Origin of the sequence: Bradyrhizobium sp. F1.4.3 (assembly GCF_040548375.1) — a bacterium.
Taxonomy (GTDB): domain Bacteria; phylum Pseudomonadota; class Alphaproteobacteria; order Rhizobiales; family Xanthobacteraceae; genus Bradyrhizobium.
Window position 1 is genome coordinate 1 of the sequence record NZ_JBEPRN010000028.1, and the last position, 40,495, is coordinate 40,495.

The 40,495-nt window shown below is 57.6% G+C and carries 28 protein-coding genes, 6 pseudogenes and 1 other annotated feature; of the genes and pseudogenes, 11 read left to right on the forward strand and 23 right to left on the reverse strand.

Features of this window, described 5'->3' with window-relative positions; genetic code table 11:
• Positions 1–318: 318 nt before the first annotated feature.
• The 6 genes from ABIB73_RS36035 to ABIB73_RS36060 form a co-directional block, all read right to left on the reverse strand.
• Positions 319–1,158, reverse strand: a complete 840-nt coding sequence (locus ABIB73_RS36035; RefSeq protein WP_354232051.1) for a gamma-glutamyl-gamma-aminobutyrate hydrolase family protein — start codon at positions 1,156–1,158, stop codon at positions 319–321.
• A gap of 220 nt (positions 1,159–1,378) precedes the next feature.
• Positions 1,379–2,416, reverse strand: coding sequence for an ABC transporter ATP-binding protein (locus ABIB73_RS36040; protein WP_354232053.1), 1,038 nt, complete (start codon positions 2,414–2,416; stop codon positions 1,379–1,381).
• Positions 2,413–3,420, reverse strand: a complete 1,008-nt coding sequence (locus ABIB73_RS36045) for an ABC transporter ATP-binding protein (protein WP_354232055.1) — start codon at positions 3,418–3,420, stop codon at positions 2,413–2,415. The genes ABIB73_RS36040 and ABIB73_RS36045 overlap by 4 nt, the downstream gene beginning before the upstream one ends.
• Before the next feature lies 1 nt (position 3,421).
• Positions 3,422–4,303 carry an ABC transporter permease gene (locus tag ABIB73_RS36050; RefSeq protein ID WP_354232057.1) on the reverse strand — a complete coding sequence of 294 codons (882 nt, stop codon included), beginning with the start codon at positions 4,301–4,303 and terminating at the stop codon, positions 3,422–3,424.
• Between the two features lie 2 nt (positions 4,304–4,305).
• Entirely contained in the window at positions 4,306–5,247 is a 942-nt protein-coding gene (locus ABIB73_RS36055) for an ABC transporter permease (RefSeq protein ID WP_354232059.1), read from the reverse strand.
• Between the two features lie 7 nt (positions 5,248–5,254).
• Positions 5,255–6,856, reverse strand: coding sequence for an ABC transporter substrate-binding protein (locus ABIB73_RS36060; RefSeq protein WP_354232061.1), 1,602 nt, complete (start codon positions 6,854–6,856; stop codon positions 5,255–5,257).
• Between the two features lie 866 nt (positions 6,857–7,722).
• Between ABIB73_RS36060 and ABIB73_RS36065 the strand changes: the two are divergent.
• Positions 7,723–8,194, forward strand: a pseudogene (locus ABIB73_RS36065) (IS701 family transposase); the annotation flags it as partial.
• 477 nt (positions 8,195–8,671) lie between these two features.
• On the opposite strand, the gene ABIB73_RS36070 reads toward ABIB73_RS36065, so the two are convergent.
• The 4 genes and pseudogenes from ABIB73_RS36070 to ABIB73_RS36085 all read right to left on the reverse strand — a co-directional run bounded on the left by ABIB73_RS36070 (position 8,672) and on the right by ABIB73_RS36085 (position 11,209).
• Positions 8,672–10,042, reverse strand: coding sequence for a CapA family protein (locus ABIB73_RS36070; protein WP_354232089.1), 1,371 nt, complete (start codon positions 10,040–10,042; stop codon positions 8,672–8,674).
• A 197-nt stretch (positions 10,043–10,239) separates the two neighbouring features.
• Positions 10,240–10,550, reverse strand: a pseudogene (locus ABIB73_RS36075) (aspartate aminotransferase family protein); the annotation flags it as partial.
• A complete protein-coding gene (locus ABIB73_RS36080; RefSeq protein ID WP_354232091.1) occupies positions 10,543–10,740 on the reverse strand; it encodes an aldehyde dehydrogenase family protein in 198 nt (65 codons plus the stop codon). The gene ABIB73_RS36080 and the pseudogene ABIB73_RS36075, both read right to left, overlap by 8 nt.
• Positions 10,741–10,846: 106 nt before the next feature.
• Positions 10,847–11,209, reverse strand: a complete 363-nt coding sequence (locus tag ABIB73_RS36085) for an aldehyde dehydrogenase family protein (RefSeq protein ID WP_354232093.1) — start codon at positions 11,207–11,209, stop codon at positions 10,847–10,849.
• A 196-nt stretch (positions 11,210–11,405) separates the two neighbouring features.
• On the opposite strand from ABIB73_RS36085, the pseudogene ABIB73_RS36090 reads away from it, so the two are divergent.
• Positions 11,406–12,453, forward strand: a pseudogene (locus ABIB73_RS36090) (transposase); the annotation flags it as partial.
• Positions 11,689–11,805: a sequence feature (AL1L pseudoknot), on the forward strand. (Overlaps the previous pseudogene by 117 nt.)
• A 568-nt stretch (positions 12,454–13,021) precedes the next feature.
• On the opposite strand, the gene dctA reads toward ABIB73_RS36090, so the two are convergent.
• From dctA to ABIB73_RS36120, 6 genes are all read right to left on the reverse strand, one after another.
• Positions 13,022–14,317, reverse strand: a complete 1,296-nt coding sequence (gene dctA, locus ABIB73_RS36095; RefSeq protein WP_354232095.1) for a C4-dicarboxylate transporter DctA — start codon at positions 14,315–14,317, stop codon at positions 13,022–13,024.
• Positions 14,318–14,602: 285 nt separating this feature from the next.
• Positions 14,603–14,929: a TlpA disulfide reductase family protein gene (locus ABIB73_RS36100; RefSeq protein ID WP_354232062.1), complete on the reverse strand. Its 327-nt coding sequence runs from the start codon at positions 14,927–14,929 to the stop codon at positions 14,603–14,605.
• 225 nt (positions 14,930–15,154) lie between these two features.
• A complete protein-coding gene (locus ABIB73_RS36105; protein ID WP_354232064.1) occupies positions 15,155–15,643 on the reverse strand; it encodes a hypothetical protein in 489 nt (162 codons plus the stop codon).
• A gap of 469 nt (positions 15,644–16,112) precedes the next feature.
• Complete coding sequence (locus ABIB73_RS36110) at positions 16,113–17,540, reverse strand: MATE family efflux transporter (protein WP_354232066.1); 1,428 nt, start codon at positions 17,538–17,540, stop codon at positions 16,113–16,115.
• Positions 17,533–18,045 (reverse strand): hypothetical protein, encoded by a 513-nt coding sequence (locus ABIB73_RS36115; protein ID WP_354232068.1) that lies wholly within the window; start codon positions 18,043–18,045, stop codon positions 17,533–17,535. The genes ABIB73_RS36110 and ABIB73_RS36115 overlap by 8 nt, the downstream gene beginning before the upstream one ends.
• A gap of 35 nt (positions 18,046–18,080) precedes the next feature.
• A complete protein-coding gene (locus tag ABIB73_RS36120) occupies positions 18,081–18,305 on the reverse strand; it encodes a redoxin domain-containing protein (RefSeq protein WP_354232097.1) in 225 nt (74 codons plus the stop codon).
• A gap of 600 nt (positions 18,306–18,905) precedes the next feature.
• Between ABIB73_RS36120 and ABIB73_RS36125 the strand changes: the two genes are divergently transcribed.
• The 3 genes from ABIB73_RS36125 (at position 18,906) to ccrA (ending at position 24,954) form a co-directional block, all read left to right on the forward strand.
• Complete coding sequence (locus ABIB73_RS36125) at positions 18,906–19,118, forward strand: hypothetical protein (protein WP_354232070.1); 213 nt, start codon at positions 18,906–18,908, stop codon at positions 19,116–19,118.
• 169 nt (positions 19,119–19,287) lie between these two features.
• Positions 19,288–20,829, forward strand: a complete 1,542-nt coding sequence (locus tag ABIB73_RS36130; RefSeq protein WP_354232071.1) for an acyl-CoA synthetase — start codon at positions 19,288–19,290, stop codon at positions 20,827–20,829.
• A 2,850-nt stretch (positions 20,830–23,679) separates the two neighbouring features.
• Positions 23,680–24,954, forward strand: a complete 1,275-nt coding sequence (ccrA, locus tag ABIB73_RS36135) for a crotonyl-CoA carboxylase/reductase (RefSeq protein ID WP_354232099.1) — start codon at positions 23,680–23,682, stop codon at positions 24,952–24,954.
• A gap of 386 nt (positions 24,955–25,340) precedes the next feature.
• Here the strand turns inward: ccrA and ABIB73_RS36140 are convergent.
• From ABIB73_RS36140 to ABIB73_RS36160, 5 genes and pseudogenes are all read right to left on the reverse strand, one after another.
• A pseudogene (locus ABIB73_RS36140) lies at positions 25,341–26,543 on the reverse strand (amidase); the annotation flags it as partial.
• A 979-nt stretch (positions 26,544–27,522) separates the two neighbouring features.
• Positions 27,523–28,614: a C45 family autoproteolytic acyltransferase/hydrolase gene (locus ABIB73_RS36145; RefSeq protein ID WP_354232073.1), complete on the reverse strand. Its 1,092-nt coding sequence runs from the start codon at positions 28,612–28,614 to the stop codon at positions 27,523–27,525.
• A gap of 440 nt (positions 28,615–29,054) precedes the next feature.
• Entirely contained in the window at positions 29,055–29,741 is a 687-nt protein-coding gene (locus tag ABIB73_RS36150) for a hypothetical protein (protein WP_354232075.1), read from the reverse strand.
• Between the two features lie 1,005 nt (positions 29,742–30,746).
• Positions 30,747–31,856 (reverse strand): annotated as a pseudogene (locus ABIB73_RS36155) (IS110 family RNA-guided transposase).
• Between the two features lie 626 nt (positions 31,857–32,482).
• Complete coding sequence (locus tag ABIB73_RS36160; protein WP_354232077.1) at positions 32,483–34,138, reverse strand: class I adenylate-forming enzyme family protein; 1,656 nt, start codon at positions 34,136–34,138, stop codon at positions 32,483–32,485.
• Between the two features lie 961 nt (positions 34,139–35,099).
• Here ABIB73_RS36160 and ABIB73_RS36165 point away from each other — a divergent pair.
• Both ABIB73_RS36165 and ABIB73_RS36170 read left to right on the forward strand, forming a co-directional pair.
• The gene (locus ABIB73_RS36165; protein ID WP_354232079.1) at positions 35,100–35,468 is read left to right on the forward strand and encodes an Ldh family oxidoreductase; all 369 of its coding nucleotides are present in this window, start codon (positions 35,100–35,102) and stop codon (positions 35,466–35,468) included.
• Positions 35,461–35,829: an Ldh family oxidoreductase gene (locus ABIB73_RS36170; RefSeq protein WP_354232081.1), complete on the forward strand. Its 369-nt coding sequence runs from the start codon at positions 35,461–35,463 to the stop codon at positions 35,827–35,829. Before ABIB73_RS36165 ends, ABIB73_RS36170 begins: the two co-directional genes overlap by 8 nt.
• Here the strand turns inward: ABIB73_RS36170 and ABIB73_RS36175 are convergent.
• Positions 35,763–36,155: a hypothetical protein gene (locus tag ABIB73_RS36175; protein WP_354232102.1), complete on the reverse strand. Its 393-nt coding sequence runs from the start codon at positions 36,153–36,155 to the stop codon at positions 35,763–35,765. The two genes, ABIB73_RS36170 and ABIB73_RS36175, sit on opposite strands and share 67 nt — an antisense overlap.
• Here ABIB73_RS36175 and ABIB73_RS36180 point away from each other — a divergent pair.
• Positions 36,154–37,350, forward strand: a complete 1,197-nt coding sequence (locus tag ABIB73_RS36180) for a pyridoxal phosphate-dependent aminotransferase (protein WP_354232083.1) — start codon at positions 36,154–36,156, stop codon at positions 37,348–37,350. The genes ABIB73_RS36175 and ABIB73_RS36180 overlap by 2 nt on opposite strands.
• 450 nt (positions 37,351–37,800) lie before the next feature.
• On the opposite strand, the pseudogene ABIB73_RS36185 reads toward ABIB73_RS36180, so the two are convergent.
• A pseudogene (locus tag ABIB73_RS36185) lies at positions 37,801–38,039 on the reverse strand (IS110 family RNA-guided transposase); the annotation flags it as partial.
• A 365-nt stretch (positions 38,040–38,404) separates the two neighbouring features.
• On the opposite strand from ABIB73_RS36185, the gene tnpA reads away from it, so the two are divergent.
• From tnpA to tnpC, 3 genes are all read left to right on the forward strand, one after another.
• Positions 38,405–38,827: an IS66-like element accessory protein TnpA gene (gene tnpA, locus ABIB73_RS36190; protein WP_354232085.1), complete on the forward strand. Its 423-nt coding sequence runs from the start codon at positions 38,405–38,407 to the stop codon at positions 38,825–38,827.
• Positions 38,821–39,174: an IS66 family insertion sequence element accessory protein TnpB gene (gene tnpB / locus ABIB73_RS36195; RefSeq protein ID WP_354232087.1), complete on the forward strand. Its 354-nt coding sequence runs from the start codon at positions 38,821–38,823 to the stop codon at positions 39,172–39,174. Before tnpA ends, tnpB begins: the two co-directional genes overlap by 7 nt.
• A 52-nt stretch (positions 39,175–39,226) precedes the next feature.
• On the forward strand, positions 39,227–40,495 hold a 1,269-nt coding region (gene tnpC, locus ABIB73_RS36200), incomplete at its 3' end, for an IS66 family transposase (RefSeq protein WP_354232100.1).

Below are 40,495 nucleotides of genomic sequence, written 5' to 3' on the forward strand. Positions count from 1 at the left end.
AGATCGACATTCCGCCGGGCCATGATCGTGCGCAACGCTGCGAGCCGCGAGCGGTATTCTTCGATGGGAAAGCGCGGCGGGAAGATTAGAGGCTCCGTCATGCGTTCATTCCTGTGTGATCATAGTAAGCGGCACCTCATGGAGCCGAATGGAGATTATTGCTCACCATCTATCATCGATTACGCGCGAGGCTGCATGACCGGACGGAAACGCTCATCAAGCGCGAGGCGCTCAAATCGACAGGCTGCCGAAGCGTTCGTCATTTGCTGCGCTGCGACACCGGTCTAATTGCCTCAACCACGTATCAGCATTGGGAAATCATTCTGCAGCTCGCACGAGCCGGACTCTCCTCGCCGCCCGGGCCCGGACTGCATCTCCGAACGCACGGAAAATGCGCGCAGATGGCTCGTCGGATCCTACCCAATATTCGGGATGCCACTGGACACCAATGGCGAAACAGCGTGAATTCCGCACGGACACCGCTTCGACAGTTCCATCCTCAGCCACCGCCTCGACTTGGAGCTGCGGCGCCAGCCGACCAACCGCCTGGCGGTGCACGGAATTTACGTTTACTTTGTCCGCGCCAAGTACAGTGGAAAGGTAGCTGCCGGACTTTACGGTCAAAGTCTGACGGATGGCAAACCGCTCATCGCGACGATCGCTAGAGGGCGCACGATGGTCGAGCATGCCTGGCAGCTCCTGAATTTCAGTTACCAGCGTGCCGCCAAGGGCCACATTCATTTCCTGAAGACCACGGCAGATAGCAAGTAGCGGAACCTGTTGCTCGATCGCCTTGCGAATCAAAGGTAGCGCGGTTGAATCTCGCGACGAATCAAACGGTCCATTTGCTTCGCACTCATCACCTCCATAAAGCGAGGGATGAACGTTAGAACCCGAACCCGTGATCAACACTCCATCGACGGCCGAGAGCAGTTGGTCAAGGTCGAGCCGGTCACCAAAGGAAGGGACTACCAACGGAAATACGCCGGCGCCCGAGATTGCCGCCTCAAGGTATTGTTCGGGCGCGGCATGCCAAGAATAGTTATACAGCTCGCGCACATCTGCCGAGACCGCGACGAAGGGTTGGCCTGGTTGCGGATTGCTCGTCCCTTGCGCAATTGCAGGTGTATCGCTCCCTGCTTCATCGCCCTGCATCATTTTCCTGCACTTCGATCAATCTGCGGTCGTCAACGGAATATGGCGACTTTGACACTTTCCCGGAGCGGAATTTCGCCCATTTTCCACCGCTAGAGCCGAAATTCTGCGTCACTCCCGTCTACGTCGGCCCACGCGAAGTACCCCTCGTGAGCTAAAGCTTCGAGATCATCAGCGACGAGCGGGACTCGTTTCGGGTGACAACAACTGCAAGATTCGCAGTCTATGGTTGCGAAATATGTGTGAACGGAGCGGCTGCTGCTGCAATTGGGTCGGCCGGGACGTCCATTGACGGTGCGCGAACGTGGCATGCTACTACGCGCCCGTCCGCCATAGGCACCAAAGGCGGGACGACGGTACGGCAACGCTCGACTGCGAGAGGGCAACGCGGGTGAAATGCGCATCCGCGCGGGGGATTAATGGGGCTTGGCACCTCGCCCTCAATTGGCACCTCCAGCCGAACGCGTGCCGGATCTGGCACAGGGGCTGCCGCGATCAGTGCCTCGGTATAGGGGTGTGTAGGCCTCGCAAATAGTACCTCGCATGGGGCGAGTTCCACAATCCGCCCCAAATACATCACGGCGACACGATGAGCGATATGCTGCACGACACTAAGGTCATGCGAGATGAAGACGTAGGCGATGCCCATCTGCTGCTGGAGGTCCACAAGCAAATTCAATATCTGAGCCTGTACCGACACATCCAGCGCAGAGACCGCTTCGTCGGCGACGATGAGCGAAGGTTTGAGAGCTAGCGCCCTCGCGATGCCAAGCCGCTGCCGCTGGCCGCCTGATAACTCGGACGGTAACCTGTGCATCATCTCGGGCGACATCCCGACCTTTCTGAGAAGGTCGGCGGCAAGAGCTTCACGATCCTGTCGGTTGAGGCGCTCGAAATTGTCGACCGGTTCGGTGATAATCTGTCCCGCAGTTAGACGTGGATTCAGCGACGAGTAAGGATCTTGAAAGACCATCTGCATCCGACGGCGCCATTCCCGAAGCGGTTGCTTCTTGAGACCCGCAATGTCGGTACCATCGATCATCACGCGGCCACAGGTCGGCTCCACAATGCGCATGAGAAGCCGCGCGATCGTGGACTTGCCGCAGCCAGATTCGCCAACGATACAGAGTGTCTCGCCTGGTTCGACGGAAAAGGATACATCCTCCACCGCCCGCACAATTGGGACGGCCTTCTTCAGGAAGTCCGTGCCGAGCCGAAAGTGTTTGGTAAGATTCTCGACCTTCAGCAGAGGAGTGTTCATGTACCCAGCACCTCATCTGATCGCCAGCAAGCTGCCGTGTGGTCTAGCCCGATCGTACGCATGCTGGGCGTCTTCTCACGGCAAATATCTATCGCGAATGGGCAACGAGGCGCGAAACTGCACCCAACAATTGGTTCGCGAAGCGATGGCACAATACCGGGAATTTCGTGAAGACGAGGCCGCCGGCCGCGCCGAAAGTCAGGTACCGACTGCATGAGGCCTCGCGTATAGGGATGTGTGGGGCGCGAGAATAGATCAATTACATTGGCTTGCTCTACGATGCGGCCGGCATACATCACGATTACGCGTTGGCACGTCTCGGCTACAACGCCCAGATCGTGCGTAATGAAAATTACGGCTGTTTTCATTCGCTCTTTCAGATCGATGATCAACCGCAGGATTTGTGCCTGAATGGTGACGTCAAGTGCAGTTGTTGGCTCGTCGGCGATCAACAGCTCTGGCGAGCAGGCGAGAGCCATGGCGATCATCGCCCGTTGCCGCATTCCTCCTGACATTTCGTGGGGATAGTTGTTAATGCGACGCTCAGGATCCCCAATGCGGACAAGGCGAAGCATCTCTTCCGACGTTTCTAACGCACTGGCCCGGCTGACGCGCCTGTGTATTTGCACGGCTTCAGCGATTTGGCGACCTACAGTTTGAACCGGGTTTAGGCTCGTCATCGGCTCTTGGAAGATCATAGCGATCCGGTCGCCGCGAATCTTTCGCATCTCCCGTTCTGATACGTTGAGGAGATCACGCCCATGAAACCAGATCTCGCCCCCCACGTTCTTGCAAGTTAGCCTTGGAAGTAGGCGAAGAATGGAGAGTGCAGTGACACTTTTTCCGCATCCAGATTCGCCAACAACGCCGAGCGTTTCGCCCTTTTTAACGTGGAACGTGACACCACCTAGCGCGCGCGTGACAGTTTCTTCGCCATAGAAGTGTGTCTCAAGGTTCCGAACATCAAGAAGGACCTCCGCATCCGCGCTTTTTTGCAGCTGCATGCTAGCGCCTCCGCTTGGCACGGGGATCGAATAGATCTCGCAAACCATCCCCGAGTAGGTTGACGGCAAGGACAGTAGCGGCAAGACAGACGCCGGGGGCAAAGACCGACCACGGTGCGATTGCAATGTACAAACGACCACTTGAGATCATATTGCCCCAGCTAGGAATGTCCGGTGGCACGCCTACGCCCAGGAAACTGAGCCCGGCTTCCGTTAGAATCGCGCTGGCGCAGAGATTAGCAATTTGAACCATGAGGGGCGGAATGGTGCTCGGAAGGATATGCCGCCAGAGCACCTTCGGCAGGCGGGCACCACCACAGATCGCCGCCTCCACGTAAGGGCGGTCCCGAACACCGAGAACCACCGAACGAACCAGCCGGGCGGTCCCTGGAGTATGCGTGATCGTGATGGCGACGATAAGGATGCCGATGCCCGGGCGCGTCAGGGAGATTAAGGCCATTGCCAAAAGGATTGTCGGGATCGACATAAGTCCATCCATTATCCGCATGATGATACTATCGAGGTGGCGGACGTAGCCGGCGACAAGACCAACCAGAAGGCCCAGCCCGGCCGCGCACGTAGCGGATACCAATCCAACAATAAGCGAGATCCGGGCACCGAACACTGTCCGCGAAAGCACGTCACGGCCCAGATTGTCGGCGCCGAGCCACATGGCAGCGGAAGGCGGCTGAAGGCGGCTGAACGGATCCATGTTCAGTGGATCGCCAGCGTAAAATGGAGCTGTAAGTGCCAACATGGCCAACAAAGCTAAAAGTCCGCCACCTATAAAGATCATAGGGTGCCGCTTTGCGGCGCGAGGAAGACCGGACAACTTTGGCCGACCCACAGGCACAACTGCAATGGGAGCAGAGAGAAGGCTCATGATCAGTACCGGATGCGGGGATCGATGAGAGTGTAGGCAAGATCGGCCGCGAGATTGACTAGCACGTACATGCCCGAAGCGAGGATCAGCACGCCTTGAATTATGGGATAATCGCGGTTGTTGATCGCATCGACGACAAGCCGTCCGACCCCGGGAATATTGAACACGGTCTCCGTGATGACCACGCCCGAGATCAAGTACGCGAAACATATGGCGATCACAGTCAGAATCGGGACCCCGGCATTCTTCAGTGCGTGGTGAAAAAGGAGGGCGTATGGCGACGCCCCTTTGGCAGCGGCAGTTCGCATATAATCTTCCGAGAGGACTTCCAGTACGCTCGTCCGCGTTATACGCGCGATGAAGGCGATATAGAATAGACCCAACGACAAGGTAGGTAGGATAAGATGTACCAACCAAGAGCTGACGCTCTCTTCAACAGACACGTATCCTTGGACCGGTAGCCAGGATTGTTTTATTGCCATCCAATACACGAGAAAATAGCCGACGACGAACACCGGCACGGAAAATGCGAGAGCGGAGAACGACGTGAGAAGACGGTCGACGAGGCCGCCCGCTCGCCATGCAGCGAGAATCCCGAATGCGACGCCGAACGCAACCGAAAAGAATAACGTCGACACAGCCAACGAAGCGGTTGGCTCAAGCCTCTGCGAGATAAGTTGGAGAACGGGACGTCCGGTGAAAATTGAGGTACCAAAGTTTCCACCGAGGATTCCAAGCGCCCAATGCGCAAATTGAACTGGCAACGGGTCGTTAAGTCCGAGCTGTTGGCGGATGCCAGCGACGCTCTCTGACGACGCGGTGTCGCCAGCGATAATGGCCGCGGGATCACCAGGCGCTAGCCTGAGAAGTAGGAAGATAAAAATCCCGACCATCGCCATAACCGCGATGGTCGAGATGAGCCTGCGAAGGATGTAGACGGCCATGGCGCGATCACGCTTTCTGCATGTTCCACATCGGTTTTAGGCCCGGTGCGGCGACCAGGCCCGTGAGTGTCTTGCGGCGCGCGATGGGCGAGATAACCCCACCCAAAAAAACGGCGCCAACGAAGTCCCACCATAACCCTTGCATCTTACGCGCCAATGCCTGTCGCTCGTCGAACGTTTCGACATTTGACCACTTACTCCGGAGAGCCTCATATTCGTCGTTCTTCGGCCAACCAGACCAGGCATCTTCACCATTGGCTTGGAGAAAAGAAGTAGTGACCGGATTGCCCAAGCCTAGGTCGGACCACGCTGACACGAAAATGCTCCAACCGCCCTTGTCAATCGGTCCTTTGTACGGCTGGAGCGTCAGCAGCTGTCCCCAGTCCATCCCAGCAAGCTCGACGTTTACTCCGATCTTGCGCAACGAAGCCGCCACCAGCTGCGTGGGATTATGGGACCAAGCAGCGTTGGTCGGATCGAGGATAACGACCTTTTCTCCTGCGTATCCAGCCTCCTTGAACAGTTGTTTAGCTCGATCTGGATCTCCGCCTTTTTTATACCATCCAGTATTTTCGTCGTTCGCATAAGGCGAATTGTGCCCAAATGGCGATGTGATCGGAAAAGCATACTGGGGATCGGGGCGCAGGATGCGTAAGAACGCCTCCTGGTCGATCAAGTGAAGCATCGCTTGCCGCGCCTTCACGCTATCAAACGGCTTCTGTAAACAGTTCATGCGGACGAACAAATCGCTGCCCGTCTTGTCCACAACCTCGACTACAAGATCGAGGTTGCTCTTGATCATTGGAAGCAGATCGAAGGGAATCGAAGCAACGTAATCAACCTGACCGGTTTGCAGGGCGCCGAGAGCAGTCTGTTGATCGCCAATATTGTCCCAGATGACACGGTCAACTTTGACAACCTTCCCACCTGCAAGAGCATCCGGAGGCTCTTGGCGTGGGACATACCTTTCGTTGCGGTCGTAGGTGAAGCTTGCCCCGGGATTGGCAAGGGCCTGATTGAACTTGAACGGTCCCGACCCGATGTTCGCGGTCACTTGTTCAGTTGCGGAGCGGTCAGCATCCTTTTCTCGCATGACGAAACAGATCCCTCCCGAATCCGCAAGGGTATCGATTAGAATCCCGAGCGGCTCCTTTAGAACGATCGTAAACGTCTTATCATCCTTCTTCGAAATATCCTTGCTTCGCTCCATGATCAACCGGCCGCCAGGCCTTCCCTGGCCCCAGCGACGAATCGAGGCTACGCAGTCCCCCGCAGTGACGGGGGTGCCGTCGTGCCAGCTCAGACCATCCCGCAGCTCGAACGTATAGGTCTTCTTGTCGTCCGAAACGCCCCATTTTCCCACCATTTGTGGGTGAGGCATGCCCTTGGAATCCTGCGAGAACAAAGTATCATAAATTGCCAGCGCATGATCGGCAGTGATGGTGCCCGTCGAAGAAACCGGATCGAAGTTTCGGAGGTCACCGTTCATCACCATGCGGACCGACCGCGAGGCCGTTGGCGCGGTCTGTGCCCGCACGACTGATGGGACCGACACAGCCATCCCCCCGGCCAGCGTCGATTTAATAAGATCGCGTCGAGAGATTGTCATGTTCTAATCCTCCGCTTTCAGCATGGTATCGAGCAGTTCTGCGGCGAGCTCCGCCACTTCGATGTAATGGGTGTAAAGCACGACCAGATGGGCGAACTTCCCGCGGTTTAGCTAAATGGCAATTCGGACCACGACCAACGTCGATCATGCATTTCCAGCCGACGAAGGCGCACGCACGCCAGCATGACTCTTTCAACTCATCAGATCTTTCAACTCATCAGAGCCACGCGCCCACCAGGGTCATCGAAGGCCGAGCTGCACGCGATAAAAAAGCGGTGCAACATCGAGGCGACCCTGCGTCGAGCATAGCCCGGCTCTCGTACCGGCGGGCGCAGGCCCGCCCGCTCTCAGCTTTCCCGCTGGGCGACCACCCGCAGGCGCGCCACTGAACCAGGTCCGCACAAAGTAGGGAGCGCTCCTGATGAGCGCACCAGCCATCGGCACAGGCGCACGGGTTGAGGATGTGGCGAGGCGCCTCCACGCAAAGTGCGGCGGCGAACAGAAGCACTGACAAAGTCCTCCCGTTGCAGGGCGCGCAAGTGCGTTGCCGCTCGGCTTACCTCCGTTTTGCGCTTTTGATTCCGTCGACGACTGGGCAACCGGATTGCTGCCTGCGTTCCGATTATTGCCGCGTCCTGGCGCGGATTTGCTGTGATTCAGCGCGCTTCATTGACGAAATTATGCATCACTCCTAGGAAACGTGAAGCTTTTTGTCGCCCTCGCCGACTCTGTAATGTAATCGGGCCGACCGTCAACTGTGCCGGGGGCACCATCTGAAAGGCAATCGATGTGTCACTCCCATGTTCGCGCAGATGAAGGCGAAGTTCCGTTGGCCGCTGATCGAGCTTCAGCGAATGCGGACCTGCGCAGCTGCTCTCCGTGTCTGCACCGCCGACGGCCCTCCTCAGCGGATTTGGGATAAGCGTCAGCAGCATCTCCCGGGCGACGAGGCTTGGCTCATTAGCGAGCAACGCGCCTCGGGGGAGAAGAAATACTATCTTGCCCAATCTCCCTGCGGCGACAGATCTGCGCACACTAACCGCCAACATCAAGGCAAGATGGATTGTGAGCAGGCGCATCAGCAGTTGAAGGAGGAGCCTGGACTTGATCACTTTGAGGGGCGATCATGGCGGGGTCTTCATCGCCACGCCCTGATGACAATGATCGCCTACGCTTGCCTGCAACATCGTCGCCTCGCACACGCGAGCGGAAAAAGAAGCAACGGACCTCCGCCTCATCAGCCAACCATGCCCGCGCACGTCACGCCATCGTCGATCTCATCCTGCGGCCGCCGCCTCAACGGTGTCGAAAATCCTTGGAAAATACTGGCGAAAATAAATTCTGCCAAAGTAGTGCTAGCGCAGATCGAGCCGGCTCAGGATCTCAGCGTGTATGAACTGATAGTCGCGCCGATGATAATGCTAGAGGGGACGGCGCCGAAGCAGCTGCCCTCAATGAGATGAAGCCCTGGCTGCACCCTGCGACGCGCCACCGAGAATGCCTCCGACGCGAAGATTGCTCTGCCGTTGGGAGCTCGCCGGGCCGCAGGAAGAGGGAAGAGGCACTCCTTGGAAGACTCAATGGCCGGGTCAACTTAGCATGCATGTATCTTAGATTTGGGCGACAATTTGGTCTGATGTAAGACAAGCGCTACCGGCCCGCCGAAACCGACGCCGGCGGGCTCACGATTCTCAAGCAGGCTTACGATCTGCGACCTATGACCGGAGCTCAGCCTTAATCTGCAGATACTTCAGTCTTGCTCTCATTGTTTTCGGATTCATCCAGCGACGAGCAGAGTCCAGGGTTGATCTGAGTCTAGTGCCGTAGATTGATGACTCCAGTGTCATTCTCGATCGCAACATGAGTCCCAAATGGTTTCGAGAGCTGCTGTAGACGCTCCAGTATGCCTTGGGCCTGCGGCCCAGACGCGAGCCGCGGGACGCCTCGGTTCGCTAACCTCTTGGAATGACCGAGTTCAATCGGATAAAGGCGCACCTCAGCAAGTTGGTTGTGCTCGAACTGGCAAGCGGCAACAACACTCTCATAGAAGACAGGATCCGAAAACCCTGCGTCGGTTTCATATCCGCCCGCCATCTCCGCAGCCGTCAGCTCAGCATCGGTATCCTTCATCGGATCCTTTTGATAGCCGGCGAACATGTCTGCCCCCACAGGGGTGCGGAGGTCGTCCATAATGAAGTTTCCTAAACTATAGAAGATAGGTCGGCTCTTGTAGACCTCGATCCCCCGCAATTGGTGGGGTCCGTGCCCGATATATGCGTCGGCACCGGCGTCGATTAGCTCACGCGCAAACGATTGCTCATGATTGGCCGGCTCTTGGCTCCAATTTCCAGGCTCATGACCGTGGTTCGTGACTAGGCAAAAGTCCGCGAACTGCTTGCCCTGGCGAACATTTCGGCAAATGCCGGCAACATCTTTGGAGTTCGCTTCATACTTGTAGCTAGCCTTGTCGGCCGTTTCGTATGTCATCCCAGCAAGCACAATCCGCTTTGCCTCCTCGTGTCGCCCCCTGTAGCCTGGCAACGAATTACGTACTTTTCTCAAATTCTCGAGCACTTCTGGCGGGACCAGGATTGTTCGCGCTAAACGAAGCGAGTTGAGTCCCGGTCTGCCAGGCGCCTCGCCGGCAGGATCGCACGCCCGGGACATCGGCGTGAACGTTGACGCACACGACAGTAATGCCACGCGCCCCCGTGCGGTCTCCAGAAAGCGAGCGGCGCCGGCTTGTGCAAGATTCTCGCCCACACCCGCATGGACTATGCCGCTCTGGTCGAGCGCTCGGCTTGTTTCACGCATGCCTTCAACGCCCCAGTCAAACGAATGATTGTTGGCGCGGCTTAGGGCATTAAATCCCATTTTCTTCAAGTCTGGTCCGAGCTCTGGTAAACTGACGTGATACGCGCCGCCGTATTCAGCCTGAGGACTTCCCTTGAACGATCGGATATCGAATATATTGGTTTCCATATTGCCGAACGTAACGTCAGCCTCACGAAGAATCTTGACGATGGCGCCGAATCCGGGCCCTTGAGCTTTGGTCAGAGGCCTCGTCACGATGAGGTCTCCGACTGCTACGATGGTGAAGCCGTCCGCTACGTTGGTTGCAAGCGAACCGACCGTATCGTAGTGACCAGCTTTCTCCCCCGGCTCCTCGTCCGAGTGTCTTTCCATGGAATCCTCAACAGGTTGATCGTCTGCACCTAAATTCAACGTTGGCACGAGATGGATTTTTATGTCCGTGTCAATAATCGTGCTCAACTGTTGTGTTACAACAGATTGTCAGGTTCATGAATGCGCGAACTGTCCACCCTCCTCACTCATGTCGAAGACCATATGCTTGCTTGCGCCCCCGCCCAAGTGAGCGAGCAAGGCGCCATGAGCACGAGGCGATCGTAAAGCGTGGCCAGCTCTTCGATCGTGTGCGCCGGATATGTATGCTACCAAGCTGTAAGCCTGCCGCGTAATGGCTTCGGCCACCTGAGTCCGGCCGTAGCCGATACCACGAGATCCGCAAAGCCGTCGACATAACTGCGACCCTCTGCCTATTGATATACATTCCCTCGCCACCAATCACGATCGTCGGATCACCAATCTTAGCAGTGGCGAACTCCTTGAGCTGGATGAAAGAATGCAAAACACTCGAGCGATCCCGTTTAGCAATGGTCTTGATGTCAATCATGTCGCTCTCCTAAGCCGCCAGGTTTCCGAGCGAGACGTATTTTAGTTCCAGGTATTTCGTTAATCCGTGCCGCTCCCCCTTCGTGAGCGAGCCCAGATTGGTTCCACCCTCGGAACGGAATGAGCGGCCCCGTGAATGAAGCTGTGTTGATGCTAAGCTTGCCGGATTCGATCCGCTTAGAAGCTCGCATCGTCCGACGTAGGTTGTTCGTGTAGACGTATGATGGCACGTCTCGGCCAACGGCTTGCCCTGCTCGCTCGTCACCGAGCTCGCAAACTCCTCCCCGTCATCCATCATCAATGAGGCCTAGCCCAAAGAATCGCACCTCTCCTTACGGGCAACAATTCTCGCCATGCGAGAAACGACCGCTTAGCCGCGGCTATCGCGACCTCCATCTCTGCTGCGCCGCAACGAGCAGCATCCGCGATCTCCTCTCCGGTCGCAGGATCGACCACACGGTCTCGTTCGCCGCCGGTCACCCACTGAGCCTCGACAAGCGCTCCTCCCGCCAAAAAATCGCGACGGCGAAGATTTTGCAGATGCGTGGTAAGTAGACCGACCGAGTACGGACGATTGTGCCTCGTACTTTGAAACGCAATTTGCGGGTCGACGCGGTCATTTGTCGAAATTGTCATGCAATCAGGATACTGATAATGCATTGAGATTTGCGTCACATTTTTCGTCGCTCTGACGATTTCCTGCAACGCACATGCGGCGCGCGATGGAATGCACCTTAAGGCTGGAGCTCAACCATGCAATAGGACGGATAGGCGCCCGCACCCTAGAGATCGTCCAGAAGAACAACTGAACCGCCCCGGGTTTGCCGGAGGCTCCAACTCCTGAGAGGATGGAGCCATGACATGCAAGACGACGAACAGGTTTTCACCTGAGGTCCGGTCTCGTGCGGTTCGGATGGTTCTGGATCACGCAAGTGAGCACCCTCGCGCTGGGCGGCGGTGCCGTCAATTGCAGCCAAGATCGGCTGCACGCCGCAGACGCTGCATGACCGGGTCAAGAGGGCCGAGGTCGATAGCGGGCAGCGGGTCCGCGTTCCGACCGACACGGCCGAGAAGCTGAAGGCGCTCGAATGGGAGAACCGCGAGCTTCGGCAGGCCAACGAGATCCTGCGCAAGGCTAGCGCCTATTTTGCGATGGCGGAGCTCGACCGCCGGTCCAAGCCATGATCGCCTTCATCGACGATCATCGTGGGGCGCATGGGGTCGAGCCGATCTGCAAGATCTTGCCGATCGCCCCCTCGACCTACCACGCCCATATGGCCAAGCGGAGCGATCCGGCCAGGCTGTCGGCGCGCGCCAGGCAGGATGTCAGGCTGAAGATCGAGGTTCGGCGCGTGTTCGATGAGAACTTCTCGGTCTACGGCGTGCGCAAGGTCTGGCGGCAGCTCAAGCGCGAAGGCTTCGATGTTGCCCGTTGCACGGTGTCGCGACTGATGCGGGACATGGGTTTGCAAGGGGTTATCCGCGGCAAGCCGGTCAAGACCACGATCAGCAACAAGGCCGCGCCATGCCCGCTGGATCACGTCAATCGCCAGTTCAAGGCACCAAGACCGAACGTCCTCTGGCTCTCCGACTTCACCTATGTCGCGACCTGGACCGGCTTCGTCTACGTCGCCTTTGTGATCGACGCCTATGCCCGCAGGATCGTAAGCTGGCGGGCCTCCCGCACGGCGCACGCCAGCTTCGTGCTCGATGCGCTGGAGCAGGCCCTGCATGATCGACGGCCGGTCCATCGCGGCGGGCTCGTGCATCATAGCGACAGGGGCAGCAAAGGCGTCTCTATCAAATACACCGAGCGCCTGGCTGAAGCAGGCGTGGAGCCTTCTGTCGGCAGCGTCGGAGATTCCTATGACAATGCTCTCGCCGAAACCATCAACGGCCTCTTCAATTGGGTCATCGAAGACCTGAGCGAACGCAGAGCGAGGTCGTCATCTCGCAACACCGAAGGCGCGCACAGCCTCTCGATATCGGAGAAGGACCTTTACAAATGGCGTCACCTGATGGGAGAACTTCTTGGGCAAGCTGAAGGAATTCAAACGCATTGTAATGGATGCGACAAGAGAGACGGCAGTTTCGGGGCGATGATTTACCTCGCCACCGCCGCCGCCATTCAGATGAATCTCCACAGACCCTGGTCTAGTGGCTGGAACACTCTCTCGATGCCGGCGGGTGCGACTGCGGACATGCACGACCGGCTGTGCGGAATCCAGGCAAAGCGGACAGCGATTCCGAAGGAAGGCGGCCACCCTGTTGATAGCGTGAGACGGGGGCGTTGTCGGGACTCTGAACGGGGCAAGGTCCATGCTTTTGCGATTCACGCTATGGGAGGTCCGAAACCCGCCGCGAGATTGCCGGTTTGGAAGAGTGAAAAGCTCTACGCCAGAAGGGTCTTGGCCCGCGGCATTCTATTCGCGACGGTATTGGCCGTCGCCGGGCCGAGCTGAGCTCGCACGTCTACTTGAGGTGGGCGTGTAGTGAGTCATGGTCGAGTTCACCTTCCCACCAGGATACAAACACCGCGGCAATACCGTTCCCGATAATGTTCGTAAGCGCGCGCACCTCGCTCATGAACTTGTCGATTGAGAATACGATCGCAATGCCCGGGACAAGCTCAGGACTGACCACCGTCAACGTTGCGGCCAGGGTAACGAAGCCTGCACCGGTAACACCGCTTGCGCCCTTCGAGGTGAGCATTGCCACAACCAGTATCGTGAGCTGCTGGCCAAAGCTGAGATCGACCCCGAGCGCCTGCGCGATGAACAACGTCGCCAACGTCATGTAAATGTTAGTCCCATCCAAATTGAAAGAGTATCCCGTCGGCACCACTAGGCCCACGACCGGCTTGGAACAGCCCAGCCGTTCGAGCTTTTCCATCAACTGCGGCAGCGCGCTTTCGGACGACGACGTTCCGAGCACGATCAGCAGCTCATCTTTGATGTAGACGATGAACTTTAGGATGGAAAAGCCGACCAAGCGCGCGATCAGGCCAAGCACAATGATCACGAAGAGCCCGGCTGTCACATAGAACAGGGCAACTAATCCAATGAGTTTACCGAGCGCGGAGGGTCCGAATTCACCGATGGTGTAGGCCATGGCGCCGAACGCCCCGATCGGCGCGGCCTTCATCACGATTCTAATGACACCAAACACCGCGTGCGCAGCATCGTCAACCAGACCGCGCATCCGCTCACCACGCTCGCCAAGCGCCATCAGCGAGAACCCGAATAGGATGGCAAACAGCAGCACCTGTAGCACGTCGCCTCGCGCCAGGGCGCCAACCACGCTATCAGGAATGATATTGAGGAGAAAATCGACCGCCTTCTGCCCTTCCGCCGTCTTGACATAGTTAGCTACCGCCGCGGCATCAGCCCTGGGAGCGAGTCCATGACCGGCCTGAACGAGATTGCCCATCACGAGACCCAGGACGAGCGCGAAGGTTGATACGATCTCGAAGTAAAGCAGTGCCTTGACGCCGACTCGGCCGACCTTTCGTGCATCCTGAACATGCGCAATTCCGGACACAACAGTGCAGAAGATGATCGGTGCGATCACCATCTTGATCAGCTTGATGAAACCGTCGCCAAGCGCTTTGACCCAGCTGCTCGTCCCCACAGCAGGCCACAACCAGCCAACGAGAATCCCAATCAGGATCGCGATGAGTACCTGGATGTAAAGAACTTTGTACCAGGGGCCAGATGGCCGGAACAGGGCGGCGGCTTTGACAGAGCGGCGCTGGCGGTGAGTGTACATCATGCTCGACCCGGCACCGTGGTACCAAAGAGGGGTGACAATGAAGGTACCGCTTCGCTCAGTGTTCCTTCGGTGCGGGGCGCAGGGGACTCTGACCGCTCCAGATGGCCCCGTCCATTGCCGCGGATTCCCGAATCGGCATGCCATCTAAGCGAAACGAGGTTCTGAATCGCTTCTGAGAGCAGCGATAGAATTTTGAGAAAGCGTCCTTGAGAGCTGGAGAGCATCAGCGTCACCACCCATTTCTATCTTTTTTGGTTGTTCGAAGATGCCATCCGGCAGCTTCTATGACGCCAACCTTAGCAGCCGGCGACCATTCTTCACTTCGGCAGGCACTCTCGCAGCTATCGCGCCGGAGCGCGACACGATGCCCACCACCTCAACTCCATTGTTCCTGTATTTGTCTTGCAGGATCACAAAATGCGCCATCGAGGCGACACATGGTCCGGACCACGTCGCCCAAAAGTCGACGATGTATACTTTCCCAGGCTCGAACTTTGTAACCGGCTGGCCACGTAGCCAGTCCTCAACCTTGATCAAGGGGGCCCGCGAACCGACGCTCAGCACATCTGCCGCACCGACTTGACTTGCGCTCTCAGTCAGACTGGTCATTGCTCAAACTCATTTCACCTGGCTGTTCCGAGAACAATAGCAAGTCGCATGCCAGCCCGCGCTCATTGATATTACGCATTTTTCGTATTATTCTTGTCGACCTCGCGACGCATGTCGCATATCCGACCAGTTATTTGGAGCTCTTCTCAGGCGATCAGCCGGCCGGACGTTCTTGACGCACCTGTAGACCGACGAGGCCGAAAGCCAGGCAGCGCAAGGCCGAGCTCACCACTCCACATCCCGATCGGTTTCCAGGATGACCAATCCGGCGCTCGGGATCACGACGTGAACTGACCTGCTTTTGTCCGTCGACTTGCGCTTGAGGGCGATCTGAGATTTCCAGTTCAACTCTTTGATCCAAGGGGCGATGAACCAGACCAGGGCGGCCAGCTGCAGCAGCACATTGATACTGAACGCCGTCTGATACGCGATTGAGGGGCAGTGTCCGTCCTTTGCCGGCCATTGCTCGAGAATTAACCCCGTCCCGTACTGGACCAGGAAAGCCCACCCGAAATGCAGAACGTTGAGCACGGCGTTTGCGCGGGCGTCAATTCGGCCGGAAAGAAATCTCCGATGATCGCGTAGCTGAGGGAATTGCTGATCCCACCGCCACCACAATGATCCATGAGGTAGCGACAGGAAAGGTGGATGCAAGATCAGCGCGAGTTCGGCTGCAATGAACACAGCAGCTATGATCGCGCGCAACGTTTTCAATGTTCTTGCCAGGCGGGCGCAGCGAATCGGCGACCGCACCGAGCAGCAATGCGCCAATGCTTAGGGCTGTCGCCATGATGAGCAATTGTGTGGTAAGGCTTGTTCGATCCAACCCTTCCACATCGCTGAGACAAGACGCTACCGACAAGGACTGCAGGACCCTTGCGGATCCGATACCTTGAAGAATTCGGCGCAATTCTCCAGAGCCGCCCATCCGTATCGACGGTCTTCTGACCGACTGTCCGTAGAGCGGATCTTTGTACTTACCTTCTGCTCTAGAACCAAAAAATAGATTACAGCGGCCGCGGTGGCGCTGGATGCGGCAAGCAACTCGAATGGACCGCGCCAGCCTATCCAGTTAAGCAATGCCTCGGCTGGTGCGGTTGCCGTCACTGCGCCCAGTGCACCCAGAATGATCCATCTTCTTGTAGGCCTAATGGCCTCGGCTCCGATGATATCACTAGTCAGGTCAACCCGCGACCTCGATCGTTCTTGACGGAAGGTGCCGGAGCGCTCGTCTGAGCTCAGCGAACTGGTGGACCAAGACAAACAGTGCAATCATTCCGGCGCCCAACTCAGCGATTGCCTGACTGGCCAGCAGTCCGTTGAAACCCGATACGACGGGAAATAGCAGTACGGCAGGTATGAAGAGATAGCCTTGCCTCGCCAAGGAGACAACCGCACTGAGGCGTGCTCTCCCGAACGACTGAAGCATCGTCGTCACGAAACTCTGAACACCAAAAAGTCCAAAAAACAGATGAAAGACGATGCAGGTCGATACGGCGAGTTCTGTGACCTTATCGCTATCGCTGAACAGCCTGACCAAAGGCCGGGCAAAAACCACAACGGCTGCAGAATACGTAACGGAAAGAGCGACAGTCATCAAGAGCATGAACTTCGCAGTCTTCAGTATACGAGCAAAGTCACGTGCGCCCCAACCGAAACCCAGGACAGCTTGAGCGCCTATACAGAAGCCGGTGATAGGCAGTGCGCCGATCGTCAAGATGCGCGCAGCTATTCCCACGGCCGCGATGGACTCGTCTCCGAACGGCGCGGCAGCTCCGTACAAGAGCATAACGGCAATCGCAGATAAAACACTGGTCATGGTCGCCGGTGCCCCTACCAACGCGAGCTGTCTGATGCGACCTGCTCCCAACGAGATGTGAGATATCCTGACGAGGACTATCCCGCCAGGCTTCGTAAAATAAGCGATATAGAGGCAAATAGCAGCGATCTGAGATACCAGTGTCGCCAGGGCTGCGCCTCGCACACCGAAGTCCATCGAAAATATGAAGATCGGATCGAGTACGGCATTTAGGACGAATGCGGCAATCATCGTCCACATGCTGAATCGAGTGTTGCCTTCAGCTCTGACGATGAAGCCGCTGACGATGTTTAGAAGCATCACAGTGTACCCGAACAAAAGTATCACCGCGTAGTCGAGCGCCACGGGCATGATGGTTGGAGTTGCCCCGAGCGTTGCGAAGATCACTCGTAGGCTTGGAAGCAGAGCGGCCGTAACGACGAGACCGATCGGAGCGGCGAGCGCGAGTGCAGTACTTGCGCCTCGACTCGCCTCCAGGTACTCACTAGCGCCCAGATGACGAGATATGAACGACGCCGTCCCAACGCCGATCCCCTCTCCGACCGCCGCTAGCAGGAGCACGATCGGCAAGGTCATACTGACAGCTGCGATCGCCTGCACGCCAAGCGCGCCAACAAAGATCGCGTTAACGGCCTGATGTAACGCGACGATCGACAGGCCAACAACAGCCGGAATGGCGAGCCGGAGGATAAGGCTCGAGAGATTGGGGTCCGATAAATCGATCTTCTGCTTCTTCTTGGGCTTCATATTGCAATCGCTCTCGACAACGAATTCCGTATCCGTGTCATTCATGGATCGAAGTGTCGCACAACTCGGATTCGTTTTCGATCGCGTCGCGAACGAATCGACGCATAACGCGTAACTCCGTCTGCATGTCATAGATTGTGTGCAGGGCCGGATCCTCATGATCTAGGTGAACGTTGATATCGTCCGGCATCACTGCGACGCCCTCTTTAGCGGCCGAAAACGCCGTCGACGAATCCTGCGCCTTCAGCGCCGGTCCAAGTGTGCCCCAGAATGCTTGCATCGGGGCTTTCTCGCGGAGTTCAGAGTCTGCTTCAGCGATTCGCTCAGCATCCGCTGCTTTGGCTTCATCGCTCGTGCGCCAGGTGCCATTTACGAGTTGTGGAAACACGTCATGCAGTTGCATCGTGCGAAAGGTGACGTGACCGTCACGGTCGATGACGAGTGAGGTGGTGATAGTGCTAGAAAAACTGGGCGCCATCCAACACGTCTTCATTGTTCCCGCGAAATCGAACGCGATCCAGAAGTTCAGCTTGGAGCCTTTCTTGGTCAACCACGCGTCCAATTTTGTTCGCGCCTCCTCGGCCGTTAGCCTCGCTCGGAAGCTGCAACTACAATGACCTGAACTGCGTTATCGTCGTATTTCTCTCGCAGCTGCGCGAGATGGGAAATCTCCGCCCCACATCCGCCGCACCAAGTCGGCCAAAACGCGACGCTATACAGCGTACCCAGCTTAAAGTTGGTGTGGGGCTCGCCACGCACCCAGCTTTCCACCCTGATCGGAGGAGCTGGCGAATCCATACGAACAATCATGTTGTTCTCCAAAGCTATTCCCACACCTTCGCGCGATTGTTTGCGCAAGCGCGAGTGTCCCTAAGAAACGCGGCACGAGTTCAATGAACGAGAGAGCGTGTCTGCATGCACTCCGCCTGAGACTGCGTTGCTGTGTGACTAGCAACGACCGTGCCAGCAGTACCAACGCACATTCACACCCGATTCGACCTAAGATAGCCTCGTCGGTTCAACATGGCGGGCTCTTTGGAGCTAACCGTCTCGTTCGATGTCAGACATCGGACGCGGGTCGTGCGCTTCGGGCCGGGGGCGTTGTGCCCCGCCCATCATGACGATGGTCGCTACCGCAACCGCCGGCGTGCGGAACCGGCTAATAGCTACTGGTATGAGCCTCGCTCGTTCCGCCGTCTGAATGCGCCTCCTACTCGGTGTCCCTGCTTCCTAAACAAAGCGCGGCGATCCGACGGTTGCGGTTTTGTTGAGCGTTAGGTTGCAAATCGCGACAACGTCGTTGCATCGGAGTCGCCCGATAGGCCCCTTTTATTTCACGACCGGCCTTCCATCGCGTAATGCGCCGCTCCAGCGCCTCGAGTTGAACGGAAGACCGCTCACAGATACCCAATGGTTCCGAAATACGTTCGGGGGGTCAGGAAGCGCGACTGGCTGTTGATGGTGGCGCTGCATATTGCACCGACCGTGCAGCCCTATCTGCGCAAGATGCATGAGCACGGCGATACTGTTACAGCGAGCATGCAACGCCTTCAACTACCAAGCCGGCTGAGCTGCAGCAAGCTGCAAGCCATTCCGCGACGCGTCAAGCGCCAAGGTTGGTAGTTTGTCTGGGTGACACATCGTGGGACTTTGAGATCTCCTTAGCCATGGTGCGAATGAGTTCACTATGACGCGAGCGGTCTGTAGGTGCGCGCTCAATACGACTCCAGTTCTCAAATACTCCTCTGACCTCCTGATCTCCCCGGCTTCAGTTCATAGAAAGGACAAAACGATGGACGCAGCATCCCAAGCTTTTCTAGGCGTCATTTCTGGCGAACGACGGCGCAGCCATCCCGATGTCGCTGATCGCGCCAGGCGCATTGCTGGCGGTCTCCATCGGCTCGGCGTGCGCCAGGGCGGCCGTGTCTGCATGTTGATGCGGAATGACATTGCGTTCATCGAGGTGGCACATGCCGCTATCCAGCTCGGCGCCTATGCCGTACCTGTAAACTGGCATTTCAAGCCGGGGGAGATCGAATATATTCTGAGGGACTCCGCCGCATCGGTCTTGATCGGCCATGCTGACCTTTTACATCGATTGGATGGTGCCATCCCGAACAGCGTCAAGGTCTTGAGCGTATCGCCTCCTCCAGAAGTTATCGTCGCCTACCAGGTAAATCCTGAGCATCAGGGAAAACCCGATTTCGCAACAGATTTCGAAAAGTGGCTTGCAGAGCAACCGCACTATTCGGAAGCCGCCGTACTGGAGCCGATGAGCATGATCTACACGTCCGGCACAACAGGCCATCCCAAAGGGGTACGTCGTGCCGCACCAAACCTCGAGCAGAATGCGGCCTTGGAGCGTCGTCGCGCGATGATCTATGGGCATGGCACGCGGTCACTCCTGCCAGGGCCACTCTATCACTCGGCGCCCAACTTCTTCGGGATTCGCTCGAGCCGCATCGGTGGCGTTCTGGTGCTAATGCCACGCTTTGAGTCTGAGGAGTGTTTGCGCCTCATTCAGTCAGAGAAGATCGATACGATCTTGATGGTGCCGACGATGTTCGTACGCCTCTTGAAGCTGCCCGACACTGTACGCAACAGATATGACTTGTCCTCGCTGCGTCACGTGATCAGTGCGGCCGCGCCTTGTCCAACTGACGTGAAGCGCGCGATGATCGAATGGTGGGGGCCAGTCATCTATGAGTTTTACGGCTCTACCGAGTCTGGCGCGGTCACCTTTGCAACCTCGCAGGACGCCCTAAACAAGCCGGGAACAGTCGGCAAAGTCTTGCCCGACGTCGAGCTGCGTGTCCTAGGCGTGGATGGACGCGTGTTGCCGACAGGACAAATCGGGGAGATCTATTCCCGCGCCACGTCATATCCTGAATTTACATACCACAACAAGGTGGAGAAGCGCCGCGAGATCGAGCACGACGGCTTCATCACCTCCGGTGATATCGGGTACATTGACGCCAGCGGGTATGTCTTCCTGTGTGACCGCAAGCAAGATGTCGTGATTTCCGGTGGAGTCAACATATATCCTGCCGAGATCGAGGCGACACTGTACCAGGTACCCGGTGTCCACGACTGCGCTGTGTTCGGCATTCCCGACGCGGAATTTGGCGAGGCGGTGATGGCATTGGTCGAGCCGCAGCCTGGGGCAAAGCTCGACGTCATGGATATACGCTTGACTCTGAAGAGATCATTGGCTGACTACAAGGTCCCCAGCCGTATCGAGATCCACACCTGTCTGCCGCGCGAAGACTCCGGCAAGATCTTCAAGCGGCGGCTGCGTGATCCTTTTTGGGAAAAAGCTGGACGAAAAATTTGACGAGGATCGAAAGCGAGGCAAAACTCTTTGTACCTTCGCAACAAGCCATTCGCGTAGCACTAACAGGAATATGCGGCTGTTCCAGACGGATCCAGCCAGTTATGCGGACTTCAAATCGGCTATGACGCGCAAGAGGTTCTGACAGGCCGGCGCGGCCTACCGCTCAGTGAGAGCCAGCGTATGATGTTTTGTTGGCCCTGGGCGCTGCAAGGACTCAGCATGGCCACAGCGGAAGATTCAATGAACACGGTGAGCTGGTCGAATACTCGCACGTGCGTCGACTGGCGGGACGCGATCGAGTGGGCCTAGCGGCTAGGTGCGTACCAGACCTACTGGAAACTCGATGGCCAGGGATCGGCAGCTCGACTTTTTGGAAGGTCCCACTCATTTACGCTGTGGGCTGGTCAACCCCCAGCGAACATCTGGGGACAACGTGTGGACATCGACCGCAACACGCATGCTGTTCGACCCCTCACTGCGAGCGGGCCTCCTTTGTGATCCCGACTACGAGCGTCGCATATCGTCAACTCTCGTATCCCCTCGATCGAGTCGGCGCTTTTGCTGATTTCCACAAGAGGCACGCGACCGAACGTTGCGTAGGAGGTGTTGACGGCCGGCTGTTGGACATAAAGACGGTCTGGGAGCGAGCTCCCACAATTTCACGCATGCGCGACGGGCGTTGACATCGTTGGCGGTTGCACTTGCGATAAGGGGGCGCCCAAACAGGCACTCGTGTCTCGTCTCTCCGTGCGCTCAACGCGCTACAGCGGTCGAGCAGACGTTTTGCTGCAGTGAAGTAACGGACGGGCGGTGAACGGAATCGGGATGTATAGCGCGCGCTTGTCCTGATTGTGCATGGACAGACGGGCTCCAATCTTTGCAGCCTCTGTTTTTATTCCTTCCAGAAGCTCCCGAGCACCGTGATCGGAGGACCAAGGTCCGGTTGAGGTGCGAGAAATGATTTCGACGTGAGTATTGCGAGCGGCTTCGCTGCACCATTTGCGCAGCATCGCGTAACAACCGTGGTGCTGACGCACAAATCGTGTCTATTCGCGAAAATGAGTAGTGGCCTGATGAGATCCGAAAAACACACGGCCGCTTGTGCGGATATGATCGTGCATTGCTCGATCAGCAACATCGCCGTCACCGCGTACAATCGTAGACGCACCGGAATCAGTTCCGGTTGTGATCCAGCTTGCAATTTCCCTACTGCGGTCAAGCTTGGGCACGACTTCTGCGTCTGCGTCCATAGCGTCTCTCAAGAGTATGTATTCCTTCATCGTTGTAGGATAGCGTTTTCTGAGCCGAACCAAGTAGCAGTTGGCCCTCAAAGGCATGAAGAATGACGCAGCATTGAGAGTGCTGACGCAACCAGCGCAAAGGCATCTGGACCGCACGTTCGTCTAGAGAGTTCATTGTGTCGAGGATTTGAAGAGTTGTTGAGCTCGGCAATTCCGCTTTATTCCTCGCAGATTGGGGAGGCGAGACCAAACCCGTCCTTTGCCAAGACGAACTGTATCCGCGCCTGCGTGCGCTCGGAATAATGTGCCCTCGGCAGGCAGCCGCGTCAGTCAGAGCGCCGAATTTCCGACCGGCTCTGGGCGCTGGCATTTGACGGGCACAGGGTTTCCGACAATGCAGCCAGGTCGGACGCGCTTCGCTGTAGACGGCATTCGCCGCGGAAAAATGTCTGACCAGAGAGAGTCGCTTTAATGGCGACGGAAAACGGTACGAATCCTTGTTGCCCAAGGCGCATCCCGCCGGAGTCCTGGCGTACAGCTTGCACCGCGGGCCTTTCCTTCTGTGCTCCGCGATCAAGCTCCGGCCCATAAGCCAACGGCTTCGAGAGCGAGTCATCCTCAGTTGCAGCCGGGGTCTGCATCTGACCGCGGCCCGAAGGCCCGCCGTTAGTTTTTCAGCTTTCCTCCAGAAGGCATCATCCGCGACGGGCACGAACTACGGCTTGTTGGCTTTCGAACATTCGCGACTGCGACGAGACATGGCGGGACAAGATGAAGTAAGATGATGACGGATGCATCTCCTTTCGGAGTTTGAGTACCTACCTTGGATAGAACCGGGTGGGAGCTCAGCATGGACGGGTTTTAGATCTGCCATCAAGGACTTCACTAATTGCCGCCCGAGAGTCCTGCACCCCCGCAATGCGCGTCGGCAATCGCAGCGATCAACGCCAAGGTTGGAGCTCGAAAGCCTATCATAACTGGCTTGGAGGTCATCTTGGCAGAGAGCGTTGGGCATTGAGAAGAGGAGCTGCGGTCACCGGACGGACGCGTATTCAGCATCTCTTCGGTTGTGAGCAGCCTCCATGCTTTGTCGGCTCAAAGGTCCCGCGCGCCGTATTTCGTATTTGGAAGGAGGAGCCGCGACTGGGAGGCCCCCTGCCCTCTTGGAACATCCTTTTGTTTGCCATGAGACACACGCGTGTATCTATGGATGAGCTGGAGCGTCCATTCCCGAGAACAATCCAGTGTTCCAGCCGAGCAGATTATCGCATTTTGAACGTGCTTACTTTTCCCAGGCCCGAGCTGGCACACTCTTTGCTCAAGGTGTGGCGAAGAGAGCTGCGTCATTCTCTTTGTGATTCGTGCCAACGATTCTGTGCGGTTGACCTTGCCCCCCGAGGTACTGATCGATTTGGACGATCTTAGGGTAGAGGGCGAACGAGAAGAAGCCGGTCAACTGGGCCGAGCTCGCGGTCCCGTGTTGCGACCGTGAATTCCGTGCAGGTGCGTTTTGCCGGTACGGTGTCAGGTCGATGGTGTGGGGCAGGACCGGTCAGCGACGTGCAGGAAGAATGACGAACAATTGCGAAGGAGCGTCACCGTGTCAACCATTGCTCACGAACTATCACCACCAGCATCCTGTCGGAAGCAACTCTACGAAGTCGGTGAGATTCCGCCGCTTGGGCACGTCCCCGACCGCATGTACGCGTGGACGATACGTCGCGAGCGCCACGGGCCGCCAGAGGCTTCGCTTCTCGTTGAGGTCGTGCCTACCTGGCCGATTGACGAAGACGAGGTACTCGTTTTCGTGGCGGCCGCCGGCGTCAACTATAACGGAATCTGGGCCGGGTTAGGCACACCAGTCTCACCCTTCGACATGCACAAATTCCATTATCATATTGCCGGGTCGGACGCGGCCGGGGTTGTGTGGGCGGTAGGAGCAAAGGTGCGGCGCTGGAAGGTCGGTGACGAGATCATCGTTCACTGCAACCAGGACGACGGCGATGACGAGGATTGCAACGGGGGCGAACCGCTCCTCTCGCCGTCCCAGCGGATCTGGGGATATGAGACCCCGGACGGCTCGTTCGCACAGTTCTGCCGTGTGCAATCACGACAGTTGATGCCAAAACCAGAGCACCTGACCTGGGAGGAGGCGGCCTGTTACACACTAACCCTCGCAACTGCCTACCGGATGCTGTTCGGGCACGTGCCCCACGTCCTCAAGGCAGGCGACGACGTGCTGGTGTGGGGCGCGTCGGGCGGACTCGGAGTGTTCGGGGTCCAACTCGCCGTCGCATCCGGTGCTAACGCGATTGGCGTAATTTCCGAAGCCAGTAAAGCCGAATACGTTCTGGCACTCGGCGCCAAGGGTGTCATTAACCGCAAGGAATTCAACTGCTGGGGTACAATGCCCACGATAGATTCGCCCCAATATAAAACCTGGATCCAAGAGGTTCGGCGGTTTGGTAGAGCAATCTGGGATATCACGGGGAAGCGCGACGTCGACATCGTGTTCGAGCATCCAGGCGAGCAGACATTTCCAGTCTCAACCATTATCGTTAAGCGCGGTGGCATGGTTGTGTTCTGCGGCGGTACCACAGGGCTCAATATTACATTCGACGCGCGCTATGTCTGGATGCGCCAGAAACGAATCCAAGGATCGCATTTTGCCAATCTCAAACAGGCCAGTGCGGCGAACCGCCTTGTAGTCGATCGTCGCGTCGCCCCCTGCATGAGCGAGGTCTTCCCGTGGGAGGAGATCGCCCGAGCCCACACAAGGATGTGGAAGAACCAGCACAAGCCAGGAAATATGGCCGTCTTGATCAACGCGCCGCGAACCGGCCTACGAAATTTCAAGGATATCCTCAAGGCGGCGGGCGCTTGACCCGCAGCCCCGTTGGATGGCCCTGGGACTCGAGGATCTTGAATCCGACCTCACAATATGAGATTCGCGATCGCTCGCTTCGCTGTGGCAGCGCTCGGTCGAGGAATGGTAGTACTTGGGATGATTGCGCTCTCTGTGTAGCGAGATCGCCTACGTCGCCAGCGAGGCTCACCGGGGACCGCAAAGCCGATCGCCAGTTGGCTCTTGCCCAGGGGGGTTGTGCGTCTTGCTTTCGGCCGCACCGCTGTCGGTACCTATCCGGTGAATGTCATTTCGATTTGCGTATCGAAACCGTCACGCCTGATACTGGATTTCGATCAGCCGGTTGACAATCGGAAGGCGCACCGAGGCAGAGACCGAGAAGGCCACGATCGCTGTGACAGCCCTCACGTTGGTGCCCTTGGGTCGATGGGTGTATTTTCCCGCACGCCCAAAATATCCTCCAGCATTTTGGCGCCAGCAGGAGCTGGCCCTCAGCGCGAGGCGCGGCGACCATCTGCAACCCGACCGGCAGGCCAGAGCTGGTGAAGCCGCAGGGCAGAGATAGCGCTGGACAACACGCCAGTGTGATTGCACAGGCGATCGCGACCCAATCCACATAGTGCTTGAACCTCTTGCCGTCGCATTCTGTGACGTAACGGTCTTGCACCGCGAACGGCTCGACGATGGTTGCGGGTGACAAGAGCAGGTCGTATTTCTTAAAAAAGTCCACAGCACGCGCAGCCATCGCTGCGCGCTGCGCCTCGGCGAGCTCGATCTGCTCGACCGTAAGTTTCAGCCCTTCCTCGATGTTCCAAATAACGTCGCCTATCAGCAGATCGCGATTGCTGCGCAACACAGCCGCTTTACTGACCGCGAAATCGAATGCGCGGAGCACGTGGAAGCACTCATGAGTTTCGCGAAAATCGGGATGAGCCTCTTCGACGATTGCGCCCACTTCTGCAAACCGGGCGGCCGCCTGCGCGTGATCGCCGCAACTTGCGGGTCGACGGGCGTGATGCCGAAATCGGGGGAATAAGCAACTCGCTTTGGCTTTTTGCCAGAGCGCGCCGTCGAAAGGAAGGACTTAGTCAGCTTAGGGAGTGATAACGGGTCGCCTGGATGCTCGCCGCTCATTGCATCCAACATCAAGGCAACATCTTCGACGTTGCGTGCCATCGGTTCCGGCATACCGAGATTGCGGTCGATCTTGAATTTCGGTGTATGTGCCACCCGCCCAATGCTGGGCCGCAGGCCTACCACGCTGCAGAAGTTTGCCGGATTTCGTAACGACCCCCATATCCGAGCCATGCGCAAGCCAGGCCATGCCTGTGGCAAGGGCGACCGCAGGTCCACCGGACGATCCGGCGGCAGAGCGCAACGGGTTCCAGGGGTTGAGCGTTGGCCCGAATATCTCGTTGACGGTGTTGGCGCCGGCCCCGAACTCTGGCGTATTCGACCGAGCATGGATGACTGCGCCATTCTCTTCGAAGGCGCTCGACGAGGATATCCGACCGAGCGGGGACGTTATTGCTGGCAGGCCGCCTCATCAGCGCCCGAGCGTTCTTGCGCGCGCGATCGAAACATAGGATTGGTAGCGCGTTCAGTCGCCGTTTCTCAACTTTTGTCGGATCAATTTCTGCACATCAAAACTCCAGTTTGTTCCGCCGTCCATCGACTGATGGACGACCGAGTTGCGAGAGCGACGAAGGACGCAGAAATACTGGCGAGCGGCTCGGCCAGCGGGGCATTCCCGGCTGGATACCGAAGCGGAGCCTCGCTCGCGCGTTCCGTTTGAACGCGTCCGGTCCTGAATGACAAAAGCCCTTTGCCCGCATAGCCAGTACACTCGCCTTCAAAATTGCGCGAAAGCTGTGCCTACGACGACCCGCTCGATCAATCGTTCGCAAGCGGCGCTCGAATCGGCGGTCAGCTGGGCATCTCATGAAGCACCACATCCGCGAAGTACCGGCCGGGGCGCGCATACATTCGGTTAATTTTAAGGATTTGGCGCAGAACATCACTTCCAGTCCGACGCCGGCGAAATTTAGCTTACTTGGGATTGCGTTGGCGATCACTGGCAAATGCACGCCGGATCGCGAATTTAGGCGGCATTGTCTTCTACGTCTCTCATCGAATCGACATCGAGCCAGCCGGAATGCCCGCCAGGCAAATGCGTCTGAACATCGTGATCCAGACTATGCACAAACGCTGACCAGCTGCGAGACCCTGCCGGTCATGACTTCGAATTTTTCGTTAGTCGGGCTCAGAATGCGAGGATTCCGCACCAACGCTCCGCTCTGCAATCCTCTCGTCGAGAGCGATCGTAGCCGCTTCACACCTTAAGCAAGCATTGATGAGCGTCGACGGCCGAAGGAGGATACTGCAGCCAACGTGGCGGTGACCGCCACCGCGCTCCTGAGCCGGATCGAGCCGCAACCGACTGGTATTGTCAGTTGCGGTCCCACTCGAGTCCGCAGAAAGAGCCGCAAGGGCATTGCGTGCTCTCGGGAATTTGTGTCAAGCACGGTATGCGCCCCTTCCCTCCCGGCCACATGCCAGACGAGGGCTAGTCGAAAAGCTTCTTGGTTAAGTCGTAAACTCAAACCGCTGTAGCGGCGCGCCGCACGGCGGCCCGTCGGTGGCAAACAGCGTAAGCCGCTGCAGATCCAAAATGACTGCCGCTAGAGTACTATTTGGCCAAGAACCCTCAGCAGGATGACAGCAAATCGATGCCGGATAGGAAAAGTGGTCTTTTAGACCTGCCAAAATGTGATCGACATCGATGGCCCCGAGCTTTGAGCGGAGGTGGCGGGCGAACCTGCGGGATCGAAATGGGCTATCGGGTACAAAGCGCTCCCATTCTGAAGCGATAACTCCTCCAGGCTCGAAGTGATTTGCGTGAGTGATTATTCCACGCTTGGGATAAAGATACCGTTTGGCGTTAGGAGAGGTTTCAATGCTGATCACTTCACCCTCGGCGTGACCGATCAGATAATTCATAGAGATGCTACGGTCCGTGTTGATAATGACGCTTATGGCACGATCGAATGTTCGTGCTTCGAGAATGGAGCGGGATCTCAGCTTAAACGGTGCGGTCATCCGGCCCCTGCCATCAATGGCCGTGAGCATGCTATTGCAGACCAAACCAATACCTACTTCATTTAGACCGGCGGTAGGACCCACGCAGCCAGCTTCGAAAATTCCGAGCCAAGATACCGTCTTGCCTCTCGGCATCTTTCCGACAAACAAAGTGCCACAAATAGCCGCCTGCCCATCGATTGTTTGCGCGAGCATTGCCGTGCCCTGCGCAGTCGCGTCAGGCATCAATCCAGCAGAAGTGCAGCCATCGAGAACCAAGTTTGACAAATCAACAGCTCGCCGAGCCATCAGACGAAGCCAAATTTCGTGCCGAATGTTGAGCATCGTGAGTGTTTCCACAGGCCGATTGGCCGCTTCGGCGACGCCCCGCAGTTCGTCAACGTACTCCGGCGATAGCTTCTCCAGAAAGGAAAGCCAAGACTCCGCTTCGGATTGGACGGTCTTCTGATCGGTGCCGTATGCACAAAACCGCTTTAGATAGAATTCCGCATTTTCTGCGATTTCCGACCGCATTATCTCCCCATGTTGCCTTCCGCGCTCGCGAGGCGCTCCAGCGAAGCTAATGAACTTCAAACTCATGGTTCAACTCCCAAGATTAGCGGATGTGAGGCCACCCGCTGCGATTTCTCCGCCGTGAGCGGCTTTGTGCGCGCACCTTACCGGCGACAATCCACTTAACTGAGTGCGCCTATCGTGTCTTACCTAGGAGGCTGGACGAGCATGCGCGCAGCTTCAGTGACCTCCATTCCCACTGCATCAGCCGGAATCGCAGCAGCATGATCCCGTAGCTTGCTCCTGGACATCAGATCAGCTGACGTTTTGTCGCTTCGATGTCATCACGCTTAGCGCGGCGGCCACACCTGTACGTATCCGACATTGGACTCGGCATGAGCGGGCTGTGCATCAGCCAGAAGGGACAGATCGAGTGGCACTAAATTAAGTAGACGCGAGGGTGCTCATGACGCGAGAAACGATCGACAGCCCTCCCGTCTTGACCACAACAACAATGAAGGCATGGCTCACGCGCTTCTGTTATGACGATCGATTTGCTCTATCATCTCCTCGCCGGTTCTCCAGAAAAGCCAATCGTCATCTTCAATACCCTCGCCCACTAGCCGCAGTATCGACCCACCCGGTTCGCAGTGCGGACAATCATACACCCGCCGATCGACTGTCCACCTTGCCGCAAGTGCACACGTAAAATCAGGCGTCCACATCGCGAGAGATGCACCGAGTAATATCCCTGTTGTGACCGCTGCCATACCCTGCCCCCTGAAATCTTTTCGCACCCAAAAGTCACCGTGGTAGGCAACTTTCCCGGTGATCTCTCCGGCGCTTGGTGCCTTGCAGATACAAGAGTCCTGTGGATGTGCATGTTTGGTCGGGTCTGCGTAGAAGAACCTGAGAGATTGAAGGTGTTCTGCAAGGTTGCCCTCGTAGAGATTATATAGTCGCGCAGCCGTCACAAGGGCTACCTCATTGTTCTTGTCGAAGCCGACGACCCAATATCCTTCGCCTGGCTTAATCGGTGAGCGATCGGGTCGAAAAACCGGAGAGGTCTTTCCTTTTGTCGGAGTTGCCTCAGTGATAGCTACATATTCATGGAAGTCGAATCCAATTGAAAGCTTAATGCCTTTCCGAAAAGCAGCTTGCTCATGCCGCTGAAGGAAGCGTGACACCTCTAACGGATTGACTGAGTTTTTCATGGTAGATCTTCCTGTTTTCGCCCGCCTTCATCGCCTGTCTGGCCGCTAGCAGCTCTTGTATTGCTCCCGATGCGTGAGGGAACCTACTAAGATCAGCAGTATCCAGGGCGATAAAAAACATTTCGTGCTGGCGCTGCCCGAAGTATTCGCGCCGTGAGTGCCTCAGTCGGTGAATACGCCCGATCGGAGAGAGCGCAAGCTGGTGGGAGGCATAGGTCGTTTGCGATCCATCTCGCTGGAAAGCCGAATCGAAAGCCTTGGTTGGAAATCCTTACCTAGGTCGACCGCGCTCCGCTCAAGTTGCGACCAATCTACTTGCCCGCGCGTTCAGTCCACTGGGCCAGCTCTCCATACCGGCGCCCCCCGATAAGGATTGCGGCATGTATATGCATCCCTGCATGAGTCGGCGACAGTTATTGCTGCCACGGCGCTTTCTCCTCTCTTCCGTGCCGCCCAGGACTTTCGTCTCTCGGCCGCCAACGCCTTTCTATGGCGGCCATCGACGTGTGTCGGACCGCGGACGCTCGGCGGCCATGTCGAGCGGTTCGACGAAGGCAGCGTGGCTCGCGTCGCTCAAACAGTTATCGAGATTGGCACTAACCAAATTGCCAACGCATCGCGTGCATCCATTGGCTGGCCGATGCCCGGGCCAATCTGTCGCCGCTCCCCATTCCATTCGCCTTCACTAGCCCGGCAGACAATGGCTTGTTTCCCGTGCCTCATGGACACGCCCGCGCCGCCGACAAACGCATCACGTGTCTTCGATCTTCGGCCAGCGGAACTGTTCATAGAGATGGTCGTGCAGGGGTGGAGGCGGAACCGAAGGACGTCAGTGATCAAGCTCTGATGCGCGGATTGGCTACCGCATTCCCGATTGTGCGTCCGAGGTCAGCTCCTATCTTACTGCGGGCGTCGGCGTTGTTGCCGGCCACAAAGCGTCTGACGGGCATTCCCTCTGCCATGGTCCCGCCTCCGCCCATGCACGATGATGAGGAGGGCGTCCAATCAGGCTGTCTGCACTAGCCTGGCAACCGCCCACATGAAGCCGACCAGTTCACGGGCGATAGCGGTGCAGACCACCGTCGTTCGCTTGCCGCCCGCAGCCAGCTTCCGGTAGGGGGCCGTCAAGCGGCTCTGCGCCTTCCAAGCAATCTCTCGCACTGCTGGCGATGCCTGCTCGAGCCGGTATAGCTTTGTGTTGCCGATCTTCGGCGAGTGTCGATATGTCCAGGCGCTCTCGACCAACATGTGGCGAACACGGCCGTTGCCGGCCTTCGTGATGCCGCCAGGCCTGACGGACTCTCCCGTAGATCGTTCGCTTGGCACCAGGCCGAGATAACCCATAAGTTGCCGTGGGCTCTCAAAACGGCTCACGTCACCAACCTCGGTCGCGAACGTCACCGCGACGATCAGATCGACGCCTCGCAACGTTTGAAGCGCCCGCACGAGCGGCTCCAGAGACCAGGCCGAGACGAACTCTTCGATCGTGCGCTCGAGCCGATCGACCCGATCCCTGGCGACGCGAACTGCTTCGACCATTTCTTGTAGCGCGATCTGATGTGCGGGGTGATCGAACTGCTGTTCCTGGAGCCAACGCAAATAGCGCATCGTCCAGCCCTTCTTGCGGGGATAGGTGCGGCCATGCTTGAGCATGAAGGCGCTGACCTGCTGCCGGTGGATCCGCAGCGTCTCAACCGCTGCCGATCGGACGCGAACGAGGTGCGCATCGCTTCGTGACCTTCATCGGGAACCCACACGGCCGTCAACTCGCCGGCGCGTATTAGCCGCGCGAGAGAAAACGGCGTCCCGGCGGTTCGTCTTCACACGATCGCCCGGCTTCCTTGGAATCAGCGATGGCGCCACCACCGTACATTGGTGGCCGAGTGACCGGATCGGGCGATAAAGACCATACCCGGTCGGGCCACCTTCGTAACAGAAATGTGCACAGCCAAACCGGCTCGCGATCCGCCCTATGACGCGGCGCATGTTGCTCGCTGAAGCATCGACCTCACCGAAGAAACGAACCTCTCCCTCCCGGCCTGCGTCCGCAATCGCGACCGCGTTTCTCAGCTTGGCCACATCGATTCCGACGACTGCTTCCTTATAATCTGCCACGGCTCGTCCTCCTGTGATGAGGATCGGCTCGGTTCGCCCGAGCAACCCTCGGACGCGCAGTGTAGGCGAGCCACCTCACCGGCAGAGGCGGACATACGGTCTTAGAACAGAGCGCCAGCTATCCAGAAGGGACGATACGACCAAGGCGATGAACTACCCTGTGAATGTCGAACAACGCCGCCGGACGCGAGCTACGGGCCGTCCGGGTGGCCAGAAAGAAATTGGACACTCGCCGGCTCGGATGAGGCAGCGTGCCGCCGCGATCTACACCCTCATCGCCACAGCCGAGCTGAGCGACATCGATCCAGGCTTGGCTGGCTGACGTGCTGGCAACATCAGCCCGCCTGCCGGCATTCCGCCAAGCGCATTAACGAACTGAACTCCTTGTTTGGAAGGCGCCTTCAGAGCATTTCTCGCGCTGCCTCAGCGCAATCCGCTCTCCGTCCAAAGCGACCTTACAACGGGCCCTCGTCGGATGCGTGCATTCGTTGCAGGCCGAGCGATGGCACGCCAGTTCGCTCAAGGCGCAGACCCCTATTAGGGCTCTAAATCCATTCAGGATAGATGTTCACGTCTGTCTCGAACGAACCTGAAACCCCGGGCGAAAACTCCGTTGCCAGCCGACTTCAGCGCCAGCGCTTCTCCTCACAGTCGTAGGTGCCGGCAAGTGGATCGCTGATGGCCATCAGCTCGCGTTTTAGCACCTTATTGCTGGAAGTGGTTCTAGGAAGCGCCGGAGTAAAGGTGATGTACCGAGGTATCTTGAAGGCGGCAAGGCGAGTGCGAGCATGCTCGAGAATGCGTTCCACCGGCAGATCGCCTGATCTGAGACCCGCTTTCAGCTCGACCCAAATCTTGACCTCCTCGCCGCATTTGGAATCGTGAACGGGTACAGCTGCGACATCCTCGATCTCAGGAATCTCGCGAATGACAGCCTCCACTTCGCGCGCAGCGATGTTGTCGCCGCCCGCGCGTCGGATCATGTCCTTCGTGCGTCCAACCAACCAATAAAACCCTAACTCATCACGACGTAGCAGGTCCCCCGTTTTGAACCAACCGCTTTCGAACGAGGCGGCATTCGCTTCTTGCCGATTCCAATAGCCCTTAAATATCCCACGACCACTTACCCACAGCTCCCCGATTTCGCCGATCTGGGCGGGTGTGCCATCAACACGCATCAGTTTCAGGCTGCGGAACGGAGCACGGATACCAACTGAGCCGGAATCAGCCATCTCGTCAAATTCCTTCGGCATCTGTGTGCCCAACCAGATTTCCGTCATCCCATAAGCATCCTGTGTTCGCACCCGAAATCGCTTCCGGAACTTGCGTACGGTATCAGGATTCCAACCCCAATTGAGCGTCTGCTTCAGGGTTGTTGTCCCATCTTCGTTTGCGGCCTCGACTTGACGCGCGACGCGCTCAGAAAACACACACCACTCGATGTGGTGCTGCTTGATCCAATCTAGGAGGCGTGTCTGGTCGCATGACGAAGCGAGATATAGTGTACCGCCCTGTCGATACGACTTTAGAAAATACTGTTTTGTATCGCCATAGGTGAAAGTTTGCGTGGACAGATACCTCTGATACGGCTCTGCGTCTGCGCACGTAGCCTGGTACGAGCTCACGCCCCAGTAGTCGTGGGTCAACATGCAGCCCTTCGGAAAGCCCGTTGTTCCCGAGGTGTATTCAATGTTCAACAGGTCGTCGGGCCGGACATCCTCCTCCACTACAGAGTCGTCTGCCCCATTGAGCAATTCATCTAGCGTGGTAGCAGCCCCGTCTGGCCGCCCAACGAGAATTGCTCGATCCTTTTTAAGGTGTTGCGGCCAAGGCTCTATGGCCAAGAATGCGGACCATACGGACTCGTCTACGATGGCGAACTCGGCCTGTGTATCATGGAGAACGTACTCAATTTCCCTTGAGGTATACCTCATATCTATCGGGACCATCACCGCACCGAGCTTGGCAATCGCGAACCACAGGATCGGGAATTCGATCCGATTTGGCAGCATCACCCCGATTCGGTCGGCTTTTTGTACGCCGAATGAACGCAGCGCATGTGCATACTTGTTAGATGCCCGGTCTATCTCGGCGTAGGTAGCACGCTCGCCGCGCTCGAAGAAATCGATTGCAATCCTCGGCCCGTGGGTCTTTGCGCGGCTTGAGACCAACTGTCCAATCGTGATGGTCTCGTACACCCTTTCCAGCTCTTCGGTGTTTCGTAAATGGTGTGCGACGCGATCTCTCAGTAGCTCATGAGCTGAATTTGTGGGTGTCATCATTGAAACGTTCCAGTCGAATTTGAGTCTATGAACGGCCAAGCGCGTCTTTGGTCTATTGCAAGAGCACACTAGATGACCGCGCGATCTACAAGATTTACCTTCAGTGTACCTTCTTATCTCGTACATGGCCGATCGTGATGAGTTGCACTGCGGCTGCAGAGATAGAGCTTATTCAAGCCTTGAACACTATCTACTCTAGTAGGTGATTCAGTGATGGGTATTTCAAAATGAGTGCTTCTCGCCCCAGACATCGGCGAGCGACTAATGTGGACCGGAACTACAGGTTTCTGCGAACGATCTGGCGGCGAAATCGACCGGACCGACCGTCTGCGAATACCCATTCTTCACAATCCACGATGAACAGGATGCATCAATCCCGATGGAGAATGCCTCCGACGAACACAAGGGCCGACTTCGAAAAAGAACAGGGCGCGCCATCGGAGGTCGTGCGTGTCGGTCATCCCGTTTGCACAGTTCCTTACAGCCAACAATAGAGTTCAAGAGTCTGAAGCGCAGACTAATGTTGCAATAGACAATTACTCGCCAGGCTTGGCCCAGATCCTCATGCCATTGTGGACTTAAGGACGTCGTTGTTACAAACCCACCAAAACCGGCCGGCCACCTGCTCTGATGAGCCGAGATGCCTAAAGCTCTCCTGCGCCACGGAAATGCGTGTCTCTGAGAGCTAGTCTTGTTCAAGAGCTAGTGTTCACAAGCCATGCGGGCGGCATGCAGTTTGCATCGCGTGCTGCGCCGACCCAGGGTCGGGAAACTGCCTTAATTGGAAGTGTTGATCACTTCAATCGAGAACCTTCGGCTGGAAGCCGAATGAAACGGGGCGCTTCTTCTTCACCCAGATCGTCTCACGCACATTTGTACGTTCTCGTGGAGTCATCGCAATTTTGAGCTATCTCCATAGCATAAAGGCAGGGAATATTGTCCCGGGTGCGAGTGGACGATCGTGCAAGAATGGTCCACCACAGCTGTCACCGGCGGCCGCTGGGGTTTCGGAGTCCGCGCCAATGCCAAGGAAAGTAATGTCGCGGCCTGCACAGTGGTTAACCAAAGCCATGTCGGCCGCCTCACTGCATGTTCAGTGATGCCAGCAAGCGCCGGTATGGTAGGTCTTGCCGCCGCGAATTCCGGTCGCTTACGTAAATATATCGCGCCGTTCGGCGGCGGCGACGCGCGGCTTGGCACCAATCCGATCTTCATTGCAGTGCCACCTAATCTCAACACGTTATTTCTGCTCGATCCGGCGACCTGGCAGTTGCTGCTGGAAAGTTTGGAGCTGGCGATCGCGCGTGGCGAGGCTATTCCCAATGGCTGATCGATGCCGCGACACATCCGCAATCGACCGCCGCAACGGCGGTGTGCTACTGCCGTTTGCCGGCACGGAGGGTTACAAGGACAGCCGCCTCACAGCGATCGCGGGTATATTATGCGGACTGCTGACTGGCCTCGAATTCAAAGTCGAGCCGATCGGGCGGGAGAACTTCGGCTGCTTAGTGGCTGTATTTAACAGGTCGGCATTCTACTCCCTTTGTAAATTCAAGGAAAATGTCGCCGAGTTCGCGCGATACCTGAAAGCGGCTGACCCTCGGACGGCTCATCCGGGCGTGTTCTACCCGGGCGAGACCGGATGGTGCCCGAAAAGGAGCGTACGGCAGAGGGCATTGAAATCGAGATGACGGCTTGGCAGAAGCTGCGCGCGCTCGCGTGCAGCGGAGTTGCAGGCGGCCTGGATCTCACCTGACACATAACGCGTGGGTGGCTGATGATCGAAATTCCGCACAGGCAAAGCGATGAAACAATATGGTGGGAGCTGTGCCATCGCCCAAAGAGGTGGCGCGACCTCGACGTCACCCGCATTCTCAAACAGCAAAAAGGTCCATGTCGCCGTGATGGCGCGCCGCACCGCGTGATGCCATCCGTCTGGTATTCCGCCGACCGCCAAAATTTGCCTCGTGGCTTGCCGGGCCAATAGTTCCACACTCAATAATAGGAATTTCGACATGCGTTACTCATCCCGAGTCGACAGGATAGCCGGTAGGACGTCGAGGGCATGGGACATACATCACATCGCCGTCGAGAAACGCGAGCGCGGCGAACGTATCATCCTGTTGACCGTCGGCAACACCGATTTCCGCAGCCCGGGACCGGCGATCGCCGCTGTAAGGGACGAGCTCGCAGCCGGACGGACCCACTACAGCCCCAGTGCGGGTGGTCGTGCAATCCGCGAGGCGATTGCGCGGCGACATACCCGCAACACTGGCCAGGCAATCGATGCCGACCAGGTCATTACAACGATCGGCGCGCAGAACGCACTGCTCACTGCCGCGCTCTGTCTTGTGGAGCCAGGAGACCAAGTGCTAGTGCCGGAGCCAATGTATACCACTTATCCGGGTACGATTGCCGCAGCCGGCGGCGAGATCATCAGCATCCGCTCGCCGGCGGAAAATCGCTTCCATCCGCTGATCAATGAATTCGAAGCCGCTATCGGTTCGCGGACTCGCGCGATATTTCTAGCTACACCTAATAATCCGACCGGAGCGGTCTATACCAGCGACGAACTTTCGGCCATAGCCGCTGTGTGCCGTCGCCATGATCTCTGGCTGGTTTCCGATGAGGTTTATGGTGAACTTGTTTATGAGGGCAGTCATGTCTCACCTGCTGTCCTGCCCGGCATGGCGGAGCGCACGATCACCATCAGCAGCCTTTCCAAATCCTACGCGATGGCCGGTTGGCGGCTCGGTTGGATGATCGGTCCGCGGGAATTGGTGCATCATGCCGAGCGAGTGGCGCTCTGCGCTACCTACGGCATTCCCACCTTTTTGCAGGAGGCGGGTGTCGCTGCGCTGGAACAGTTTCCGAATGGCCTCCCCGAGCTGCGAGCCGCTTACCGTCGCCGCCGCGACTGGCTTTGCGATTGTATCGAAACGGCTCCGGTCCTTTCCTGCCACCGCCCAGAAGGTGGCATGTTCGTTCTGCTCGATGTGCGCGCCACCGGTCTGTCGGCCTATGACTTTGCCAAGCGCCTCGTCCTCGAAGAGGGCGTCGCTATCCTACCCGCGGATGGATTTGGCGACAGCACAACTGGTCATCTGCGTATCAGTCTCGGTGCTGCTGACGCGGAGATCGAAGAAGCTGGCTTGCGCCTGTCTCGCTTTGCCAAGCAGATGTGCCAGCATATGGTCCTACTAAAGCATTAGACGGTGCTCGTACTTTGCTGCAGTGGCGGTTCTTCAGGCTCGGGATGACGTCCAGAAAGATCGTTAGCTCCTCGACACTCGGCAGCATTGGCTGTAAATCGGCCCCTTAATTGCGGATTGATGTCAATTCTCTTTTTGAAACCATTCGGCAAGACGGTAGCGCTCGGCCCGTCGGAGCGGGTCGAGATTGCACACGCGGGGCGAGCGCGGCTGGTAGATTCTATAGCCAGCTCATAATAGTAGGCCGATAGCTGTCACCTGGTTTCAATGCAACTGTTGTCCGTAGCTGGGGTCGGTCCTTTTCGAGGTCGCGTGCGCCTCATGATGATGTCCGGATCGGGGGCAGCGGAGTGCAGCTGAGCCGCCGACAGCCGATTGACCGAGGTCACCACCGACCACCGTCCAGCGGGACATCGCCAGCCCGGCGGACCGGGCCAGGATCTTGGAAAGTTAGGCCGGTGCGTGGCTCCGGTCGAACGACGTGCCGTCGACCCAGATGCAGTGGAGGATTATAGCGATCTTGCGGGCAATGGCGACCTTTGCCTTTTTCATGCCGACGCGCTTCGCGAGCTTCATGATAGAGAAGACGGTTGCGGCCTCGAACAGGTAGGTTCGGAGAAGCCTGTCACCCCATCGGATATCTTGCCACTGGTGTCAGTTTCACCGTAACCATGCGCTATAGGCCGCAACTGCGCTGATCTATTGATATATCCGGTTAGCGGTTAGATCTCGTCGGACTCTTCGGTCAGCGGCTTCATCATCGCAGCGAGCGCTTGGCGGCGTTTTTCGATGATGCTGGGATTGTCCTTGCGGATTGCGATCAGCTCTTTGTGGTTCTCGATCCCGTCATCTGAACGCCATCACCCCGACTTCGCCGACGCCGACGACCCATAGCTAGCCATCCTCGGTGTCCATTTCTTCGGCGACCTCGAGTAGCCATTCATCGTCTTTACCGAGCATCTCAGCGTAAGCGTGGCGCCGAGGCCCTTCAGATTGTTTGTGCGCAGACTTGAGAGCACCGTTAGAAGAGTCATGTTCGGCAAGGGTGCTCACAATGGACGACCATTCTGACGACATAAGACGACCGTTGTCGTCGCGTATCGAAGTGTATGCTGGTGCAGGTCGAAAGCAGTGGCCGGATGATTTGAAGGCACGGATTGTCGAGGAAAGCCTTGAGCCAGGCGCAGTTGTAACGGATATCGCGCGCCGTCATGGCTGCCGGCCACAGCAGGTTCATGACTGGCGGCGCCGAGCGCGTTTAGGTCAATTGGTGCTGCCGGCTCCGGCGGATACATTATCGTTCGTGCCTTTGGTGTCGGAATCGGCGCCACCAGCGGCCGCGGAGCCCTCGGGATCGCGGGAAGCAGCAGTTGTTACGGTCGAGTTCCAGGGGGCACGAGTGGAGGTGCGCGGAACGCCTGGCCTTTCTGTGTTGAGCGATGTGTTCATGGCACTCCGACGGACACGTTCATGCTGACGCTGTTCGCGAGCCTCACGATTTACGTTGCGACCCAACCTGTGGACTTCCGGAAGGGTGCGGATGGCTTGGCGCTCTTGGCGAAGGAGACGCTGGGCCATGACCCGATGAAGGGGGTGGCGGTGGTCTTCCGTGCAAAGCGCGCCGATCGGGTGAAGATTGTCGTCTGGGATGGCACCGGCCTTGTGATGTACTGGAAGCGGCTCGATGGCCGCGGCTTCAAATGGCCTCCCATCGTGGCCGGCGTGATGCGGATGAATGCCGCGCAGTTGTCCGCGCTTCTGGCCGGCATGGATTGGACGCGCATGCACGCGCCTCGAATCCCGCAGCCGAAATCGCTTGCGTGAAGATATAAAATCTTCGCTGCATCGGGGAGCGAAGCATGGCAGACTCGGGCCAATGAGTGATTTGCCTGACGAGTTGCCGAGCGATCCAGCCGCGCTGCGTGTCTTTGCCGCGGCTCTGCTGGATCGCTGCGCCAAGCTCGAGCGGTTGCTCAAGCTTGCGAAAGATGCGCAGTTCGGTCGATCGTCGGAAAAGTTGGACGCTGATCAGCTTCAGCTTGTTTTGGAGGACATCGAAGAGGCCGTCGCGGCTCTCGAAGCAGCCGAGGATCGCGCTAATCCCAGAACCTGCGAGAAGAGAACTGCCAAGCGCAGGGCCAATCGTGGCAAGCTGCCGGAGCATTTGCCGCGCATCGTCGAAACCTTGCTGCCGGCTGACACCTGTTGCCCGTGCTGCAAGGGCGATCTCGTTGAGATTGGCCGCGATGAGAGTCAAAGGCTCGACGTCGTTCCGGCGCAATACCGAGTGATTGTGACCCGCCGGCCCAAGCTGGCCTGCCGCGCCTGTCATGGCGTCGTCCTCCAGCACGCCGCGCCCGAACGATTGATCAAGGGGGGACTGCCCACCGAGCGGCTGGTCGCGCATGTGATCGATGCCAAGTATCATTGGCATTTGCCGCTTTATCGCCAGGCGCAGATGCTGGCGACCCATGGTATCGCGCTCGACCGCTCCACGCTCGCCTTCTGGGTCGGCTATGCCGCCCAGGAGCTGAAACCCCTGTGGTATCGTCTGCGCGAGATGTTGCTCGCCTCCTCGAAGCTCTGTGTCGACGAGACCCCGGCGCCGGTACTGGATCCGGGGCGCGGCAGGACCAAAACCGGCTACTTCTGGGCGCTATCGCGCGATGACAGGCCTTGGGCCGGACCTGACCCACCTGGCGTGGTTTACGCCTATGCACCGGGCCGTGGGGCCGTTCATGGCTTGAGACTGCTTGAGGGCTATTGCGGCATCATCCATTGCGATGGTTATGAGGCCTACAAGACCATGACCCGAGAGACGCGTGCGGACGCACTGTCTGGGACGCTCGCCTTCTGCTGGTCGCATCTACGACGCCAGTTTGTGAAGATCGAGCGCGAGGCTGCGCCGGCGCCGGCTCCGGTTGCCCGCGAGGCTCTCGAGCGCATCGCCCAGCTTTACGCGGTAGAGAAAGCACTACGCGGCCGATCTGATGCCGAGCGCCGCGCGGGCCGACAAGCGCATGCCCGGCCTCTGGCTGCAGCCTTGAAGCAATGGTTTGAGGCAAAGCTTGATCACCTTGCGCAGAAGAGCGACACGGCGAAGGCTTTGCGTTATGCGCTGCGTCATTGGGACGGCCTGACGCTC

Excerpts from the sequence above, each read along its gene's own strand:
- ABIB73_RS36035 (WP_354232051.1), bottom strand. The coding sequence starts at position 1,158 with ATGATGCAGGGCGATGAAGCAGGGAGCGATACACCTGCAATTGCGCAA.
- ABIB73_RS36040 (WP_354232053.1), bottom strand. The coding sequence starts at position 2,416 with ATGAACACTCCTCTGCTGAAGGTCGAGAATCTTACCAAACACTTTCGG.
- ABIB73_RS36045 (WP_354232055.1), bottom strand. The coding sequence starts at position 3,420 with ATGCAGCTGCAAAAAAGCGCGGATGCGGAGGTCCTTCTTGATGTTCGG.
- ABIB73_RS36050 (WP_354232057.1), bottom strand. The coding sequence starts at position 4,303 with ATGAGCCTTCTCTCTGCTCCCATTGCAGTTGTGCCTGTGGGTCGGCCA.
- ABIB73_RS36055 (WP_354232059.1), bottom strand. The coding sequence starts at position 5,247 with ATGGCCGTCTACATCCTTCGCAGGCTCATCTCGACCATCGCGGTTATG.
- ABIB73_RS36060 (WP_354232061.1), bottom strand. The coding sequence starts at position 6,856 with ATGACAATCTCTCGACGCGATCTTATTAAATCGACGCTGGCCGGGGGG.
- ABIB73_RS36070 (WP_354232089.1), bottom strand. The coding sequence starts at position 10,042 with ATGGAAAGACACTCGGACGAGGAGCCGGGGGAGAAAGCTGGTCACTAC.
- ABIB73_RS36080 (WP_354232091.1), bottom strand. The coding sequence starts at position 10,740 with ATGCGAGCTTCTAAGCGGATCGAATCCGGCAAGCTTAGCATCAACACA.
- ABIB73_RS36085 (WP_354232093.1), bottom strand. The coding sequence starts at position 11,209 with ATGCATTATCAGTATCCTGATTGCATGACAATTTCGACAAATGACCGC.
- dctA (WP_354232095.1), bottom strand. The coding sequence starts at position 14,317 with ATGTACACTCACCGCCAGCGCCGCTCTGTCAAAGCCGCCGCCCTGTTC.
- ABIB73_RS36100 (WP_354232062.1), bottom strand. The coding sequence starts at position 14,929 with ATGACCAGTCTGACTGAGAGCGCAAGTCAAGTCGGTGCGGCAGATGTG.
- ABIB73_RS36110 (WP_354232066.1), bottom strand. The coding sequence starts at position 17,540 with ATGAATGACACGGATACGGAATTCGTTGTCGAGAGCGATTGCAATATG.
- ABIB73_RS36120 (WP_354232097.1), bottom strand. The coding sequence starts at position 18,305 with ATGATTGTTCGTATGGATTCGCCAGCTCCTCCGATCAGGGTGGAAAGC.
- ABIB73_RS36125 (WP_354232070.1), top strand. The coding sequence starts at position 18,906 with ATGGTTCCGAAATACGTTCGGGGGGTCAGGAAGCGCGACTGGCTGTTG.
- ABIB73_RS36130 (WP_354232071.1), top strand. The coding sequence starts at position 19,288 with ATGGACGCAGCATCCCAAGCTTTTCTAGGCGTCATTTCTGGCGAACGA.
- ABIB73_RS36145 (WP_354232073.1), bottom strand. The coding sequence starts at position 28,614 with ATGAGTTTGAAGTTCATTAGCTTCGCTGGAGCGCCTCGCGAGCGCGGA.
- ABIB73_RS36150 (WP_354232075.1), bottom strand. The coding sequence starts at position 29,741 with ATGAAAAACTCAGTCAATCCGTTAGAGGTGTCACGCTTCCTTCAGCGG.
- ABIB73_RS36160 (WP_354232077.1), bottom strand. The coding sequence starts at position 34,138 with ATGATGACACCCACAAATTCAGCTCATGAGCTACTGAGAGATCGCGTC.
- ABIB73_RS36170 (WP_354232081.1), top strand. The coding sequence starts at position 35,461 with ATGGCTGATCGATGCCGCGACACATCCGCAATCGACCGCCGCAACGGC.
- ABIB73_RS36180 (WP_354232083.1), top strand. The coding sequence starts at position 36,154 with ATGCGTTACTCATCCCGAGTCGACAGGATAGCCGGTAGGACGTCGAGG.
- ABIB73_RS36175 (WP_354232102.1), bottom strand. The coding sequence starts at position 36,155 with ATGTCGAAATTCCTATTATTGAGTGTGGAACTATTGGCCCGGCAAGCC.
- tnpA (WP_354232085.1), top strand. The coding sequence starts at position 38,405 with ATGGACGACCATTCTGACGACATAAGACGACCGTTGTCGTCGCGTATC.
- tnpB (WP_354232087.1), top strand. The coding sequence starts at position 38,821 with ATGCTGACGCTGTTCGCGAGCCTCACGATTTACGTTGCGACCCAACCT.